The sequence below is a fragment of the Ruegeria sp. BC1 genome (assembly GCF_056539305.1).
Map to the genome: position 1 here is coordinate 337,493 of NZ_JBQFUT010000004.1, position 49,789 is coordinate 387,281.

General features: G+C 57.2%; 53 protein-coding genes and 1 pseudogene (1 of these 54 only partly in view). 22 read left to right on the forward strand and 32 right to left on the reverse strand.

Annotation, left to right across the window (positions count from 1 at the left end; all coding sequences use genetic code 11):
• A protein-coding gene (locus ACR0IY_RS11715) for a nucleotide exchange factor GrpE (RefSeq protein WP_480673413.1) crosses the window boundary here: on the reverse strand, positions 1–200 show its start. It extends 364 nt beyond the left edge of the window; the window shows 200 of its 564 coding nt (coding positions 1–200); the start codon lies at positions 198–200; its stop codon lies beyond the left edge, outside the window.
• A gap of 10 nt (positions 201–210) precedes the next feature.
• Entirely contained in the window at positions 211–1,275 is a 1,065-nt protein-coding gene (gene hrcA / locus ACR0IY_RS11720) for a heat-inducible transcriptional repressor HrcA (RefSeq protein ID WP_480673415.1), read from the reverse strand.
• Between the two features lie 112 nt (positions 1,276–1,387).
• Here hrcA and rph point away from each other — a divergent pair, with 112 nt between their 5' ends.
• From rph to ACR0IY_RS11740, 4 genes are read left to right on the forward strand one after another with little or no spacing between them, the layout of a single operon-like run.
• Positions 1,388–2,101 carry a ribonuclease PH gene (gene rph, locus ACR0IY_RS11725; RefSeq protein ID WP_480673417.1) on the forward strand — a complete coding sequence of 238 codons (714 nt, stop codon included), beginning with the start codon at positions 1,388–1,390 and terminating at the stop codon, positions 2,099–2,101.
• The gene (gene rdgB, locus ACR0IY_RS11730; protein ID WP_480673419.1) at positions 2,098–2,712 is read left to right on the forward strand and encodes an RdgB/HAM1 family non-canonical purine NTP pyrophosphatase; all 615 of its coding nucleotides are present in this window, start codon (positions 2,098–2,100) and stop codon (positions 2,710–2,712) included. The genes rph and rdgB overlap by 4 nt, the downstream gene beginning before the upstream one ends.
• Positions 2,702–3,856 carry a radical SAM family heme chaperone HemW gene (gene hemW, locus ACR0IY_RS11735; RefSeq protein WP_480673421.1) on the forward strand — a complete coding sequence of 385 codons (1,155 nt, stop codon included), beginning with the start codon at positions 2,702–2,704 and terminating at the stop codon, positions 3,854–3,856. The genes rdgB and hemW overlap by 11 nt, the downstream gene beginning before the upstream one ends.
• A 3-nt stretch (positions 3,857–3,859) precedes the next feature.
• Positions 3,860–4,213, forward strand: a complete 354-nt coding sequence (locus ACR0IY_RS11740; RefSeq protein WP_480673537.1) for a YbaN family protein — start codon at positions 3,860–3,862, stop codon at positions 4,211–4,213.
• On the opposite strand, the gene ACR0IY_RS11745 is transcribed toward ACR0IY_RS11740, so the two are convergent.
• The 7 genes from ACR0IY_RS11745 to ACR0IY_RS11775 form a co-directional block, all read right to left on the reverse strand.
• Complete coding sequence (locus ACR0IY_RS11745; protein WP_480673424.1) at positions 4,203–5,099, reverse strand: ParB/RepB/Spo0J family partition protein; 897 nt, start codon at positions 5,097–5,099, stop codon at positions 4,203–4,205. The genes ACR0IY_RS11740 and ACR0IY_RS11745 overlap by 11 nt on opposite strands.
• Before the next feature lie 20 nt (positions 5,100–5,119).
• The gene (locus tag ACR0IY_RS11750; RefSeq protein ID WP_480673426.1) at positions 5,120–5,923 is read right to left on the reverse strand and encodes a ParA family protein; all 804 of its coding nucleotides are present in this window, start codon (positions 5,921–5,923) and stop codon (positions 5,120–5,122) included.
• Positions 5,916–6,530: a 16S rRNA (guanine(527)-N(7))-methyltransferase RsmG gene (rsmG, locus tag ACR0IY_RS11755; protein WP_480673428.1), complete on the reverse strand. Its 615-nt coding sequence runs from the start codon at positions 6,528–6,530 to the stop codon at positions 5,916–5,918. The genes ACR0IY_RS11750 and rsmG overlap by 8 nt, the downstream gene beginning before the upstream one ends.
• Positions 6,527–8,395 (reverse strand): tRNA uridine-5-carboxymethylaminomethyl(34) synthesis enzyme MnmG, encoded by a 1,869-nt coding sequence (gene mnmG, locus ACR0IY_RS11760; protein WP_480673430.1) that lies wholly within the window; start codon positions 8,393–8,395, stop codon positions 6,527–6,529. The genes rsmG and mnmG overlap by 4 nt, the downstream gene beginning before the upstream one ends.
• A gap of 12 nt (positions 8,396–8,407) precedes the next feature.
• Positions 8,408–9,694: a tRNA uridine-5-carboxymethylaminomethyl(34) synthesis GTPase MnmE gene (gene mnmE, locus ACR0IY_RS11765; protein ID WP_480673432.1), complete on the reverse strand. Its 1,287-nt coding sequence runs from the start codon at positions 9,692–9,694 to the stop codon at positions 8,408–8,410.
• Between the two features lie 30 nt (positions 9,695–9,724).
• Positions 9,725–10,996 carry a transcription termination factor Rho gene (rho, locus tag ACR0IY_RS11770; protein ID WP_480673434.1) on the reverse strand — a complete coding sequence of 424 codons (1,272 nt, stop codon included), beginning with the start codon at positions 10,994–10,996 and terminating at the stop codon, positions 9,725–9,727.
• A gap of 125 nt (positions 10,997–11,121) precedes the next feature.
• Positions 11,122–11,571, reverse strand: a complete 450-nt coding sequence (locus ACR0IY_RS11775) for a CopD family protein (protein WP_480673436.1) — start codon at positions 11,569–11,571, stop codon at positions 11,122–11,124.
• 404 nt (positions 11,572–11,975) lie between these two features.
• Here ACR0IY_RS11775 and ACR0IY_RS11780 point away from each other — a divergent pair, with 404 nt between their 5' ends.
• Genes ACR0IY_RS11780 through dnaQ form a run of 4 tightly spaced genes read left to right on the forward strand, consistent with a single transcriptional unit; the run spans position 11,976 to position 14,710 of the window.
• Positions 11,976–12,575 (forward strand): Maf family protein, encoded by a 600-nt coding sequence (locus ACR0IY_RS11780; protein WP_480673438.1) that lies wholly within the window; start codon positions 11,976–11,978, stop codon positions 12,573–12,575.
• Positions 12,572–13,405 carry a shikimate dehydrogenase gene (locus ACR0IY_RS11785; protein ID WP_480673440.1) on the forward strand — a complete coding sequence of 278 codons (834 nt, stop codon included), beginning with the start codon at positions 12,572–12,574 and terminating at the stop codon, positions 13,403–13,405. The genes ACR0IY_RS11780 and ACR0IY_RS11785 overlap by 4 nt, the downstream gene beginning before the upstream one ends.
• A complete protein-coding gene (gene coaE, locus ACR0IY_RS11790) occupies positions 13,402–13,995 on the forward strand; it encodes a dephospho-CoA kinase (RefSeq protein WP_480673442.1) in 594 nt (197 codons plus the stop codon). The genes ACR0IY_RS11785 and coaE overlap by 4 nt, the downstream gene beginning before the upstream one ends.
• Positions 13,988–14,710, forward strand: a complete 723-nt coding sequence (gene dnaQ / locus ACR0IY_RS11795) for a DNA polymerase III subunit epsilon (RefSeq protein ID WP_480673444.1) — start codon at positions 13,988–13,990, stop codon at positions 14,708–14,710. Before coaE ends, dnaQ begins: the two co-directional genes overlap by 8 nt.
• Positions 14,711–14,737: 27 nt before the next feature.
• Here the strand turns inward: dnaQ and secB are convergent, their stop codons facing one another.
• Both secB and ACR0IY_RS11805 read right to left on the reverse strand, forming a co-directional pair.
• Positions 14,738–15,235: a protein-export chaperone SecB gene (secB, locus tag ACR0IY_RS11800; RefSeq protein ID WP_480673446.1), complete on the reverse strand. Its 498-nt coding sequence runs from the start codon at positions 15,233–15,235 to the stop codon at positions 14,738–14,740.
• A gap of 64 nt (positions 15,236–15,299) precedes the next feature.
• On the reverse strand, positions 15,300–15,791 hold the full coding sequence (locus ACR0IY_RS11805) for an FxsA family protein (RefSeq protein ID WP_480673448.1): 492 nt from the start codon (positions 15,789–15,791) through the stop codon (positions 15,300–15,302).
• A gap of 107 nt (positions 15,792–15,898) precedes the next feature.
• On the opposite strand from ACR0IY_RS11805, the gene ACR0IY_RS11810 reads away from it, so the two are divergent.
• Genes ACR0IY_RS11810 through ACR0IY_RS11820 form a run of 3 tightly spaced genes read left to right on the forward strand, consistent with a single transcriptional unit; the run spans position 15,899 to position 18,182 of the window.
• Positions 15,899–16,558 (forward strand): Tim44/TimA family putative adaptor protein, encoded by a 660-nt coding sequence (locus ACR0IY_RS11810; protein ID WP_480673450.1) that lies wholly within the window; start codon positions 15,899–15,901, stop codon positions 16,556–16,558.
• Positions 16,555–17,595 (forward strand): murein transglycosylase A, encoded by a 1,041-nt coding sequence (mltA, locus tag ACR0IY_RS11815; RefSeq protein WP_480673452.1) that lies wholly within the window; start codon positions 16,555–16,557, stop codon positions 17,593–17,595. Before ACR0IY_RS11810 ends, mltA begins: the two co-directional genes overlap by 4 nt.
• Complete coding sequence (locus ACR0IY_RS11820) at positions 17,595–18,182, forward strand: Smr/MutS family protein (protein WP_480673454.1); 588 nt, start codon at positions 17,595–17,597, stop codon at positions 18,180–18,182. Before mltA ends, ACR0IY_RS11820 begins: the two co-directional genes overlap by 1 nt.
• On the opposite strand, the gene ACR0IY_RS11825 is transcribed toward ACR0IY_RS11820, so the two are convergent.
• The 3 genes from ACR0IY_RS11825 to hslU form a co-directional block, all read right to left on the reverse strand.
• Positions 18,179–19,399 (reverse strand): MFS transporter, encoded by a 1,221-nt coding sequence (locus tag ACR0IY_RS11825; RefSeq protein ID WP_480673456.1) that lies wholly within the window; start codon positions 19,397–19,399, stop codon positions 18,179–18,181. The two genes, ACR0IY_RS11820 and ACR0IY_RS11825, sit on opposite strands and share 4 nt — an antisense overlap.
• Complete coding sequence (locus ACR0IY_RS11830; protein WP_480673458.1) at positions 19,396–20,493, reverse strand: alpha/beta hydrolase; 1,098 nt, start codon at positions 20,491–20,493, stop codon at positions 19,396–19,398. The genes ACR0IY_RS11825 and ACR0IY_RS11830 overlap by 4 nt, the downstream gene beginning before the upstream one ends.
• A gap of 99 nt (positions 20,494–20,592) precedes the next feature.
• Complete coding sequence (hslU, locus tag ACR0IY_RS11835; protein ID WP_480673460.1) at positions 20,593–21,900, reverse strand: ATP-dependent protease ATPase subunit HslU; 1,308 nt, start codon at positions 21,898–21,900, stop codon at positions 20,593–20,595.
• Between the two features lie 199 nt (positions 21,901–22,099).
• Between hslU and ACR0IY_RS11840 the strand changes: the two genes are divergently transcribed.
• On the forward strand, positions 22,100–22,501 hold the full coding sequence (locus tag ACR0IY_RS11840; RefSeq protein WP_480673462.1) for a DM13 domain-containing protein: 402 nt from the start codon (positions 22,100–22,102) through the stop codon (positions 22,499–22,501).
• Positions 22,502–22,618: 117 nt separating this feature from the next.
• Positions 22,619–23,860, forward strand: a complete 1,242-nt coding sequence (locus ACR0IY_RS11845; protein WP_480673464.1) for an MFS transporter — start codon at positions 22,619–22,621, stop codon at positions 23,858–23,860.
• 107 nt (positions 23,861–23,967) lie between these two features.
• Here ACR0IY_RS11845 and hslV read toward each other — a convergent pair whose 3' ends face one another.
• A complete protein-coding gene (gene hslV / locus ACR0IY_RS11850; protein ID WP_480673466.1) occupies positions 23,968–24,525 on the reverse strand; it encodes an ATP-dependent protease subunit HslV in 558 nt (185 codons plus the stop codon).
• 197 nt (positions 24,526–24,722) lie between these two features.
• Between hslV and ACR0IY_RS11855 the strand changes: the two genes are divergently transcribed.
• Positions 24,723–24,917: a DUF1127 domain-containing protein gene (locus ACR0IY_RS11855; RefSeq protein ID WP_480673468.1), complete on the forward strand. Its 195-nt coding sequence runs from the start codon at positions 24,723–24,725 to the stop codon at positions 24,915–24,917.
• Positions 24,918–24,972: 55 nt separating this feature from the next.
• On the opposite strand, the gene ACR0IY_RS11860 is transcribed toward ACR0IY_RS11855, so the two are convergent.
• Positions 24,973–25,329, reverse strand: coding sequence for a Lin0512 family protein (locus ACR0IY_RS11860; protein WP_480673470.1), 357 nt, complete (start codon positions 25,327–25,329; stop codon positions 24,973–24,975).
• Positions 25,326–25,676: a Lin0512 family protein gene (locus tag ACR0IY_RS11865; RefSeq protein ID WP_480673472.1), complete on the reverse strand. Its 351-nt coding sequence runs from the start codon at positions 25,674–25,676 to the stop codon at positions 25,326–25,328. The genes ACR0IY_RS11860 and ACR0IY_RS11865 overlap by 4 nt, the downstream gene beginning before the upstream one ends.
• 214 nt (positions 25,677–25,890) lie before the next feature.
• On the opposite strand from ACR0IY_RS11865, the gene ACR0IY_RS11870 reads away from it, so the two are divergent.
• On the forward strand, positions 25,891–26,652 hold the full coding sequence (locus ACR0IY_RS11870) for an FkbM family methyltransferase (RefSeq protein ID WP_480673474.1): 762 nt from the start codon (positions 25,891–25,893) through the stop codon (positions 26,650–26,652).
• 54 nt (positions 26,653–26,706) lie between these two features.
• On the opposite strand, the gene trxA is transcribed toward ACR0IY_RS11870, so the two are convergent.
• The 8 genes from trxA to regB form a co-directional block, all read right to left on the reverse strand.
• Positions 26,707–27,027, reverse strand: a complete 321-nt coding sequence (gene trxA, locus ACR0IY_RS11875) for a thioredoxin (protein WP_068339912.1) — start codon at positions 27,025–27,027, stop codon at positions 26,707–26,709.
• A gap of 60 nt (positions 27,028–27,087) precedes the next feature.
• Positions 27,088–30,447: a double-strand break repair helicase AddA gene (addA, locus tag ACR0IY_RS11880; protein WP_480673476.1), complete on the reverse strand. Its 3,360-nt coding sequence runs from the start codon at positions 30,445–30,447 to the stop codon at positions 27,088–27,090.
• Positions 30,444–33,371, reverse strand: coding sequence for a double-strand break repair protein AddB (gene addB / locus ACR0IY_RS11885; protein WP_480673478.1), 2,928 nt, complete (start codon positions 33,369–33,371; stop codon positions 30,444–30,446). Before addB ends, addA begins: the two co-directional genes overlap by 4 nt.
• Positions 33,364–34,050, reverse strand: coding sequence for a nucleotidyltransferase family protein (locus ACR0IY_RS11890; protein ID WP_480673480.1), 687 nt, complete (start codon positions 34,048–34,050; stop codon positions 33,364–33,366). Before ACR0IY_RS11890 ends, addB begins: the two co-directional genes overlap by 8 nt.
• Positions 34,047–35,051, reverse strand: coding sequence for an aminoglycoside phosphotransferase family protein (locus tag ACR0IY_RS11895; protein ID WP_480673482.1), 1,005 nt, complete (start codon positions 35,049–35,051; stop codon positions 34,047–34,049). Before ACR0IY_RS11895 ends, ACR0IY_RS11890 begins: the two co-directional genes overlap by 4 nt.
• Positions 35,048–35,521, reverse strand: coding sequence for a tRNA (adenosine(37)-N6)-threonylcarbamoyltransferase complex ATPase subunit type 1 TsaE (gene tsaE / locus ACR0IY_RS11900; protein ID WP_480673484.1), 474 nt, complete (start codon positions 35,519–35,521; stop codon positions 35,048–35,050). Before tsaE ends, ACR0IY_RS11895 begins: the two co-directional genes overlap by 4 nt.
• Before the next feature lie 41 nt (positions 35,522–35,562).
• On the reverse strand, positions 35,563–37,071 hold the full coding sequence (locus tag ACR0IY_RS11905; protein ID WP_480673486.1) for a PAS-domain containing protein: 1,509 nt from the start codon (positions 37,069–37,071) through the stop codon (positions 35,563–35,565).
• A 64-nt stretch (positions 37,072–37,135) separates the two neighbouring features.
• A complete protein-coding gene (gene regB, locus ACR0IY_RS11910) occupies positions 37,136–38,533 on the reverse strand; it encodes a sensor histidine kinase RegB (protein WP_480673488.1) in 1,398 nt (465 codons plus the stop codon).
• Between the two features lie 92 nt (positions 38,534–38,625).
• Between regB and ACR0IY_RS11915 the strand changes: the two genes are divergently transcribed.
• Both ACR0IY_RS11915 and ACR0IY_RS11920 read left to right on the forward strand, forming a co-directional pair.
• Positions 38,626–39,246: an SCO family protein gene (locus tag ACR0IY_RS11915; RefSeq protein WP_480673490.1), complete on the forward strand. Its 621-nt coding sequence runs from the start codon at positions 38,626–38,628 to the stop codon at positions 39,244–39,246.
• A gap of 76 nt (positions 39,247–39,322) precedes the next feature.
• Positions 39,323–39,877, forward strand: coding sequence for an ActR/PrrA/RegA family redox response regulator transcription factor (locus tag ACR0IY_RS11920; RefSeq protein ID WP_142637470.1), 555 nt, complete (start codon positions 39,323–39,325; stop codon positions 39,875–39,877).
• A gap of 514 nt (positions 39,878–40,391) precedes the next feature.
• Here the strand turns inward: ACR0IY_RS11920 and ACR0IY_RS11925 are convergent.
• Positions 40,392–40,985, reverse strand: coding sequence for an HD domain-containing protein (locus ACR0IY_RS11925; protein WP_480673492.1), 594 nt, complete (start codon positions 40,983–40,985; stop codon positions 40,392–40,394).
• 206 nt (positions 40,986–41,191) lie between these two features.
• On the opposite strand from ACR0IY_RS11925, the gene ACR0IY_RS11930 reads away from it, so the two are divergent.
• Together ACR0IY_RS11930 and ahcY are read left to right on the forward strand one after the other, a co-directional pair.
• Positions 41,192–41,506, forward strand: coding sequence for a hypothetical protein (locus ACR0IY_RS11930; RefSeq protein ID WP_480673494.1), 315 nt, complete (start codon positions 41,192–41,194; stop codon positions 41,504–41,506).
• Positions 41,507–41,608: 102 nt separating this feature from the next.
• On the forward strand, positions 41,609–42,997 hold the full coding sequence (ahcY, locus tag ACR0IY_RS11935) for an adenosylhomocysteinase (protein ID WP_480673496.1): 1,389 nt from the start codon (positions 41,609–41,611) through the stop codon (positions 42,995–42,997).
• 56 nt (positions 42,998–43,053) lie between these two features.
• Here ahcY and ACR0IY_RS11940 read toward each other — a convergent pair whose 3' ends face one another.
• A complete protein-coding gene (locus ACR0IY_RS11940) occupies positions 43,054–43,701 on the reverse strand; it encodes a DUF899 family protein (protein WP_480673498.1) in 648 nt (215 codons plus the stop codon).
• A gap of 210 nt (positions 43,702–43,911) precedes the next feature.
• On the opposite strand from ACR0IY_RS11940, the gene ACR0IY_RS11945 reads away from it, so the two are divergent.
• A complete protein-coding gene (locus ACR0IY_RS11945; protein WP_480673500.1) occupies positions 43,912–44,253 on the forward strand; it encodes a DUF2853 family protein in 342 nt (113 codons plus the stop codon).
• Positions 44,254–44,452: 199 nt separating this feature from the next.
• Here the strand turns inward: ACR0IY_RS11945 and ACR0IY_RS11950 are convergent, their stop codons facing one another.
• From ACR0IY_RS11950 to tsaD, 5 genes are all read right to left on the reverse strand, one after another.
• Complete coding sequence (locus ACR0IY_RS11950) at positions 44,453–45,787, reverse strand: hypothetical protein (protein WP_480673502.1); 1,335 nt, start codon at positions 45,785–45,787, stop codon at positions 44,453–44,455.
• 163 nt (positions 45,788–45,950) lie between these two features.
• The gene (locus ACR0IY_RS11955; protein WP_480673505.1) at positions 45,951–46,373 is read right to left on the reverse strand and encodes an EVE domain-containing protein; all 423 of its coding nucleotides are present in this window, start codon (positions 46,371–46,373) and stop codon (positions 45,951–45,953) included.
• Entirely contained in the window at positions 46,373–46,642 is a 270-nt protein-coding gene (locus tag ACR0IY_RS11960) for a YciI family protein (protein ID WP_480673507.1), read from the reverse strand. Before ACR0IY_RS11960 ends, ACR0IY_RS11955 begins: the two co-directional genes overlap by 1 nt.
• A gap of 1 nt (position 46,643) precedes the next feature.
• Entirely contained in the window at positions 46,644–47,606 is a 963-nt protein-coding gene (locus tag ACR0IY_RS11965; RefSeq protein ID WP_480673509.1) for an NAD(P)H-dependent glycerol-3-phosphate dehydrogenase, read from the reverse strand.
• Positions 47,603–48,700: a tRNA (adenosine(37)-N6)-threonylcarbamoyltransferase complex transferase subunit TsaD gene (gene tsaD / locus ACR0IY_RS11970; RefSeq protein ID WP_480673511.1), complete on the reverse strand. Its 1,098-nt coding sequence runs from the start codon at positions 48,698–48,700 to the stop codon at positions 47,603–47,605. Before tsaD ends, ACR0IY_RS11965 begins: the two co-directional genes overlap by 4 nt.
• 97 nt (positions 48,701–48,797) lie before the next feature.
• On the opposite strand from tsaD, the gene ACR0IY_RS11975 reads away from it, so the two are divergent.
• Both ACR0IY_RS11975 and ACR0IY_RS11980 read left to right on the forward strand, forming a co-directional pair.
• The gene (locus ACR0IY_RS11975; protein ID WP_480673513.1) at positions 48,798–49,511 is read left to right on the forward strand and encodes a uroporphyrinogen-III synthase; all 714 of its coding nucleotides are present in this window, start codon (positions 48,798–48,800) and stop codon (positions 49,509–49,511) included.
• 54 nt (positions 49,512–49,565) lie between these two features.
• Positions 49,566–49,789, forward strand: a pseudogene (locus ACR0IY_RS11980) (hypothetical protein); the annotation flags it as partial.

Below are 49,789 nucleotides of genomic sequence, written 5' to 3' on the forward strand. Positions count from 1 at the left end.
CGGGCCTTGTCGCCACGCTTGCGCGCGTTTTCAGCATCCGCCAGCGCACGCATGAACTTGTCCTTGTAGTCATCGCGCTCAGCACGCAGCTCGTCCAGCTCCAGTGCTTCTTCAGCAATCTCCGCAAATTCCTCGGCCAGTTCTTCCGCCTCGGCGGTTGCGATATCGTCCAGAAAATCTTCGTTCTTGGGCTCTGCCATCTCTTACCCTCTAGCTCCGGTCGGATATCAGCTTACCGACCAGTTGCGCCGTATAATCCACGATCGGCACGATCCGTCCATAATTCAGACGCGTGGGCCCGATGACCCCGACCGCACCGATTATCTTTCGATCAGCGTTCATATATGGAGACACCACCAAAGAGGAACCCGAAAGTGAGAAAAGTTTGTTCTCAGACCCGATAAAAATGCGCACACCGTCACCTTCTTCGGTCAATTCCAGAAATTCCGCGATATCCCGCTTACGTTCAAGATCGTCGAACAGGGTGCGGATTCGGTCAAGTTCTTCGGCCTGACCCGGTTCGCTCAACAGATTCGCCCGCCCGCGCACGATCAATCTGGCCGAGTCGCCCCCTTCACTGTCCCAGGCAGCCATGCCGCTTTCGACCATCTCACGCGCCAGAACATCAATCTCTTGCTTGCGCGCGTCGATCTGAATCTGCATCTGGCGGCGCACTTCGCTCAGCGTCCGGCCTTCGATCAAAGCATTCAGGAAGTTCGCCGCCTCGCGCATGGAACTGGGCGTTTGTCCGGGCGGTGGCGTGAACAGGCGATTTTCCACGTGCCCATCCGCAAAGACCAGAACCACCAATGCCCGATCATGGGCCAGCGAGACAAACTCGATGTGCTTGATCTCGGATTCATGCTTGGGGGTCAGAACCAGCGACGCACCATGTGTCACGTGTGACAAGGCCGACCCCACGCGGTCCAGCATTCCCCCGACATCGCCTGCGTTAGAGCCTAAAGTCTCGTCCAGTTTCTGCCGATCATCCGCACCCAGATCGCCAACCTCAAGCAACCCGTCCACGAACATCCGCAACCCCTGCTGCGTCGGAATCCGCCCTGCGCTGACATGGGGGCTGTCGAGCAGGCCCAGAAACTCCAGATCCTGCATCACATTGCGCACGGTTGCAGCACTGACTTTCTCGGACAAGGTACGCGTCAGGGTGCGGCTTCCGACCGGTTCGCCACTGTCCAGATAGCTTTCAACGATCAGCCGGAACACTTCGCGCGACCGGTCGTTCATCTCGTCCAGAATTTTTCTTGCTTCGCTCATCGGCCATCCCCTGCTCGACCGCCATTAAATCGCAGGTAAATGAAAGGTCAATCGGGGTTGCATCGTAACGCCGCGGGGCGTTATCCCCAACCCAGCAAACAAAGGATTTTCCATGCGACCCTCTGGACGAGATTTAAGCGAAATGCGCGCCGTTTCAATCGAAACGGGGTTCACCAAACATGCCGAAGGTTCCTGCCTGATCAAGATGGGCGACACCCATGTGTTGTGCACCGCCACGATAGAAGATCGCGTGCCGCCCTTCATCAAGGGGTCGGGGCTGGGCTGGGTCACGGCTGAATACGGCATGCTGCCCCGTGCCACCAACACTCGGATGCGGCGCGAGGCCGCAAGCGGAAAACAAGGTGGTCGTACCGTTGAAATCCAACGCTTGATCGGCCGCGCCCTGCGCGCCGGTGTGGATCGGGTTGCGCTTGGGGAACGTCAGATCACCGTCGACTGCGATGTGATCCAGGCCGACGGCGGCACTCGCTGTGCCGCGATCACCGGCGGTTGGGTTGCGCTACGTCTGGCGATCAACAAACTGATGAAGGCCGGCGACGTGATCTCTGACCCGCTGATCGATCCGGTTGCCGCCGTGTCCTGCGGTATCTACGCAGGCCAGCCGGTGCTGGATCTGGACTACCCCGAAGACAGCGAAGCCGGTGTTGACGGCAACTTCATCATGACCGGCTCGGGCAAGCTGATCGAAGTGCAGATGAGCGCCGAAGGCTCTGTCTTTAGCCGCGATCAGATGAACCAGCTGCTGGATCTGGCGGAAAAAGGCACAGGCGAGCTGGTGGCCGCGCAAAAGGCCGCCACCGCATGACCCGCAGGTTCGACGGCGACAGGCTGCTGGTGGCCACGCACAACAAAGGCAAACTCGAGGAGATGGCGCATCTCCTTGAGCCTTTTGGCGTGACAGTTGTCGGCGCAGGCGAAATGAACTTGCCGGAACCGGAAGAAACCGAGGATACGTTTGTCGGCAACGCCCGGATCAAAGCTCATGCCGCAGCAAAGGCCACTGGCCTGCCTGCCCTATCGGACGATTCCGGCATCACCATCGACGCGCTGGACGGCGCGCCCGGCGTCTACACCGCCGACTGGGCCGAAACCGGCGATGGCCGCGATTTCCTGATGGCCATGACCCGCGCGCATGATGCGCTCGAGGCAAAGAGCGCCGCCCATCCACGGACCGCGCAGTTTCGTTGCACGCTGGTTCTGGCCTGGCCCGACGGCCACGACGAAGTGTTCGAAGGCATCGCGCCTGGCCATCTGGTCTGGCCGATCCGTGGTAAGGACGGGTTCGGATATGATCCGATGTTTGTCCCCGACGGGCACGACATTACCTTTGCCGAGATGGATCGCTGGGAAAAGAACAAGATCAGCCATCGCGGCCGCGCGGTTGAAATGTTCGTGAAAGGCTGCTTTGGCGGATGATTGGCGCAACGGGGGCTTTGGCCTGTACGTGCATTGGCCTTTTTGCGAGGCCAAATGCCCCTATTGCGATTTCAACAGCCATGTTTCAAAAAACATCGATCAAAAACAATGGCTTAATGCCTATCTGAGCGAACTTTACCGCGTTGCTAACGAAACCCCGGATCGAGTGCTGAACACGATCTTTTTCGGCGGCGGCACCCCATCCTTGATGGCACCTGAAACAGTCGCCGCCGTCATAGACGAGGCCCGTGCCTTGTGGCGCCCTGCCAATGACATGGAAATCACGCTTGAAGCTAATCCAGGCTCAGTCGAGGCGGGCCGGTTTGCAGCGTATCGCGACGCGGGCGTGAACCGGATTTCGATGGGTGTTCAAGCCCTGAACGACGAAGATCTTCGCCGCTTGGGGCGAATCCATACCGTCGCCGAGGCGCGCGGCGCTTTTGATATTGCCCGAAATGTCTTTGATAGAGTCAGTTTTGACCTGATCTATGCCCGTCAGCATCAAACCCTTGATGCGTGGCGTAAGGAATTGACCGAAGCATTGTCCATGGCCGTCGACCACCTGTCTCTTTATCAATTGACGATTGAAGAAGGCACCGCCTTTGGCGACCGCTATGCTATAGGGAAGCTGCGCGGTCTGCCCGAAGACGACAGTGCCGCAGATATGTATCTAGCGACGCAAGAAATATGCGAAGCCCACGGCCTGCCCGCCTATGAGGTGTCCAACCACGCCCGGCCCGGATCGGAATCGCAGCATAATCTGATCTATTGGCGATATGGCGATTATGTCGGTATCGGACCCGGGGCTCACGGGCGCATAACCGTTGACGGACGGAAAATGGCGACCGAAACCTATCTATCGCCGAACGCTTGGCTCACCTCTGCCGACAGCGGCAATGGAGAGAAAGATCGCACCGAACTGTCCAACCAGGATCAGGCGAATGAATACCTCATGATGGGTCTCAGGATTACTGAAGGACTACATATAGACAGATACACCGCTTTGTCCGACAAACCTCTACCGCAAAACACGCTGAATGACCTAATCGAATTAGGTATGATAGATCAGACAGATGGCCAATTGAAGGCCACCCGGGATGGTCGTGCCGTCCTGAACGCTGTGATCCGAGAATTGTTGGGATAGATGATGCAATATGTCTGGAGCGCACTCGGGTTGATCTGCGTCGGGCTTGCGGCGGTTGGCGTTGCCCTGCCCCTGTTGCCGACGGTGCCATTCCTTCTGTTGGCTGCCTTTTTCTTTGCCAGATCATCTTCACGGTTACACAACTGGCTGATCACGCACCGGACCTTTGGCCCCCTGATATTGGATTGGCAAAGCTCGGGCGCAATTCGGCCGGGCGCAAAAAAAGCGGCAACATTGTCCATTGCCGCTGTCTTTGGGTTATCCGTCCTGATGTCGGTTCCGATGCATGTTTTGATCATTCAGGCCGTTGTATTGGGCGCCGTGTTGACCTTTATCTGGTCAAGGCCTAACGGCTGAGCTTGGCGCAGAGATCGTCCAGCTGGTCCAGGTTTTCATAGGTCAGCACCACCTGACCTGTTTCCGTGCCCGCTTTGTGATTAATTGCGACTTTCATCGCCAGAATCGCCGAAAGGTCCTTCTCCAGCGCCCGCGTATCCGCATCCTTACCCGCATTCAGGTTTCTGGAACGCGGAGCGGCAGGTTTCGCCGGATCAGCCTGTTGTTTCTTGACCAATGCTTCGGTCGCACGCACAGACAATCCATCCCGAACGACGATTTTCGCCAACTCTGATGGGTTTTCGGCTGTAATCAAAGCCCGCGCATGACCTGCTGACAGCTTCCCTTCGATCACCAGCGTCTGAACATCCAGGGGCAGAGACAGCAAACGCAGCAGGTTGGCAATGTGGCTACGGCTTTTCCCAAGCGCTTCGGCCAGCTTTTCCTGAGTATGTCCGAAACGATCCATGAGCTGTTTGTAACCGGCAGCTTCTTCCACAGCATTCAAATCCGCGCGCTGAATGTTCTCGATAATAGCGACTTCCAGAACCTCAGTGTCGTCGAACTGACGTACGATCACCGGAATATCGTGCAGCTGAGCCATCTGCGCCGCGCGCCAACGGCGTTCACCGGCGACGATTTCATAATCTCCACCGCCGATTTCACGGACAATAAGCGGTTGAATGATACCCTTTTCTTTGACCGAGGCCGCCAGTTCATCCAGTTGCTCGGGTGCAAACGTGCGACGCGGTTGGTTTGGATTCGCCCGCAATTTTTCGATCGGAACTTTCAGGTCCGGGCGTCGTGGCTCTGACGGTGCAAAACCTTCAGCTTCTTGCGTTACATCAGCCATCAGAGCTGACAGGCCCCGGCCCAAACCTCTGGGTTTTGATTTTTTGGCTACCACTGAGCCCTCCTCACTGCCGCTCAAGCGGCAATATTTTTATTCTTATGAATGACTTCACGCGCCAAATGACGATATGCCATCGCCCCCAACGACCCCGAGTCATATTGCAGAACCGGTAAAGCATATGATGGTGCTTCGCTGACCCGCACATTTCTGGGTATTTTAGTTTTAAAAACCATCCCACCCAGATTGTCACGCGCATCTTTTTCAACCTGACGGGACAAGTTGTTGCGGTTGTCATACATGGTCAACACAACACCTTCGATTCTCAGGTCCGGATTTGCGGTTTGGCGAACTTCTCTGATCGTCAACATTAGTTGCGACAATCCTTCCAAAGCAAAGAACTCACTTTGCAGTGGAACCAATACGGAATGAGCCGCCACCATAGCGTTTACGGTCAAAAGATTAAGCGACGGAGGGCAGTCAATCAGAACAAAATCCAGCTTGAACTTGTCAATTGCTGGCTGTCGTAAAGCATCGTGCAAAAGATAGCTGCGTTTTTCGTTGGATATCAGCTCAATATCAGCAGAACTCAGATCGACTGTCGCCGGGACCACAAGAAGACCGTCAATTTCTGTATCCTGCACCACCGCCTCAAGCGGCGCTTCGTCCAGGATCAGGTCGTACGTCGTCCAATCCCTGTCCTCGACACCCAGGCCTGTTGACGCATTTCCCTGGGGATCAAGATCAACGACCAGAACGCGACACCCGGCTTCAGCCATACCCGCAGCCAGATTTATGGCCGTTGTCGTTTTCCCTACCCCACCTTTTTGATTGGCAACCGCAATTATCCGGGGCCCAGAGGGACGAGAAAGATCAGCCACGCGATACTCCTTTGATCCTTAGGATAACAGCTTGGGGTTCAGTTAAACTTGTAATCGGCTCGCTGTCGAAATTCCATTCCTGCTGTGCCTCTTCCAGTTCTTTTTTCCAGCTTGCGCCTTTCGGCAACAGAGCGATACCCTCTTTGCCTAAATGCCTGTTACAAAAAGACATTAGCGTATTCAAATCTGCCAGAGCACGCGCTGACAGTATATCTGCCTCCAACGGGTCAACATTTTCGATCCGCTTGGATATTATCTTACAGTTTGCACCGCATTCCCGGGCGACATTTCTCAAGAAGGCTGACTTGCGCTGGTCGCTTTCCACCAATGTAAATAAGGCGTCAGGCGCGTCCTCGACCGCCATGATCGCACAAACCATACCTGGAAAGCCTCCACCGCTTCCCAAATCAATCCAGTGTTCAAAGGGTTTTGCGCATCGATAGACTTGGACAGAATCGAGAATATGCCTGACCCAAATGTCTTTCAGACTTTTTTTCGACACCAAGTTGATCCGAGGGTTCCAGCGCTGAACCAATTCTACATATGTTTCCAATCGCGAAAATGTTTCACGTGAAACATTCAGGCCATTGAAATCTTCAAGGTTCATGCTTTACGTACCTTTTGCTCTCGCCTCAGTTTGGCCAGCAACAACGTCAATGCGGCAGGCGTAACCCCTTCTACCCGGCCAGCCTGAGCAATATTTAACGGGCGCGCCTTTGAGAGTTTCTGCTTCATCTCTGACGACAGACCTTCTAGTGAAAAATAGTCAAAATCTATCGGAATTTCATAAGATTCGTCGCGTTTCATAGCCTCGACGTCTTTATTCTGGCGCGCAATATAGTTCGCATACAGCGCATCGCGCTCAACCTGACGCCGGATATCCTGCTCAACGCTATTCAGATCGGGAATGAGAGGCAGAAGATCATTGAACGCAACATCCGGAAACGCCAAAAGAGCCATTCCATCCCTGCGGTTTCCATCCTGATTTACATTTATCCCAACCGCGCGAACTTCCTTTGGCGTATAGGTGCGTTCAGTGAGGCTTTTCTTTGCGTTGGTCAGTTTGTTCATTTTTTCACTGAAATGGGTTTCGCGCATACTACCAACGCAGCCCAGTTGAATACCCAACGGAGTCAATCGCTGATCAGCATTGTCCGCTCGCAAAGACAAACGAAATTCTGCACGAGAGGTGAACATCCTATAAGGTTCAGCAACACCACGCGTCGTCAGATCATCAATCATTACACCAATATAACTATCCGCCCGTGTAAAATGGACAGGATCCCGTCCGAAAACAGCAAGAGCCGCATTCAGTCCAGCAACAAGGCCTTGCGCTGCAGCTTCCTCATATCCTGTTGTTCCATTGATCTGGCCCGCAAGATATAGGCCCGGAGCCTCTGGAAGAGCCAGTGATGATGTCAAAACACGGGGATCGATATAATCATATTCGATCGCATAGCCCGGTTGCAGAATCTCTGCCTTCTCAAGACCTTTGATTGACCGAACATAGTCGACCTGCACGTCCTGCGGTAAGGAGGTGGAAATTCCGTTAGGATATATCGTGTGGTCGTTTACCCCTTCGGGCTCTAGGAAAATCTGATGTGAATCTTTGTCGGCAAAGCGGACAATCTTGTCTTCGATTGAAGGACAGTATCGTGGGCCAATTCCATCAATATGTCCTCCGTACATGGCTGATCTTGAAAGATTCTTCTCTATGATCTCATGCGTGCGGGCATTTGTATGCGTTATTCCACAGGAAATTTGCGGCGCAACGGCGGATGTCGAAAGAAATGAAAACAGCGTGGGGTCTTCATCTCCGTGCTGCTGTTCTAGGTCCGACCAGTCTATGGTACGCCCATCCAATCTGGGTGGAGTGCCGGTTTTCAATCGACCCAATGGCAGTTGGAAACTCTCGAGTCGTTCCGCAAGTTTGACAGATGGCCGGTCTCCCATCCGCCCACCTGGGCGAGAAACGTCTCCAATATGAATAATTCCCCGCAGAAACGTTCCGGATGTTAGAATAACGGCGTCTGCGTGGATTTCAGAGTCATCGGCCAGCTTAATACCCTTTACCCGCTGGCCATCCATTAGAAAGTCGACCACCTCCCCAATGACAACCGATAGATTGGGTTGGGCCTGAGTCTCTTTCTGCATGGCGTCGCGGTACAATGCTCGATCAGCTTGGGTTCTGGGGCCTTGCACAGCCGGACCTTTGCGGCGGTTCAAAAGACGGAACTGAATCCCTGCCTGATCAGCAACCCGGCCCATAACACCGTCAAGCGCGTCGATCTCGCGCACCAGATGTCCTTTTCCCAACCCACCGATGGCTGGGTTGCAAGACATTACGCCGATGTCGGATTCCGACAAAGTTACCAACGCTGTATTGGCACCCATACGTGCTGCAGCATGGGCAGCTTCGGTGCCGGCATGGCCAGCTCCGATTACAACAACGTCAAATTCTGAATGTTTCACGTGAAACACTCCTTACTTACCCAAGCAGAAACTGGAGAATATTTCGTCCAACAGGTCCTCGACCCCAATTCTGCCAACCAGTGTCTCGAGAGCACGAACCGCCGTTCGCAATTCTTCCGATGCGATATCATACAAGTCCGGCCCTGATTCCAGAACCGTGATCGCCGAACTCAGGGCAGCTCCGGCATTCTTTAGAGCCACCCGGTGGCGTTCGCGCGTTGCTATACCATGACTGGTGGTTCGATCACTTAAGGTACGCGATATGTGGGATATTAAGCGATCAATCCCTTGCCCGGTTTTACCCGAAACGCCATCTTCACCTTCACCACGAAGATCAGATTTTGGTAAAACCTGTATGTCCCCCTCCAACATTGGAACCCCAAGTTCCGTTGGATCTTCGGTTAGAAAAACACGCAGATCTGCAGCTTCAGCACGTTTCCGAGCCAACTCGATCCCCAGATTTTCAACAAAATCCTCGGTTTCCCGCAACCCGGCAGTGTCCAATAATGTAACCGGCAACCCTTCGAGGTCCATGCGGACTTCGATCACATCGCGAGTCGTTCCGGCATACTCCGAGGTGATAGCCGCGTCCCGGCCAGCCAGTGCGTTCAGCAATGTTGATTTGCCAGCATTCGGAAGACCGACAATCGCCACTTCGAATCCGGACCTGATGCGTTCAGCAATTTTCACGCCCTCGGCTTCCCGTTGAAGGTCTTGCATGACGCCGGTGATCAAAATGCGTACTTCCGGCGTGACATCGGTAGGCACCTCTTCATCCGCGAAATCAATGACCGCTTCCAGCAAGGATGCAGCGCGGATCAGGTCGTGACGCCAGCGTTCAGCCAATACACCCAATTCTCCGGCCAAAATGGTCTGGGCCTGTTTACGCTGTGCCTCGGTTTCAGCATCGATCAGATCGGCCAGGCCTTCAACCTGCGTCAGGTCCATCTTTCCGTTTTCCAAAGCCCGGCGGGTAAACTCTCCGGGTTCCGCCAAGCGTAGATCGGACATTTCGGACAGACATTGCATGACTGCATTCACCGAAGCGGTGCTGCCGTGGATTTGCAATTCGGTGACATCTTCACCGGTGAAACTGGCCGGGCCTTGAAAGGTCAGAACCACCCCATCGTCCAACGGCGATCCATCAGGCGCATGCAGAGACTGCACCCGCATGCCGCGCGGGGGTAACGTGCTCCCGGTTAGATCAGCCGCTGCCGCGTGCGCACGGGGGCCGGACAAGCGAATGACCGCCACCCCGGCTTTGCCTTGCGCGCTGGCCAAGGCGAATATCGTATCCATTCGAAGGCCTCGCGTGGGTTAAGACCTGTATCAGGTGTTCATCGAGTCGAAGAACTCACCGTTTGTCTTGGTCTGCTTCAACTTGGACAGCAGGAACTCAATCGCGTCGGTGGTGCCCATCGGGTTGAGGATACGGCGCAGGACGAAGGTCTTGGCCAGATCGCCCTTATCGACCAGCAGGTCCTCTTTCCGGGTGCCAGATTTGAGGATGTCGATGGCCGGGAACACGCGTTTGTCAGCGATCTTGCGATCCAGAACGATTTCCGAGTTACCGGTGCCTTTGAATTCTTCAAAGATCACCTCGTCCATACGGCTGCCGGTATCGATCAACGCAGTTGCGATGATGGTCAGCGAACCACCCTCTTCAATGTTCCGCGCTGCACCAAAGAACCGCTTGGGCCGTTGTAGGGCATTGGCGTCCACACCACCGGTCAGAACTTTACCCGAGGATGGCACCACAGTGTTAAACGCTCTACCAAGCCTTGTGATTGAGTCCAGAAGAATAACAACATCTCGTTTATGCTCGACCAAACGCTTGGCTTTTTCGATCACCATTTCCGACACAGCCACGTGGCGCGTTGCCGGTTCGTCAAAGGTTGAGGATACAACCTCCCCCTTCACCGAACGCTGCATATCGGTCACCTCTTCCGGGCGTTCGTCGATCAGCAGGACGATCAGGTAGCATTCCGGATGGTTTTGTTCGATCGAATGCGCGATGTTTTGCAGGATCACCGTCTTACCGGTCCGCGGCGGCGCCACGATCAGCGATCGTTGGCCCTTACCAATGGGGGCTACCAGATCAATCACGCGGGCCGATTTGTCTTTGATGGTAGGATCTTCGATCTCCATCTTCAGACGCTCATCTGGGTAAAGCGGGGTCAGGTTGTCGAACAGGATCTTATGCTTGGCTTTCTCGGGCTCTTCAAAGTTGATCTTGGTGACCTTGACCAGCGCGAAGTACCGCTCATTTTCATCTGGCGCCTTGATCTCACCTTCAACCGTGTCCCCTGTCCGCAGCGAGTGCTGGCGGATCATGTCTGGTGAGACATAGATGTCATCCGGACCCGGCAGGTAGTTTGCCTCGGGCGAGCGCAGGAATCCGAAACCATCCTGCAGCACCTCAAGCACGCCATCGCCGCCAACGGTCCAGCCCTCATCCGCGCGTTCACGCAGAATCTGGAACATCATCTCGCCCTTACGCATGGTCGAGGCGTTTTCGATCTCCAGCTCTTCGGCCATTGCCAGAAGGTCTTTGGGGCTTTTGGCCTTCAGGTCGGCCAGATTCAGGGTTTCAGTAGACATGATGATACGAACCTTGGCCGCATGTGTCGCGGCACGGAGTGAAATTTCAGTACGGAAGATACGCCGCCCGGACGGGCGTGTTACGGGATAAGTATGCGCTTACTGATGAAGAGTCAAATAAGCTCTCAGAACTTCAGAATGACCGCCAGGACGATCACAACCATCAAAACGGTGGGAACCTCGTTCATCATGCGATACTGGCGTCCTGTGAGCGTATTTCGCCCCTCTGCGAAATCCTTGCGCCGGGCCATCAGCCAGTGATGGAACCAGGTCATGCCGATCACGGCGGCCCCTTTAACCCAGGGCCAGCTCCAATCCCATCCAACAATGCCCGGCGTGAACACCATGATCAATCCGCACCCCCAGGCCACGATCATTGCCGGGCGCATGATCACACGCAGCAGCTTATCTTCCATTTCAAAGAAAATGGTCTCAGCCCCATCAACGGCCTGCGCCTTCTCTACGTGATAGACAAACAGTCTGGGTAAATAGAACAATCCGGCCATCCACGAGATCACGGCCATGATGTGTAAAGACTTCACCCATGGGTAAATCGTGAAAAGAAGATCGGTCATTCCAGCTCCGGGTGTTGTTCGGAACTCTCCCTAATAAAAAAATAAGAAAAGAAAAAGGAAGATGGTTTTGTAGGGTGAACAAAATCCGTGGATTACTTTTTTACACAGGTGTTTTCCCCAGGTGGACAGAGTTTCTCTGTTTTCCCGCGATTCTGTTGATTTTGATAATTTCATTTTAAATTCAGTGCCTTACCTTTATATTAGATCAATTTATCTGGGGATAACTCTTTGGGTAATCCGGGAAATCGCGGTTATCCAAGTTTGCGGAGTTATCCTTGTCCCGGATGGACATTGTTAGGGCGACTCATGGGAGATTTTTGCCAAACTCCCGGGGTTGCGTGTCAACCGGAAAACCATACAAACCGTCCTAGAACGCTCAACGATTTGCACACGGGGTTTTCCACATGTCTGTCCCCATGATCCTTGCCTCAGGCTCGACCATTCGCGCGCAACTGCTGGAAAACGCAGGCGTGCCGTTTTCCGTCCAGGTCGCGCGCGTGGACGAGGATACCGTGAAACAGGCGCTGTTGGCCGAAAATGCCCCGCCCCGCGATATTGCCGATGCGCTGGCCGAGATGAAGGCACGAAAGGTTAGCGACAAATACCCAGGCGCGATGGTGCTGGGTTGCGATCAGGTACTTGATTTCGATGGTCAGTTGCTTTCGAAACCGGAAACGCCCGAGGACGCGCTGGCGCAACTCAAGGCGATGCGAGGCAAGCGGCATATGCTGTTGTCAGCTGCGGTGATCTATCAGGATGGTGAGCCGATCTGGCGACATGTTGGTCAAGTGCGCCTGCGGATGCGGATGAGCTCGGACGCTTATCTGCGCAATTATATCGACCGTAATTGGGACAGTATCCGGCACGCGGTGGGCGCGTATAAGTTGGAGGAGGAAGGCGTGCGCCTGTTCGCCGCCATTGACGGCGATTACTTTAATGTCTTGGGTATGCCCCTGTTGGAACTGCTCAACTATCTGGCCGTAAAAGGGGTGATCGATCAATGACGCATAACCGAATTCCGCTGGCCGGGGTGATCGGACACCCGATTGCGCACTCGAAATCGCCGCAGCTACACGGCCATTGGCTGAAAAAGTACGGGTTGCCGGGCCACTATATCCCAATGGATGTTGCCCCCGAAAATCTTGAAACGATTCTGCGCACGCTGCCCAAAGCGGGTTTTGTAGGGGCCAACGTGACCGTTCCCCATAAAGAGGCCGCGCTGCGCATTGCGGATCAGGTGTCAGACCGCGCTTCGGTGATCGGGGCTGCCAATACGCTGGTGTTTCAGGACGATGGTTCGATCCATGCGGATAACACCGACGGTTATGGGTTTATGGAGAACCTACGCAACGGTGCGCCGGAATGGGTTCCGTCGGAAGGTCCAGCGGTTGTGTTTGGCGCAGGTGGTGCTGCGCGGGCGGTACTGCAGGGCCTGTTGGACGCGGGCGTGCCGCATATCTTGTTGACCAACCGCACGCGCGCCCGCGCCGATCAGTTAGAACAGGAATTCGGAGACCGCATCACCGTGATTGATTGGGTTCAGGCCGGCAATGTTGTCGAAGACGCCGAACTGGTGGTCAACACAACCTCGCTGGGCATGCAGGGTCAGCCAGAATTGCGCGTACCTTTGGACGGTTTGCAGCCCGGGTCGGTCGTGACCGATCTGGTTTACGCTCCTCTGAAGACACATCTATTGCGTATTGCGGAAGAGGCTGGATGCACCACCGTCGACGGTCTGGGCATGTTGCTGCACCAGGCTGTACCCGGTTTTGAGCGTTGGTTCGGCACGCGCCCCGAGGTAACCGAAGACCTGCGCGCGGCGGTTTTGGGATGAGTTTTGCGCTTGGCCTGACAGGCTCGATCGGGATGGGCAAAAGCACCACGGCGCAGATGTTTGTCGACGAAGGCTGCGCGTTGTGGGATGCGGATGCAGCCGTGCATAGACTCTATTCAAGGGATGGTGCGGGTGTTGAGCCGATGCGTGCCCTGTTTCCCGACGCGATTGTGGACGATGCCGTTAGCCGCGACGCGCTGAAACATATCATCACGCAAACCCCTGCCGCCCTGAAACAGATCGAGGCTACCGTGCACCCTTTGGTGGCCGCGGATCGCGCTGTGTTTCGGGAACAGGCCACGGCGGATATTCTTGTGTTTGATATCCCCCTGCTGTTCGAAACCGGCGGTGAGGCGGCAATGGACGCCGTCGCCTGCGTCTCAATCCCGGCGGAGGAGCAAAAGCGCCGCGTGATGGCGCGCGGAACGATGACCGAGGCTCAGTTTGAACAAATCCGCGCCAAGCAGATGCCGAACGATGAAAAATGCGCGCGGTCAGATTATGTGATCGTGACGGATACGCTGGACCACGCCCGCGCACAGGTGCAGGATGTTGTCAGGCAGATACGGGCGGGGCTGGCAGATGCGTGAGATTGTACTCGATACCGAAACCACGGGGTTCGATCCCGAAGGAGGCGACCGGATTGTTGAAATCGGCGCGGTTGAGCTGTGGAACCACGTGGCCACGGGCGAGACTTATCACGTCTATATCAACCCCGAACGGTCCATGCCCGAGGAGGCGTTTGGCGTTCACGGCATCGGCCCCGACCTGTTGGACACCCCGCGCGCACCGAAAAAGGGTGAAGTCACGCTGAAGGACAAGCCGGTTTTCGCCAAGGTTGGTCAAGGGTTTCTTGATTTCATCCAGGATTCGAAACTGGTGATCCACAACGCCTCGTTCGATATGAAATTCCTGAATGCGGAACTAAAATGGATGGGGTTGCCGCAAATTCCGATGGATCAGGCACTGGATACGTTGGCGATTGCGCGCAAACGGTTTCCAGGCTCGCCTGCCTCGCTGGATGCACTGTGTCGGCGGTTCAACATCGACAACACGAACCGGGTGCTGCACGGGGCGCTTTTGGACTCGGAGATTCTGGCCGAGGTCTATCTGGAACTGATTGGTGGGCGGCAGCCGGATTTTGGCCTGTCCGCGACCGCGGCGTCCACCGGTGGCGGTGGCGATGACTGGCGCCCAATCGCGCGCGCGACGCCGTTAGCTTCAAAAATCACTGACGATGAACGTGCAGCGCATGAGACGTTTGTCGAGAAACTGGGTGAAAATGCCCTGTGGACCCGCGCCTGAGACCATGCCCGGCGCGGGTCTTTCCGATCAGGCTTCGGTTTTCTGCGCTTCGGCCTGGCGACGCATCAGTTCGTTGCGGTACAGCGCAACAAAGTCGATAGTATCCAGGTTGACCGGCGGGTAACCACCGTCGCGGGTGACGTCGCTGACAATGCGACGCAGGAACGGGAACAACATGCGCGGGCATTCGATCATCAGGAAAGGGTGCAGCTGGTCTTCCGGTACACCTTCGATGTGGAACAGGCCGCAATAGTCGATCTCGCACAGGAACAGGATATCTTCCAGACCTTTGGCCTTGGATTTCAGGTTCAGCTTGATTGAGACTTCGTACTGGTGGTCAGGCTGGCGTTTCTTGGCGTCCAGATTCACCTGAACGGCGATTTCAGGCTGCACGTCGCCCGAAACGCCTTTTTGCGCCATTACGTTTTCAAAAGACAGGTCACGGATGAATTGTCCCAATACACGCATCTGAACCTGAGGGGCAGCTTGGGCTGCAGTGTTTTCCGCAGCTTTTTCTTCGGCCATGGATCTACTCCAAAAATGAATTTCGCCACTGCTTAGCAATTTGGGCGCGGCACCTCAATGCAGGTCACGGCCCTTCCACCCATTTCGAGGGTTTTGATGGGCTCTGACGCGGGCGAACCTCGGTGAATTCGCCGTCGATCACGTCATCCTGATCAAATGGGGACGGGCCAGTGCGAAACTGCGCCCCGGAGCCCATCTGGAATTGCGTGATCTTCACGCGGGACTTCAGATAGCGGAACACCGATACGCGCACTGCAGGGATCAGCAGTGCGAACCCGACCGCGTCGGTAAAAAATCCGGGCGTCAGCAGCAGCACGCCGGACAGCAGGATCATTGCGCCATGTGCCAGAGGTTCGGTCGGATCATCCAGTTCAGCAAAGGATCGCTGCAGATTGGCCAGTGCCATGCGACCTTGTGTCCTGACCAAAGCGGTACCCAGAACGGCAGTCAAAACCACAATGGCCAGTGTTGGCCACAAGCCGATCAGGCCGCCAACCTGAATGAACAGAGCAATCTCGATGATCGGAACCAATAAAAATACCAAGAACAGGTACATTTGCGTTATCCTTTACCAGAGGTCGGGCAGTGGACTTGCCACGAACTGTCACCTACATAGTGGCATGAGGCCGCGTATACAAAGTCGCAGCCTGAAAAGAGGATGAAATGAACGAACCGATGATCCAGTTGCTGGTCCTGGCCGGAATAGCCGTTTTCCTGATCCTGCGCCTGAAAAGTGTGCTGGGCACGCGTGAAGGTTTTGAGAAACCTCCCGTTCAGCAGCAGCCTGATGCGCAGAACGCCCGCCGCGGGTTTGAAGTGATTGATGGCGGCCCGGATCATGACATCACGGACCATGTTGCCGAAGACAGCGAACAAGCGCAGACGCTGGCCGCGATGAAGCGGGTCGAGCCCAGCTTTTCCGTCAGCGAATTCGTGCAGGGCGCGCGCGGTGCCTATGAGCTGATCGTCATGGGGTTCGAAAAAGGAAACCTGGATGAAATCCAGCCCTTCCTGTCCGAAGAGGTGTTCGACGCCTTCGTTTCCGTCGTCGCAGACCGGGAAGACAAGGGGCTGACCATCGAAGCCGAATTTATCGGCGTGCGCGAAACTACGCTGGCTGATGCGAAATTCGACAAGGATACCAATCAGGCCGAGATCACCATGAAGTTTGTGGGTGAACTGACTTCGGTTGTGCGGGATCGCGGTGGTGACATCATCGAAGGCAACCCGAACACCGTCAAACGCCAAAAGGACAGCTGGACCTTTGCCCGCGTCATGGGCAGCGACGATCCGAACTGGCTGCTTGTTGCCACGGACGCATGATTGCCGCACTCCGGTCGCTTTTACTGGTGGGCGCGATGACCACCGCAAGCGCCGCCGGAGCCGAGGCGACGCGCTCAATCCTGTCGTTTGACGACCTCGAAGGTTGGGCCGCCGATGATCATGGGGCGGCCCTTTCGGTCTTTCTGAACACCTGTGGCGACCTGAATGATCCCGACTGGCGCGCGTTGTGCGCTGTGGCCCGGACCTATGAAGCCGATGCCGCGCGGGCCTTCTTTGAACTGTTTTTTCGTCCGGTTCTGGTCGAAGACGGTAAGGACGCACTGTTTACCGGGTATTTCGAACCCGAACTGGATGGCTCGCGTACCAGAACTGACCGTTTCAAATACCCGATCTACAAAATGCCCCCCGAGGCACGGGCCGACGGGCCGTGGCTCAGCCGTCGCGACATCCTGACCAGCGACGCCATGACCGACCGGGGGCTTGAGATCGCCTGGGTCGATGATCCGGTTGAGCTGTTCTTTTTGCAGATCCAGGGCTCGGGCCGGATCCGCCTGTCCGATGGCGGTGCTTTGCGGGTGGGGTATGGCGGTGCAAACGGGCACCCCTATCGTTCGATTGGGGCCGAGCTGATCCGCCGCGGCGCGCTGGGCGCGCATGAGGTCAGCGCTCAGATGATCCGCGCCTGGGTTCGTAAGAATCCCGAGGCCGGGGCCGAGCTTCTGTTTCACAACCCGTCATATGTGTTTTTTCGCGAAGTGACGCGGGTTGCGCCCGAGCTCGGGCCGTTGGGGGCAATGAACCGATCCGTCACCACCATGCGCAGCATTGCCGCTGATCCGGCCTATACTCCGCTGGGGGCTCCGGTTTGGGTCGAAAAGGGCGGCAAGGACCCTTTGCGGCGTCTGATGATCGCACAGGATACGGGCGCTGCGATCAAAGGGGCGCAACGTGCGGATATCTTCTTTGGCACCGGGGATGTCGCCGGTCAGGCGGCCGGGCGGCTCAAGGATCCGGGTCGGATGGTTCTGCTGCTGCCGATCCAGCGCGCCTTTGCCCTGATCCCGGATGAATTCTGATGACTCGGCGCAAACTGACCGAAGAAGAGATTGATCTTTGGCGCAAGGTCGCCAAACAGGCCGAGCGTCTGCATCCCGAATTGCCGCAATCGGTGCATCCGGTGAGCCTGCCCAAGCCCAAGCCAACGAAGACACCCAAAGCGCGGATTGAAGCCTTTGAGCTTGGACAGAACGTGACTTCGAAACCAGCGCGGCATGCACTGAAGCCCTTGGTCACAGACAGTCTGCGGGCCAGCCCGGTGCAGATGGACACCAAAGCCTTTGGCCGAATGAAGCGCGGCAAGCTGAAGCCCGAAGGAAAACTGGACCTGCACGGCATGCGAATTGATACCGCGCATCCTGCCTTGGTGCGGTTTGTTCTGACCGCGCAGGCGCAGGGCAAGCGGCTGGTTCTGGTGATCACCGGCAAAGGCAAGGATCGCGATGAGCCCGGCCCCATTCCTACCCCGCGTGGCGTGCTGCGCAATCAGGTGCCTCAATGGCTGTCTCTGCCGCCACTGGCGCAGGCAGTATTACAGGTGACCCCCGCCCATATCAGCCACGGCGGAGATGGGGCTTATTACGTTTATCTGCGTCGCGGTCGTTAAACTTTGGCCCGCGTGCGGTGAATTCCGGCCCATGCCAGCACGCAAACCAGCACAAAGAAACCGGCGGTCCAGAGGAATTGTGTGTCGAGTGACACGTTACGGTCGATCAGCACTCCGGTCAGGGCTGGGCCAATGGCTGATCCCAGCACCATGACCGCCGTTGCCATGGCCTTGATCGCACCGATGTGGCGGGTGCCGTAGAACTCGGCCCAGAACGCGCTGGGCAAAGTGGTGTTCGCGCCGACGGTCAGCGCCAGAAAGATCAGACCAATCATGGCCCCGCCAATGGTTGTTGCACCAGACAGAACAGCAAAACCAACGGCCATGGGCAGCTGATAAAACGGCATGATCCGCGCGGTACCCCATCGATCCAGCGCCCAGCCTGCTGCAAACATCGACAGGATCGAAACGCCGGTGAACACTGGGAACAAGGCCACCAGCTGAATGTGGGGCCAGTCCTTCACCTGCGCCAAATGAACCTGATGAAAGAAAAAGGCGGTGATGAAAGCCGAGGGCCCCAGGATTGCCGGTGCGATGTACCAAAACAGCGGATGGCAAAGGGCCTCGCGCCGGGTCCAGTGGCGATCTTGCAGTCCAGTGGCGGTGTGATCACCGGTCAAACTTTGCGGAGTGCGTTCCTGCCGTAACAGACGTACCAGAATCGGGATGCCCAATATCGCCATGCCTGCAGCCACCACCCAAAGCCAGCGCCAGTCGAGAAACGCCATCGCGGCTACGAAAACCACTGGCAGCAGCGCCTCTCCGATCGCATAGCCCAGCGACGCAATCGACAGCGCCTTTCCGCGCGTCGAGATGAACCAGCGCGCCATTGCTACCTGGGCCAAATGAATGCTCATCCCCTGCCCGAACAGCCGCAGTAGAAAGACCACCCCTACCAACAGGGTTACCCACGGGTTTAGCGCCATACTCAGCGCAGCCAACGCAAGCCCGATCAGAACCACCGGCCCCAGCACGCGCACGCGGAAAATGTCGGTCAAACCCCCGGCCCATATCATCACGATGGCGGAAACGGTCGTTCCCAAAGAGTAAATGCCACCCCAAGCCCCGTGGCTTAAGCCATATTCGGCGCGTATCTGTCCGGAAAAGATCGAGATGAAAAATGTCTGTCCGAAGCTGGACAGAAATGTCAGCAATACACCTGCGCTCAGCCAGCTTGCGTTTTGAACCAGATACCTACGCAGGCTGAACGCCCTCACGGATTTGACACCTCTGCCTGTCCCGTCTCGGTCAGGACAATTCCGGTTGCTCCATCGGGATTTCTCTCGCTGGGGGGCACCAGAACGTCGATACCGGGCCGATCGTTCGGCCCGAACGTATTGCTGACGCGTCGGACCGAATTGAGGATCGCCAGCAATGCCGGAGAGGTCGCCGCAACGAAATGCGACGACTGCGCATCGCTACTGAAGGCCGTCGTGTCGATCACGTTGATTGGGAACTCCTCGAGCGTGGCGATAGAACTGATATTGCCCAATCGCTCTCCCTCGGCAGTTCCGCGCAGGCGGGCCGAAATGTTCAGAATCTTATCTTTCTGCGACACCATCACAATGAACGGATCAGGAGGGTTCTTGATGCGTCCCATCTGCGACTTGAACAGATCGACGTCCAGATCAGGTGAAATCAGAACCACCCCTTCGATGTTTTTCTTTGCCCAGCCCGGCTCCTGTAGTTCGGCCTGTCGCATCATCTCCATTGAAAGGGCGCTGCCCATGGAATGCGCGACAAGGAGAACCCGTTTCACCCCCATGGCCTTCAATTCGCGAATGGTCTGTTCTAACCCGTCGCGGGCAAACAGCATGCTGTCCAGATCGTAAGCATACCCAAACCCTGTGGCGCGGCTGGGCCAGGAATAGACCAGGATCGATCCCGGAATGCCAATGTCATGAGACAGCTGAGCCGCGCGGAAAATGGTTTCTGTCTGCGTTGAATTGTAGCCGTGGACAAAGATCGTGACATCGTCCTGTCCGCGCAGGTGTTCTCTCAACCCGCGCGCTCCGTCCAGTTCTGTCACGTTTGACAAAACGAATTCTTTTTGAGGACTCGGATTGGCGTATGAGAATTTTAGCGTTCCCGGCGTGTGGGTCGGCGGAATGGACACTGTGGTTTCCAAAAACTGAAGCTTTTCACCGCGCCGGAACCCATAAGATCCGTCCGGCTCTCGGGCGCGGGTTGTGCTTGCAAAAACGGTTTCTGGTGTTCCAATCGCCACGGCCGAGGGCACAACTTCGGTGACCGTCCTGTCAACGCAAGCGCCCAGAGACAGAGATAAAAACACAATAATCAAATAGCGCATGCCAACAGGTCCTTGGGCCTTTTTGCGCTAAGCTAATGAATTCTCGCCTCAGGTCCAGCGACATGGGGCGAGGTAAAAGGCGAAATCCGGCTGGCGGTGTTACAAAACGTAACGGCTGAGGTCTGTGGACTTGGTCAGTTCGCCCAGATTGTCGTTTACAAACTGAGCGTTCACGGTGATCTCGGCCCCGGCCTGATCGGGGGCCGTAAACGACAGCTCTTCGAAGACGCGCTCCATCACGGTATAAAGCCGCCGCGCACCGATGTTTTCGACGCTCTGGTTCACGTCAGCTGCGATACGGGCCAGTGCGGCGATGCCGTCATCAGTAAAGCCGACAGTGACCTCTTCGGTGCCCATCAGAGCGGTGTATTGACGGGTCAGGGCATTGTCGGTCTCGGTCAGGATGCGCACAAAATCCTCTTCGGTGAGGGCTCGCAATTCGACGCGGATCGGCAGACGGCCCTGAAGTTCCGGCAGCAGGTCCGACGGTTTCGCGATGTGGAACGCACCAGAGGCGATGAACAGGATGTGGTCGGTTTTCACCGGGCCATGCTTGGTCGAAACGGTGGTACCTTCGATCAGGGGCAGCAGGTCGCGCTGCACGCCTTCGCGGCTGACATCGCCACCGCGAGCCTCAGCACGGGCGCAGACCTTGTCGATTTCGTCCAGAAATACGATGCCGTTTTGTTCAACCGATTCCAGCGCGATCCGGTTGACGGTTTCATCGTCCAGCAGCTTGTCGGCCTCTTCCCCGATCAGCGCTTCATAGCTTTCGGCAACAGTCATTTTGCGTTTAACCGTGCGCCCGCCGAAGGCCTTGCCGAAGATGTCGCCCAAATTCATCATCCCCATCTGGCTGCCAGGCTGGCCGGGGATGTCGAACATCGGCATCGGGTTTGAGGTGTCGGACAGCTCCAGCTCGATCACCGTGTCGTCCAGTTCACCGGCTTTCAGTTTCTTGCGGAACATCTCGCGGGTGGCTTCGCGGGCGTCGGTGCCGGCGATGGCTTCGATCACGCGGTCCTCGGCTGCCTGATGGGCGCGGGCCTTTACATCTTCGCGCATGTATTCGCGGGTCTGGATGATCGCGGCATCTGCCAGATCGCGCACGATCTGTTCCACGTCACGGCCCACGTAACCGACCTCGGTGAACTTGGTGGCCTCGACTTTGATAAAAGGCGCGCGGGCCAGTTTGGCCAGGCGGCGGCTGATTTCGGTTTTGCCAACGCCGGTGGGGCCAATCATCAGAATGTTTTTAGGATAGACCTCGTCCCGAATGTCGTCGGCCAGCTGCTTGCGCCGCCAGCGGTTGCGCAGCGCGACGGCCACGGCGCGTTTGGCATCCTTCTGCCCGATGATAAAGCGGTCCAGTTCCGATACGATTTCGCGCGGGGTCAGGTCGGTCATGTCTAATCTATCCGTCTGTTTCGCAGCGGAACCTAATCATACGGCGCGAAAACACAAGCCGATCACGAAAAGATCACGCCAACTCATGGAAAGCACACGGGTTTTCGTGGTGTTGTGAATCGCCAACTTGTCCGGGGCCGGGGCATAACCAACGGCGACGGGCAAACCTGCCTGCATCTACAATTGGAGATACTTAATCATGATGACTCGTCGTTCGCTTTTTGTGAAAGCTGCTGCAACCGGTGCAGCCCTGACTCTGGCTGGCACCAGCGCCGCTATGGCCGGTGGCGCAAAAAAGAAAGGCACGTTCGAAGGCCTGTCAAACCATGTAACGTCGGGCACCGCGAAGTTGGTCAAGGATGGCGAGCGTTACATTGTTGAGTTGGGTAAGGATTTCTCACTGGATGGTGGTCCCGATCCGCGTGTGGCGTTTGGCAAAGACGGCACTTATGACCCCAACAGCAAGCTGGGCGCGCTACTACACCTGACGGGCAAGCAATCCTATGCCGTACCGCCGACCATGGATGTTTCGAGCTACAACGAAGTGTATATCTGGTGTGAGGTTGCTGGCGTGCCGTTGGGTGTTGCAAAGCTGCAGTAACGCGCCGCGATTTCTGATCGCGAGGCCGGAGGAATTCCGGCCTCCGACTTGTCATTAGGTGCCTCAGCATCCGTCTGTTACACTTGCCCCAAGCTATTGGAACCGGGGGCGAATTTTATGACCAAGATTGCCAAGATCACGTTGCTGTTCGTGGTGTTTGTCGACCTGATCGGTCAAGGCCTGGTCTTTCCCATTATCAATTCGCTGATTATGGAGGCGAAATCGGGCTTCCTGCCAGAAAGCACCCCCGTTGGCCGTCGCCATTTCTTTTATGGGCTAGTGATCGGATGTTTTTTCCTGTCCTGGTTTCTGGGCGTCGTTTACGTCTCGAAAGTTTCGGATTCCATTGGGCGCAAGAATGCCTTGCTGGTCTGTCTAGTTGGTGCGCTGGTTGGCTATGCACTGACCATTGCGTCGCTGTATCTGAACAGCCTTCTGTTGCTGATCATTGGGCGGTCAATCACCGGCTTCACCGCCGGAAACCAGCCCATTGCCCAAGCAGCTATGATTGATGGCAGCAAGGATGCGGCGGATCGGGACCGCAACATGGGATATATCGTTACCGGGGTCAGCTTTGGCCTTGTCGGTGGGCCAATCATCGGCGCGATTTTATCAGACGCAAACCTGCTGGGCAGTTTCGCCACGCTGAACACCCCGTTCTATGGTGCCTTCGTTCTGGTGCTGATCGCCATTTTCCTGGTGCTGTTCTTCTTCAAGGACACTCGGATCGAGCGTGTAGCCTTTGTGTTCCGCCCCCGTGATATCACGGACAGTCTGATCGCAGTACGTGAACACCCGTTGGTGCTGAAAATCCTACCGGTCTACGCGCTGTTTATGGTCGCCAATGTGACCTTCTATGTCTTCGTCGACAACTTCCTGACCAGCGCTTGGGGGTACAGCGTGATTGGCGGCAGTATGGCGATGGTGGTGATCGGCGTCGCGCTGGCCTTTTCCAGCACCTTCCTTGTGAAACCGGCGCAGGAGCGGTTCAGCAAACACCAGATCATCCGCACATCTTTGGTGGTGATGGTGATCTGTGGCATTGGTTTTGCATTCAGCCCCAGTGGTGTGCTGAGTTACGTGCCAGTGTTCTTCTTCTATTTCTTCTTCGGCGTCTCGTACCCGACCCTGCTGGGCCTGTTTTCCTCATCGGTTGCTGAAACCGATCAGGGTTGGGTCATGGGGGTAACAACCGCGGTGTTCTGTCTGGCGGGCGGGATCATGTCGCTGATTGGCGGCGGGCTCATGAGCTTTGATATCCGCATGCCCTATTACATCGTCATTGCGACGGCCCTGATGGGCCTGATCGGGATGCACCTGCGCTGGAAGGGTAAAGAAATCAGGGCGTTGTTGGCTTAAAATAAACGGCGAAGATTATCCCTGCTCGTCCTAGGATTCTTCCTGTTGGACGTTGCGCAGATCCTCTGGCAATGGTGCCCGCTCAATCAGCGCCCCGAATACCTCGGTCATGAACCGATCGTCTCAACCGTCAAATTGCCGTTGGTGTAGACGCAGATGTCGGCGGCAATTGCCATCGCCCCACGGGCCACGTCTTCGGCGGGTTTGTCGCTGTCCATCATCGCGCGGGCGGCAGCCAAGGCGAAATTACCGCCCGATCCGATGGCAGCGACGTTGTGTTCGGGCTCCAGCACATCCCCTGCCCCGGTGATCACCAACAGATCCTTGCCATCGGTGACGATCAGCATCGCCTCAAGCTTTTGCAGGTATTTGTCAGTGCGCCAATCCTTGGCCAGCTCGACCGAGGCGCGGGCCAGTTGACCGGGTGTGGCCTCAAGCTTGGCTTCCAGCCGCTCCAACAGGGTAAAGGCGTCAGCGGTCGATCCGGCAAATCCTGCGACAACTTCGAACCCGCCAGGCGACAGGCGGCGCACTTTGCGCGCTGTGCCCTTGATCACGGTCTGGCCCAGGCTGACCTGTCCGTCGCCGGCTATCACCACCTGCCCGCCTTTCTTGACGCCAATGATGGTTGTGCCGTGCCAACCGGGAAAATCGCTGTCCGCCATAAAAGCCTCCGTATTCGTCTGCCGTCCTATATGGGCCGGTCCCGCCCGCAGCGCAACAGGTCACAAACTGCCTAAATGATATGCAATAAATGCAAATCGGGACTGTTGAACCAGCAATTGTGAGACTCAGCCGAAAATCCTAAATGGGGATCACAACCGACGAAGGGTCGGCTGTTTCAGATTTAAGGAATGCGCAAATGGCAACCACTGCAAATATCCATGCGCCACTCGGAGCAGCTACAATCCTGCAAGTAGTGGACGCGATCTACGACACATTCGCACAAGCAGCGGCTTGGAACGAATCTCGTAAGACCCGCAAAGCTCTGTCGGTCCTGAGCGACGCACAACTGGACGATATCGGCCTGTGCCGCGCGGATATCAAAAACATCTGATAGTCCCCAGTTTGACCGAAAAGATAAGCCGCTCGTTCGAGCGGCTTTTTCTTTGTCAGCATTGAACGTATTTGCCGGTCTGATCCGGCAGGAACGCCTCGATCGCGGCGGTGGCCACTACGTGACGCGTGTCGTCATCGACCACATCCAGCCCGCCCTTGACAGCACGCACCTCGGCCCGGCCACGCGGCAGATCGGCAGCGACCTGAGCGCAATCGACCTTTTCGGGCTGTTGCACGCCGATTGTCACCTGGACGCGCATCTCGGTGTGGTCGATCCCCAGCTTGGAAAACAACGTGATCGAGGAATGGTGTAGCGCATCCTGCACCGCACGGCGCGCGGCCTTGGTGTAATCCTGCCCATACAGGTCGTTGCCGGTACCCATCTCCAGAATGATGCGTTTTTCGGTCATTGTGCGGGCTCCATGTCGAAGGAAACAACGAGGGCTGCGTTGGCGATGACGGTGCGCCCCGCGCCACCCGGTTTTTCAATATCCAACCCGCCCTGAGTGACGGTGACTTCGGGGTGGCCGTAGGGAAATATGGCTTTCAGTTTTTCCACATCAACCTGATCCGGTTGCTGCACACCGATCTCCGCGTCAATGATCATCGCTTCTTTTGGAAACCCGAACAGCTCGGCCATGTTGATCGAGTTGTGCCACAGCGCGTCCTTGATCGCGCGCAGGGATGCCTCGGTGTAATCCTCGCGCCTCAGCGAGGTGCCCATCCCGAATTCCACCAGAACCCGTGTTTTTGCCATCTGTGCCTCATCTGAATTTGAGAGGTTGCCGTATGCGCCGAACCAACCCGATCTCGAGACCCAGTTCAAACAGTAATGCCTTCTGGAGTATGTCTTTATGACAACTGGAACGATCAAACGCGCGGGCGCATCGATCTATATCCAAAGCTGGTATTCCATATACCGGCATGACAAGACATTGTGACCTGCAGAATTCAACCTCAGCGGAGACTCCATGCCCGGATCAAACATGACAACTGCCGACCGCCGGGCATTTCTTGCCGATGTGATCAGACCATATGATCTTGGATATAAGCTCATCCGCGTCGGCGACTTTGGGGATGGCGGTTATTTGCTGCCCAATGATCTTGAGGACATCACAACCTGTTTTTCGCCGGGCGTGTCAGTGCAATCCAGCTTTGAACTGGATTTGGCAAAGCACGGGATTGCGTCCGTCATGGCGGACGGGTCGGTCGATCAGCCGCAGCTGGACATTCCAAACTCGGTTTTCATCAAGAAACATCTGGCCGCGAAAACGGGTGCGGATGTCATTTCCCTCAAGGACTGGATGGATCGGTATGCACCTGCTGACGGCGATCTGTTGCTGCAAATGGATATCGAAGGGGCTGAGTATAACGTCTTGTCGACCCTGCCGACCGCGTATCTGAACCGCTTTCGCATCATCGTTCTGGAGCTGCACCGCATTCCGTCGATTCTGATCAAGCCGATGTCGTTCAAGCGGGCCTTTCCAGCTCTGTCCGCGCTGAAAGACGGGTTCGTCTGTACCCATATCCACCCAAACAACGCATCCGGCACGGTGGAGGTGGAAGGCGAAACCTTTCCGCGTGTGATCGAGGCTACGTTTGTGCGGCGGGACCGAGTAAAGACGATGATTCCCGCCACGGGTTTCCCGCACCCTCTGGATCGCCGTCATCGGCCAAACGGACCGGTGATCGATCTGCCCGCGGAATGGATCGGTGCGCCGGCCAACGAATAGGTAAAGAAAAACGGGCACCGCCTGGCGATGCCCGTTCTTGCAAAAACAGTTGGATCAGATGGATTCGTCGATCCAGCTTTGCAGTGCCGCTTTTGGTGCGGCACCTGCGCGATTCGACACAACCTGACCGTCCTTGAAGATGAACAACGCCGGAATACCGCGCACGCCCATGGCTGCGGCGGAGTTCGGGTTGCTGTCTACGTCAACTTTGGCGATTTTGATCTTGTCACCGTATTCTGCGGCCAGCTCTTCCAGAGCGGGGCCGATCTGTTTACACGGGCCACACCATTCAGCCCAGAAATCGACAACCACGGGGATGTCGGAATTCTTGACTTCGGCGTCAAAGGTGTCGTCGGTTACGGCTACGGTCGACATATTCTGTCTCCTGAATGGGGTAAACTCGGGAACAGAACGTAGGGTCGGGACACCCCAAGGTCAAGATATCTGGGTGCGGGTCAACGCATCCGTCACAAGATCGTGTGGCAGCCACATCAGATCGGCGGTCCGGGTCCACAGGATTGCCGTGCGGATCTTGCGACCCGGATAGATCTGAGCCAGTGCCCGCGCATACGCCCCCATCTGCCGCAATAGGCCTTCAGGGCAGTCTGCCGGGTTGTCCGGAACCGTGGTATTTGATTTGAAATCAACCGCTTGGACCTCTGTATCGGAAACGATCAGACGGTCGATCACTCCGTGCATGCGCTGCCCATTCAGATCAGCTGTTACGGAAACTTCGGCCATGGCATCGCCCGCGAAGACCGGCTGCAGATGTTCGGCGGTCAGAACGTGCTGCGCTTCGTTCAACAGGTCCTGACGATCAGGTTGTTGCATATCGGGTAAAAGCCTTGCGCATACCAAAGGCCATTCATCCGGTTCGACGGATGGCAGATGCTCCAATAACAGATGCAGGCGTGTGCCGCGCAGCTTTGCTGTTTCTTCATCCTGACCGGTGTCGCCAGGCAATGCCTTGGCCCCACCCAGGTCTGACGGGCTGAGCGTTTCCGGTTCTGGTTCGGGCGCAGCCACCGGCGACAGAAACCGATCGTGCAGCTCTGCCGTCGGCGTTACGGTTTCAGCCTGCTCGACCAGCGGGGGCGCGTCCCAGTTTCCATGCGCCAGACGCAGGGTTTCGCTACCGGGCAATTGCGTGGCCCCAGCCCGGGCCATCGCTGCCTGAACCATCTGATACCAACTGGTGCCTTCCTTTCCGACATCCCCTGCCGCACCCACGATCAACCACTTTTCTGCCCGTGTTAGAGCCACATATAACAGTCGAAGTCGTTCATTCTCTTCCCGCGTCCGTGCGTCGGCACGCGCCTGTGCTATCAAGGCAGGAGACCCGTCCGCAGGCACTTTCCACAGCGGTGTCCCCTCGCCCACCATAATCTCGGCATCGCGTGGAGCCTGCCGTTTTCCGGTATCCGGCAAGATGACGATTGGCGCCTCGAGCCCCTTTGAGCCATGAACCGTCATTACCCGGATCATGTTGCCGACACCGCTCATCTGCCGTTTAATCTCAAGATCGTCGGTCTGCATCCAGACCAGAAATCCGGTCAGGCTGGGAATATCCGTGCGCTCATAGGCCAGCGCTTGCGACAACAGCGCATTGATGCCGTCCTCGGCCTCGGCCCCCAGACGGCCCAGCAACTTGCGCCGCCCGTCATGGCGCGTCAGGATACGCTCGATCAGGTCATAGGGGCGCAAAAAGTCGATCTGGCCACGCAGATCGGTGAGGATTTCCATCGTATCCGGGAATTCCTCGGCACGTTGGCGCAGTGCGGCCCAAAGAAATTGTTCCTGTCGTCGATGCGCCAGATCAAACAGTTGTTGCTCGCTCCAGCCGAACAGAGGTGATTTCAGAACGGTGGCCAAGGAAAGGCTGTCCTCGGGCGTGGCCAGAAAGCTGAGCAGCGCGGCGAGGTCTTTCACCGCCAGTTCCGCCCCCACTTTCAGTCGGTCGGCCCCGGCGATGGGCAGGCGCAGCGCTTTACAGGCCCGAATGATCTCGGCAAACAGGTCCGAGCGGCGCTGGACCAGGATCAGGAAGTCCCCCGGCTGAACCTTGCGCCGCACGAGGGTTCCCGGGGTTTCGCCATCCTCGGGGATGGTTTCGCCAGTGTCGATCATGGTCTTGATCGAGTGGGCCACCTGCTCGGCCAGAATGACGGTGTGATGCCGTGCGCCGGGGCGATCCACCGGGTCGGTCCAGTCGCCATCCTCGTCCTGATCGACTTTTTCGACCACAGGCCACAGATCGACCCGACCCGGTAGCTCGGCCTTGAAAGCGCGGTGCTGGCTTTCCTTGTGAAACCCAGCCTCGGCACGGTTTTCGAACAGGATATCGACCAAAGACAGGATCGCGCTGGACGACCGAAAGGAATATTCCAGCGTCGAATCCCACAGTTTAGAGCCTGATTCTGCCAACCGACGCCCAAATTCCTGCTGCATCCGGTCAAAGGCTTGCGGGTCGGCGCCCTGAAAGGAATAGATCGACTGTTTCTTGTCGCCGACCACGAAGATCGTGCGATCTACACCGGAACGGGCCCCTTCCCCACTGGTGAATTCCTGTGCCAGCTTTTCAATCACGTCCCATTGATCCGGACTGGTGTCCTGTGCCTCATCGACCAGAATGTGGTCGATGCCACCGTCCAGCCGGTACAGCACCCATTCCGCCACTGCCGGATCATTCAGCACCTGCCGGGCGCGCAGGATCAGATCGTCGAAATCCAGCCAGCCGCGCTGTTGTTTGCGCCGCTCGTATTCCGGCAGGAATGCTGAGGCAAACCGATGCAGGACATGGGTCTTGCGCGCGGCAATCAGCGCAAGGCGCTGTTCCCGCGCCGCCTCGACTCGCAACATGAACGATTCCAGGTGCGGCATTTGACCGGCCAATGCTCCCTCACGCAGGGCTTTGGTGGGAAAGCTGTTGATCTTGGCGGTAAAGGGCTCTTTGGCGGATTTTCCGGTCAGAAACACGCCTTCCAGCGCGGGTAAGCTGCTGAGTCTCGCTTCGGTGAAGGTACTGAGTTTCTGGGCCGCCTTGGCGTTATTGCCCCCACTTTCGGTGAGTGCGGGCAAGATCGATTGGATCAGATCAACCTCACCCCCCAGAAACACGCGACCCAGCAAGGTGTCTTCGTCAAACCCTTCAGGCAGGTCAAACCGCTGCAAAAGTTCAGGCCAGCCCGCGGGTTGGGCAAACAAGTTCCGTTTGTGAGTGATGGCCGCCGTCAGATTGTCGAACCCGGTGTCGGTGACAAACCGGGCGACATCTTCGATCAGAGCGGCCTGCGGGCCTTCGGCGAAATCCTCGACAATCTCCTCGCGCAGCAAGGCTGCGGCACGGTCTTCCATCTCGGAAAACTGCGGGCTGACCCCGGCCTCCAGCGGAAAACGCCGCAGCAGCGAGGCGCAGAAGGAATGGATCGTCTGAATCTTCAGGCCGCCGGGCGTTTCAATGGCACGAGCAAACAACGTCCGTGCCTGCGCCAACCGGTCTGGGTTGATTGCTCCCTGCACGCCCAGATCGGTCAGTTGCGCCAGCAAGGGCGCATCGCTCAACATCGCCCATTCACCCAACCGCTTGAACAGACGGTTCTGCATCTCGTTGGCGGCCGCTTTGGTATAGGTCAGGCAGAGAATATGCTGAGGCTGCACGCCGCCCAGCAACAGACGTGCCACCCGGTCAGTCAGTACCCGCGTTTTCCCTGAACCCGCATTGGCCGCCAGCCAGGTCGAGGCATCGGGCCGCGCTGCCTGCACTTGCCGCTCGGTGGCATCGTTGCGCGCGTTCATGTCAGGTTCTCGGGCGTTGTTTCATCGGTCCGGTCCCATTCACCAAAGCGGGCCAGATGGTCATAGTCGCCAATGTCGGTGTCCTTGTGCAGCATACGGCGCGACGTGAAGCCTTGATCAGGCTCTAAATAAGCAGAAATAAGCTCTTTCAACTCTGCCAGTACCTTGTCTGGTGGCTCTTTGTCCAAGGGAGCCGCAACTTCTTTGTAGGTGCCGCCCATACCGATAAACACAGCCTCGGCCACGGGGTTCGGGTCGATGCCTTCAATTGCGCCTTGCTCGGCCATTGCAGCCTCGATCAGCAGCTGCTTGTCAAACTTGGATTGCTGGCTTTCCGTCGGCGGCGTGCCGGTTTTGTAGTCCACAATCCGCAGCGCCCCGAGGCTGTTGTGATCGATCCGGTCGGCGCGGCCTGCAATTGTGAAATCCAGCGGCGACAGTACCAGTTTCATCGCCGCTTCAAAGGCAACTGGTCCGCCATCCCCGCGGCGGGCGGTTTCGGCGCTCAGGAAATCATCAGCGATGCGTTCCAGCCGCGCCAGCCACAATTTGCGGGCGGTGGGCCACGCGACATGTTGATCTAGCAGGGTTTCAGCCCGTTTCAGGAAATTCTCTCGGGTCAGCAAGGCGCTGTCCAACACGCTGTCCTTGACGAAATGTTCCAGAATTTCGTGGATGACGATGCCGCGCAGCAGCGCGTCGGGGGCCTGTACCAGCGGGTCCAGAGGCCGCAGCTTCAGCACGTGCTTGGCGTAGACCGCATACGGATCGCGGATCAGGCGTTTGATTTCGGTCACGCTCAGACGGCGCGGGCGGGCGGCGACCGGGGGGCGTGGCGACGGGCGCGGCGCTGGCGCAATCTGCGGCGCGACCTCAAGCTGTTCCGACCAGTTCAGCCATTGCCGACCACGGGCGCGCATGGCCGACAGGGCCTCGGGACCACCCTGCCCCGGCAAGCCCTGCAACAGGTTGGTCATCCGGTTCAGCCAGCGTGACGGCACGGTTTCGGCGTCATCGGACCGGGTTGCGCGGGTCAGCCAAACCTCAGGCGCACCGACAGCCTGCTGGAAATCGTGGGCGGACAGGCCAATCCGGCGTTCTGGCAGCAACAATCCGGCCTTGTCGCGCATCTGGCGGTTCAACCAGGGGTCTGGGGCTGCGGCCCCGGGCCAGCTACCTTCGTTCAGGTCACCCAGAATCAGCAGGTCGGCCCCCTGAACACGCGCCTCGAGCGTACCCCAGATCATGATGTGCGGGTGTGGCGCGTCACGGTCGCGAACCTCTTCACCCGCCAGAAGCGCACCCAGAAGATCGGCAAAATCATGGGCGGTCATCGGGCCGCCATGCTGAGCCTCTGTTTCAAGAGTTGTCAGGACCTTCAACGCTTTTTGACCGGCGTTCTTATCCCAAAGGGTTCCAGTTTCGCCATCGCCGCCGGCGGAAATTGCTTCGGCCAGCAAACGCAACCGGTTCACCCAGTCGGACAAGGCCAGTTCACCCGTCACCTGTTGGTCACAGAAATGTGCAGACAGCCAGCGCACCCACCCGTCAGGCATTTCCTTTCGTATGGCAAACGCGGTCAGGCTGACACTGTCCGGGAACGGTGGGCCATGACGCCGCAGATCCAGTTCCAGATCGCGGGTATGTAGCAGATGCGAGCCCCGGTCGATGCCATCGTGGCACAAGGGATGTTTCAGCAGGGTCAGCAGTGCCTCGCTGTCCAGCCGCCGGGCAAACAGACCCGCTACATGGCGCAGGAAACGACCCGGAGGCGACAATTGCAACGGCAGTCCAGCGCTGTCATCGGGCAGGATGTTCCACCGATCCAGCGCGGCGCTGACTTGACGGGTCAGCATGCGATCCGGCGTGATCAGGGCGGCGGTCTGGCCGGTTTCAGCCGCTTGCCGCAGGCGCAGAGCGATGGCTAACGCTTCGGCCCGGGGCGATTGCGCTTCGACCAGCGTCAGGTCCTTGGTGGCACCGTCCAGATCGCTGAGATGCGGACCTTCAGACATCCACGCGTCGGTGATCGGTGCTGGGCGTAACGCCAGTGAAATCAGCTTGTTACGGGATGGAGATGGAGCGGGGTCATCAATCCATTGCGCGATCTGCCGGGGCTGCATCTCAAGCCGGGTCATCAGCTTGCGAAAGCGGTATTGCGGATGATCTTCAGAGGTCAGTGCCTCATTAAGTTCGCGCCAGACATGATCTGGCTGATCAAAATCATAGCCGGGCAGGATCAATGCCCCTTGTGGCAGGCGGGCGACGGCCTCCATCAGCATAAGGGTTGTTCCGCGTGATCCAGTGGACCCGGCCAGGATCACCGGGTGCGGCGGGGGCGCGACCTGCCAGCGATCGATCAGGTTCTCGATCACACGCCGCTGTCGGGCCTGCGCGTCCAGTGCATCTGGGCCCGAGTCGATAAAGTGGTCGGCAATTCCAATGAACGCCTGCGCCCGCGCCCAATGGCCGGACATGTCGCTGACATCCAACTGCCGGATAGCATCGGGTGAAACGTTTTCACCCTGCATCTCATCAATCAGCGCGGCCAAACTGTCGGACAGGTCGAAAAGCGAAGATCGCGCGGCCAAATCTGGCTGTTGTTCCAGAAGTTTGGCGATCAGTTGTGTCAGTTCCAACCTGCGCCGCAGCGGCGGAATGGCGGGCGGGATCTGAGCCAGATCGACACTTTCGCCCAGATCGGTCACCAGTGACAGGCGTGGCAGCAGGCTGGCCGGACCCTGATCGAACAGCTCGCGGACCCTGCGGGCCATGCGGCGGGTGTTCACGACCAGCTGAACTCGGGCCAATGCCTCGGGCGGGTGATCGGCGCTGCGTTGCTGCAACCCATCTACCAGCGCTTTGGGAAAATCCACGCCGGGCGGTACGGCGAATACCCGAGGTGTAGCAGAGGGTTCAAACATCAGCGATCAACCCTTCGGCCAGCGCGATCCCTTCGGGGCGACCAACGTCACACCAACGGCCCGGGTAAATGGTTGCGAACAGGCGTCCCCGTTCATGCATCTGGTCCCACAGCAGGTTCAGCGAGAATGCCCGCTCGGAAATGGACATCAACCCTTTGGTCTTCATGATTTGCGCACCGCCGTAGACCAAACCGGGTCCGCGGGTAATTCGCCCGTCGTCATCCACCGTGAAATCGCCAGGACCGGCATGGCCGAGTGTTTGACCGGTTGGAATGCACATTAGCAGCGCATCCATCCTGTCGGGATCCCAGGCATCGCGCAACAGGGTCAGAGGGTTCGGTCCAGACCAGATCGCATCCGTGTTCAATGTAAAAACCGGGTTCGGCCCCAGCAGCGGCAGGGCCGCGCGCAACCCGCCCCCTGTTTCCAGAATCTCGGGCGTTTCAAGGGATAACAGAACCCCTTTGGGGGCCAGATGGGCCTCTAGCTGGTCAGGCAGATAGTGCAGGTTCGCCACCACACGATCCGGGTGCAAATCGTCCACCAAACCCAGCGCGTGGTCGATCAAGGGGCGTCCGGCAACCTCGATCAGCGGTTTGGGACGATCTTTGGTCATCTGGCCCATACGGGTGCCAAACCCAGCGGCGAACAGCATCACAGCTTCGGGATCATGGGTCATCTCTGTCTGAGCCTGTCCAGATTTTCAGGGGTCGGTGCGGGCAGAGCTTGGCGCAGTAGGTCCGCGACGGTGACAAGGGCAGGGTGATCGAGGTCGCGCATCAGATGCGCCCAGGTGGACGGGATCAAATCAATGTACTGGGGTTTGCCGCGCTCGGTCGCTAAACGGGCAAACACACCCAGAATGCGCAGGTTTCGTTGCGCCCCCAATACGGCGTATGCGGTACGGAAGTCATGATCGTTCACGCCGGTTGCAGTAATATATCGGTTCACCATCCGCATCTCGGTGCCAGGCGCCACATCTCGGCGAACATCTTGTAGCAAAGAGACCAGATCATAGGCTGGATGCCCCAGCATCGCGGTCTGAAAATCCAACAGACCAACGCGTTTTATCCCGTCACGACCGGGCATCCAGATCAGGTTTTCGGCGTGGTAGTCGCGCTGAACGACGACTTTTTTGCCCGAGGTCTCGGAATGCACAATGTCCGAAAACCGGTGTTCGAACCGGGAACGCGCATCCGCGTCATGCTGGCCAAGAACCGCTTGCGCGTATTGGGTGAATGACAGCGCGGCCAGTTCGGTCATCAAAGCCGGATCATAGGATGGCAGGGATAGAGTGGGTGCTTGGTACAGCTCGATCAGCACATCGGTCGCGGCCTCGTAGAGTTCCCGTTCCATCTTGGGGTTATGCGTGAGGACACGGGCGAAAAGGTCATCCCCCAGATCTTCCAACAGCAGAAAACCGTATTGGGTATCTTCTGCGTAAATCTCAGGTGCGCTGAGGCCGATTTTCCGTAGATACATGGCCATGCGCACGAAATCCTCTACCGGTTCGGCCTGGCCCGGCGGGGAATCCATCAGCACTGCCGTGCGACCGGTCTCAGGGTCGGTCAATCGCTCGTACCGGCGGTTAGAGGCATCCCCGGCCAAGGGCGCGCGTGTGGCGTTGGCCCAGGGCGTTTGTGCGATCAGCGCCTCGGCCAGCACTGCCCGGTTTGTCATGTGGAAATCTCCAGTTTCTGGGGCCATTTCGGATCGGACCACGTCAGGTTCAAAAAACGCGTATCCTCAGTATTAGGGTCTGTTGTTAAGTGCATTTTCAGCGCCGCAACGGGTATCAGAGGGCCCAGTTTTTCCGGCCATTCAATCAGGCAGATGGCCGATTCGAAAGCTTCGGTCAGGCCCAGTTCCTCGATCTCTTCCACAGCGCTCAACCGGTACAGATCGCAATGCCATATCTCGCCGGCCTGAGTTTCATAGGCCTGTACCAATGTAAATGTGGGCGAGGGAACATCCTCGGGGATGCCCATCAACGACTGGATCAGGCTGCGCGCGAAATGGGTCTTGCCGCTGCCGATCTCACCCTCAAGCAGCACAATGTCGCCCGGCCGCAGTTGCGCGCCGATCCGAGCGGCCAATTCGGCCGTTTCTTCGGGTGAATTCAGTGTGTAGGAAAGAGAGTGCTCCGTCATGGCGCCACAATGACCCCACGCCCGGTCGGCTGCAACCCGGTTCAGGCGCTGATTTGGCGGATCGGCTGCGGCGCAACCTCGTGTTCGTCGGTGGCGAAACGAATAATCGTTGCGCCATTTTGCATCGGGCTGACAATGCAATTCAGGTTGGTGCCGTTTCGCAACCGAAGACTGCTTGACCATTCTGCGCGATTGTCCCGCATTGCCACAAAGTCGCGAATTTCACCCAGGATCGGCGTGGCAGCGCAATGTTCCTGCCATGCGCGTGTCACATCCAGCACGGAATCCGGTTCAAACCCGGCCTCACCGGAATCGCCCCAAAGTCTCTGATAGGCGAGGTTGGTGAAGGCCAGCGTTCCATCATCACCAAACACGGCGACGGCATCGGCTAGCTTGTCCAGGACGGACTGCATCAGGTCCATCTCTGACCGAAACCGCCGGGTCAGCGTTATTTCGGCGGTGATATCCTCGAACAGAAAAGCGACGGCACCATCGGGGTGGGGGCGTCCGCTGACCGAATAGACCGATCCCGAGGGCAATGACCATGTCTCCTGATAATTTCCGTCTTCAGCGGCCTCCAGCAAGTCATTCATCTGACTGCGCCAGCTGCGGTAATTCTTGGGTTCCGGCATCATGTGCTGATCCCGCAACCGATCAAAAAAACTGGACATTCCAGGGCGGCAGCTGAGGAAATCCGGGGGCAAGGAGGTCAGGTCGATCAGGGCAGGGTTGAACAGCGCCAATTGCCTGTTGCGGTCGAAAATGGCCAGTCCGATGGACAATTGCGCGAAGGTTTTTGTCATGGTCTGGACGAATTTGCGCTGGGCGGTTTCCGCCGCCACAATGGCATTTATGTCGACGGCATAACTCAGGTGCCCCTCGGGATGGGCCACCATGGTCAAATCGAACCAGAGCTTACTGTCGCTGCCCTCGGACGAGATCGAAATGCGGGTTTTTGCGCCCAGCCTTGCATCCCCGTCGGCACCGGGAAACAGCGGCGCAGTCAGGTCTGTGTCCTGACCCCGGACCTTACGCACCAGCGATACGTACGCAGCATTGCACCATCGAACGTTGCTTTGGTGATCCAGCAGCCACACCGGGTAGGGGGCCTGCTCCATCGCCAAGCGGATGGGGTCATGCGAGTCGCGGAGGGCCGGAGTTGGGCGCTCGGTACTATCACGCAACTGTACGCGAACGATGCCGTCTATCCACTCGCACAGAACATCGCGTTCGACGGTGCAGTCTATGGCAGGTATGACCAGAGTCCCTTCGTGTCGGATCCGGTCTGGCGTTTCCGGGAATGTCGGGAAATCCCGCTGCAGCAATCGGCGCAGGTCCTGCCAGTCCCGAACCGCTTCGAACCCGTCCAGCGCGATGTCGGAATGGCTGATCAGGCGGTTGTCATCGAACAGAAACACCGCATCATACAGCGATGCGGGTGATGACAAGCCGAAATTGTCGCCCCGTTGCCTGTGGCGCGGCAACAACCACTGCACCGCCAGACTGGCGGACACCAGGCTGATACCAGCTAGTATGATCCAATCGACCATGCTCTCCTCGGAACTGACATCACGAAGAGGGACTATGCGATCAATTGGTTAACGGGGTCTTAACTCAGACCTGAATGTGTTGGTTGGCACCAGAGGGGACAGGGGTATCTCCTGTTTGTGCGTCCACCAGATTGCGCGGCCAAGAAACCCGGACGATAGCACCCCTGCGTTCAGGATTATTGGACAGGTTTTGATAGGGGTCCGAGCCATTTGCGAAATTCAGCGCCGCACCGCTGCGTTCCAGAAGTGTTTTGGCAATGAAAAGACCCAAACCCATCCCTTCGTATTCCGGGCGGGCACGTTTGTCGGTTTCCGCCCGGCGGCGACGCATGAAAGGGTCTCCGATCCGGCCTATCATCTGCGCGGGATAACCGTGCCCGTCATCCATTATGTTGATGGTGATTTGATCGGTGGTCCATTCGGCCTCGACCCAGACATTGGCGCGGGCGAAATCCACCGCATTCTGGATCAGGTTGCGCAGCCCGTGAATGATCTCGGGCTTGCGCAGGATCGAGGGCTGCTGGACATCACCGTCCTCGGCCGGGCCTTCCAGAAAATGTACGAACTTGCCCCGGTTGATATGCGGTTCGGCTGCCTCGTGAATGACCGTGGACAAGGGCGCCTGCCGCAAATGCAGGTCATCTTTGCCAGCGCGGCCCATATCCCGCAGGATGTCTCGGCAGCGGTTGGCCTGTTCACGGATCAGGGCTGCGTCGTCTTTCAGGTCGGGGCGGTCGTCCAGCTCTTCGATCAACTCGGAACTTGTCAGCTTGATTGTAGCCAAAGGTGTGCCCAGCTCATGTGCGGCTGCGGCAACGACGCCACCCAGATCGGTCAGTTTCTGTTCTCGCGCCAAAGCCATGTGGGTGGCGGCAAGCGCTTCGGACATGGACTGCACCTCGGAGCTGACGCGGTGGGAATAGGCCCCGATAAAGACGATGGCAATCACAACTGCCGCCCAGTTTCCGAACAGCAGGATATCGGGGATCTGAAGCACCACATTCGCATCGGTGCGCAATGGCAGATGAAATTCCGCCAGCAAGGTCGCCAGTACAATTGCAACACCCCCTACAATCAGGGTCGAGCGCGTGCTCATGACATTGGCCGAGATTGTTACCGGTCCCAGCAGCAGCAACGCGAACGGGTTGTTCAGGCCGCCGGTCAGGTATAGCAGGATAGACAGCTGCAACAGATCGAAGAGAACCATCAGGAAGTTTTCGAACTCGGTCAGCCGCTTGTTCTGTGGGAACAGTAGAATGGCGGTCATGTTGCCCATAACCGACACGCCGATGGCCAGATAACACAGCGCCAGTTCCAGCTGAACGTGATAGTACTGCTGCGCGACGGTGATCGCTGTGAACTGGCCAATGATGGCCACCCAGCGCAACAGGATCAGCGTGCGCAGCCGAATCCAGCTGCTGCGTTCCTGTCCCCGCCAGAATGTGATGTTGGAATTCGCCATCGGTCTATTATGTCCTGTTGCATCGGCTGATCAACTTGATAGGTGTCCCGGCCGAAACGATCAACAAGCCCTCTCATATCAGGACAAGTGTCATGATCCGCCTTTACGCCATCCTTGCAACCGTTGTTCTGGCCGTCGGCCTTGGGGCCATGTGGCTGCTGACGCGCGGGGCCGGGTCAGGCGACAAGTTCGCGCAGTGCCGGTCCAGCCAGATTGCAGGGGGCGCCGCGGCCATCGGCGGGCCGTTTGAGTTGATCAACGGCAAAGGTGAAACGGTCACAGACGCGGACGTGATTACCGAGCCGACGCTCGTGTATTTCGGCTATACTTTCTGCCCTGATGTCTGCCCCTTCGACATGTCCCGCAATGCCGAGGCTGTGGATATCCTGGCCGAGCGCGGCCAGTCTGTGACGCCTCTGTTCATCTCGATCGACCCACAACGCGATAAGCCCGAAGTGGTGGGTGACTATGCCTTCAACCTGGGTGGCAAGACCATCGCGCTGACCGGAACGCCCGAACAGGTCAAGGCTGCCAGTCAGGCCTACAAGACCTATTACAAGGCCCATGATCAAAGCGACGAGTATTATCTGGTCGATCATTCCACCTTTACCTATCTGATGACACCCGAGGACGGTTTCCTTGAGTTTTTCAACCGCGACGACACGGCTGAGCAAATGGCTGACAAGGTTGGGTGCTTTCTGGACAAGCTCTGATGCGTTTGACCTTTGGAATGGCGCTGCTATTACTCATGTTTAAGCCAAAGGCGTGAAATAGCGGAAAGAACAGAATATGGCGGACAGCTCTGACCTCGATATCGGCCCCGATAAATCCCTACTTCTGGTGGATGATGACGAGCCGTTTCTGAGACGTCTGGCTAAGGCCATGGAAAAACGCGGGTTCGAGGTTGAAACCGCAGGCTCCGTCGCCGCAGGCCGCGCCATCTCTACCGCCCGTCCGCCCGCTTATGCCGTTGTCGATTTACGGCTTGAGGACGGCAACGGGTTGGATGTGGTCGAAGTGCTACGTGAAAAGCGCCCTGACAGCCGGGTTGTGGTTCTGACCGGATATGGCGCGATTGCCACCGCCGTAGCCGCCGTCAAGATCGGCGCAACCGACTATCTGTCAAAACCCGCCGACGCCACCGACATCACCAACGCGCTGCTGGCCAAGGGCGACGAACTGCCCCCGCCACCGGAAAACCCCATGAGCGCGGACCGTGTCCGTTGGGAGCATATCCAGCGGGTCTATGAGCTGTGTGACCGGAACGTCTCTGAGACCGCCCGCCGCCTGAACATGCACCGCCGGACGTTGCAGCGGATATTGGCGAAGCGCAGTCCACGGTGACGTCAAAACCTGGCTTTATCTGGGTTGTTGTTCGTATCATAGCGTGCACCTGTGTGCTCGCGGCCTGCACACCGTCAAACATGAACAGGTTTTCAGGACCTAGGATTGATAGATCAACTCAAGTGGAAATCGAAGATGAGCAATATGATTTGAGCTTCTCAAATCATTCTATTGCTATTGGATGACTAACCACTGATGACAGAACTGTCATCGAAAACGCTCCACATGTCGTAATAGACGACCACCTCGTTTCAGAGATTGTCGTTACGGGGCATGGGAACATCGATCTAACGGTTAAAGACAGAGATTTTGCAGCAAGTCTAGCAGAGAATTATTGCTCAAAATTGCTGCGAAATGCTGAAAGGCCGGCTTACGACGTGGGCGTGTTTTCCCCTGCAACTTCAGAAAACGCCAGCTTATGGCGATTTCCCGATTTCTGTTAAGTTTTAATTTTACCCTCGTTAGATACAAGTTCGAAATTCTGCGGAACCAGACGTTGTCGCAACATGAAAAATTATAATATTGTCAATAATTGCCCGTGTCGTGCCATATAAGCCTCCCGCACCTCGACCGGCGGGCGCAACGTGATCGTCAGCCCCTCCATCACAGCCTTATCTGGCCGACCAAAGAACTTGGACGCCTCCGCCTCGGAAAACCCGGCAATCTGGGTGGCCTCCATCCAGGCGCTGATTTTGTCGGCCTTTTTGATCTGCCGTTTCACCGTTTTCGGCACCTCGGCAGGCAATCCGAACCGGATGTGGATCGCCGCCGCCAGCCTGTCATCCAGCGCGCCGTAATCAGGGCCAACGGCGGATTTGACCGGCGAGATCATATCTCCGATCACATATTCTGGCGCGTCATGTAACAAAGCCGCGAGCCTCCATTTTGCCGGGGCTTTGGGGGCAATCCGGCCGAAAAGCTCTTCGACCAGTAGGGAGTGCTCGGCCACGGAATAGGCGAAATCACCGTCCGTTTGCCCGTTCCAGCGCGCCACAAAGGCCAGTCCGTGGGCGATATCCTCGATCTCAATATCCACTGGGGTCGGGTCCAGCAGGTCCAGCCTGCGACCCGATAACATCCGCTGCCATGCCCTGGGTTGTGTTGCCATTATACCATGCCTCATCCAATGGGCCGCGATTAAGCCGCATTTTTATGCTATGATGTACCTGTCTGGATCACTTGCTGCCAACAATTTCTTGAGCATTCGTGCTTTGAACCGGCACGTTTCGATCCCGACATAATGGACTGAGGGGGGTGCATACTCCTCCCAGTGTGCCCCTCTCGAACCGAAACACGTATCGAAAGGAGCATGCTATGTTCAAACGTCTCTTTGCAATTGCCATGACATTCGGAATGGCCGCCACCGCACCGCCCGCCCTTGCCAGCACTTGTGCGCAGCGCGATCACGTCATCGCCAAGCTGCAGGACAGCTATTCGGAAGAGCTGACCTTTGGCGGTTTGCAGAAAACCCGCGGCGCGCAAGCAGTTATGGAGGTGTGGACCTCGAAGGAAACCGGAAGCTACACGGTTCTGGTGACCCGCGCGAATGGCATTAGTTGTATTGTCGCCGTTGGCACAGATTTTTTTGAAGCGATCCCAAAGATTAAACTGAAGGGTCAACCCAGCTGATTTTAGCGGTGGAACACCCCGTTTCCGGCTATCCGCGTTGCCACCTGCCCTTAGGAGTGCTACGGGCAGGCCAGACTGTGATTTACCGGAATGGAGCACCTGATGGCCGGGGACTATATCGTCAAAGACATTTCGCTGGCCGGGTTTGGCCGCAAGGAACTGGATATCGCCGAAACCGAGATGCCGGGCCTGATGGCCCTGCGTGCGGAATACGGCGAAGCAAAGCCACTGAAAGGCGCGCGTATTGTCGGCTCGCTGCATATGACCATCCAGACTGCCGTTCTGATTGAAACGCTGGTGGCACTGGGCGCGGATGTGCGCTGGGCATCGTGCAACATCTTTTCGACCCAGGACCATGCGGCGGCTGCCATCGCCGAAGCCGGCATTCCGGTGTTCGCCATCAAAGGCCAGACACTGGAAGAGCATTGGGACTATCTGGACAAATCCTTCCTGTTCGAAGACGGCCCCAACATGATCCTGGACGATGGCGGCGACGCGACGCTGTACATCCTGTTGGGGGCTCGTGCCGAAGCCGGTGAGGACATCATCCCCGTGCCGTCTTCCGAAGAGGAAGAGGTGATCAAAAAGCAGATCGCCAAGCGTATGGCTGCAAGCCCCGGTTGGTTCACCAAAATGCGTGACCAGATCCAGGGTGTGTCCGAGGAAACCACCACAGGTGTGAACCGCCTGTATCAGTTGGTGAAGGACGGACACCTGCCGTTCCCGGCAATCAACGTAAACGACTCGGTCACCAAGTCGAAATTTGACAACAAGTATGGCTGCAAGGAATCGCTGGTTGACGGTATCCGCCGCGCCACCGACACCATGATGGCCGGTAAGGTTGCCGTCGTTTGCGGCTATGGCGATGTAGGCAAAGGTTCCGCCGCCTCGCTGCGTGGCGCGGGTGCCCGTGTGAAAGTCACCGAGGTCGACCCAATTTGCGCCCTGCAGGCGGCTATGGACGGGTTCGAAGTCACCCTGCTGGAAGACGAAGTTGCCCGCGCCGATATCTTCATCACCACCACCGGCAACAAGGACGTGATCCGCATCGAGCATATGCGCGAGATGAAGGATATGGCCATCGTCGGCAACATTGGTCACTTCGACAACGAAATTCAGGTCGCAAGCCTGAAGAACCACAAGTGGACCAACATCAAGGAACAGGTGGATATGATCGAGATGCCCTCGGGCAACCGCATCATCCTCCTGTCTGAAGGTCGCCTGCTGAACCTCGGCAATGCCACCGGGCATCCCTCATTTGTTATGTCGGCCTCGTTCACCAACCAGGTTCTGGCCCAGATCGAACTGTTCACCAAAGGCGATCAGTACAACAACGAGGTTTACATTCTGCCCAAACATCTGGATGAAAAAGTAGCCCGCCTGCATCTGGACCGCATTGGTGTGAAGCTGACGCAAATGGACAGTGAACAGGCGGCCTATATCGGTGTGAAACCGGAAGGCCCCTACAAGCCGGAACACTATCGCTACTGATACCGGCTCAAGATTGAACGGCGGTCCCTTGGGGGCCGCCATTTTTTGTTTTGGGGTCATCGCAACGGTGGGATGAAATCGCCGCGCCCTTCGGGTGTGAGGTCCAGGATATTCCACAATGGCCAGGCGGAATCCACGTGACGTGGATGCCAATTGCTGGGCTCGAAAAACATTTCTGATCCCCAGAAATGATGAATTCCACGCGCATCACGGTGAAACACGTTTAGGATCGGTAACTGGTTTCCCTCACCATTTTCGGCCAGGTAGTCGCGTTGATACGTCGTACCAAGGGCGGAATAGAGCGGAAGATTGTGCCAGCCCATCGCTGTCCTGAGATCACCGAGTTTTTGCGGCGTGTTTTGTGCCACGACAGCGATCGAGACGCTTTGTGAGAGATGGGCAATCTGCCCGTTCAGCCCATCCAGAAATGCCGAACACATCGGGCAGGGCGTGGTCGCATCTGGCCCATACATCAATGAGTAGATGACCAAAGTGTCTCGGGCACCGAAAATCGATGATAAGGGGGCTGGCTCGTTGGAAAGAGTGTGAAAGACATAGTCCTCAGGTATATCGCCACCTTTTGGTAAGGCGCGGCGCAGGGCGGCCACGTCTTCAATTCTTCCGCGTAGTTCAACCTCGGCCGCCAGAAGGGTTGCTCGGGCTGCTCTGTAATCTGCTGTTTCATTTGGGAAAGTCACGGGCATGGGATTCTCCTGCTTAATATTTAACAATAATGTTAAATTAAAAAGAAGCAAAAATCAAACCAATCGGGACAGGCTGATAAGGGTAATTTCGTTTAGGGGGAAAGTGATAAATTTTTCCCTTTGTGGGGGAAAATCTCGTGATTAACCTGCTTGCACCTGTTTCAGGACGTGACCAATCGCGGCTTTTGCTGCCTTTCAGGAGATTACTTCATGGGAAAACGCGACGAATTGATCGCCAAATATGCAGAAGATCTGAAGTCCAAATGCGGAATGGACGCAGATATGGATCTGTTGACCAAAGTCACCATAGGCTGTGGCCCGGCCATCTATGATGCTGATGCCTCCACTGTGGCCGCCAGTCAGGAAGGTGAGATCGAAACGGTCAAGAACAACTTCCTGATCAAAAAGCTGGGTCTATCGGATGGGCCGGAGTTGACGGAAGCGATCAACAAGGTGCTGGAAACTTATGGCATGTCCGAGCGCAACAAGTACCGTGCGGTGGTCTATTACATGCTGACCAAGCATTTTGGCAAAGAATCCGTCTACGGCTGAGCGTAATTGATTTTTGCAGCACCCGTCAGATCTCTGGCGGGTGAATCCAATTTTATGCACTTGGCCTTTGTGTGGACCGCCCGATCTCGCATAGTATCAGACTGTGACTAGGACGGTCAGAGCCAAAGATTTCCATACGCGTGTGGTGAGTAGGGAGCACGCGGGGGTAGGGAAGGTTCTGCATCCGTCGGAACCTTCCCTAATTTTGTCTGAGTTCATCCAGAAGACGGGCTATGAATTCGTCGAAACTTCTTGGTCTTGAGCCTGAGTTTCTTTGCTGGCCGCCTCCGCTGCCAGCCAAGTAAACCTCAACATGACCAGGCCGGGTCTTGCTGTTTGAGTTTGTGAAATCCCTTGAAACACCCCCAAGTGCAGCGGCGGCAAGTTCCGCGATTTCCGCATCAGTCGGGTGGTAAAAACGAACCTGAGTTTCCCTGACCGAGTAAGGAACCCTTGCAGTCGCAACAATATTTGCCCGCCCCGTCGCAAGCGCCTGCAGTGCTTTATCGCTGGCGTCCCCCGAAACCCTGGCCGGCACAAACAGCGAAACATCCAATGTCGCATTGCGCGGTGAAATTGGCAGCGGCTTGACTTCGAAATTGGAGGGAGATGTTGAAACCAGCAAATTCTGTAAAACCTGGTCGTTTATTTCTGAGGCATCGGGGAATGACGTGAACAGAGCTGGCGTGCCAGTGATCTTGGCAAACGTGTTCTCGGGTGCCGGAGAACTTACCGGTGATGCGGTGCCGGAATGGAGCTGCGGAACCTTTGCCCACTCTGAGGGAACATATAATAGCGGAGGATCGAATGGACCTTCCGGCAAAGTCTGTGCTGCCTGTTCGGTCGATTCTGATTGGGCAGTGTTTTGCGAAAGCGGCTTGGTCTGGACTGCATCATTCAAAGATGTGTCCCCTGACCCTTCTGACAGTGGCGAGCTGACATACATATTTGGGAGCTCCCCGTCCAAAACCTCTTCGGTATTCCAGTCTGATACTTCTGAAGAAACGCCAGGTTCTGAAGCAAAAGACAGAACCCCTTCCTTCTCGTCGCCCTGAAATTCCTGAGAAGTTCGATCAGAGCTCAAAATAACCGGATCGGTAGCGGATGTCGGCCCCTCATTCGTCGGCGGCGCTTGGGACGAAGGGTTTTCTGCAATGCCCCACTGTTGAGCTATAGCCTGCCAGTCGATTTCGATCCTGTTTGCGGTCCAATGCAGGAAAGCCCCAAAGAACATGGCTGCCATGACGATGGCAACTCCTCGCAGGTGTCTTTTTTGCCGCTTTGGCTCTTTTGGCTGGGTAAGTATGTGAGGGCGATCCACGGCCGTACTCTCGGGCCGCTTTTTTTGGGACGGAAACAGATCCGTGATTTCGGCACCTTCTGGTGCGGATTTTGCTCGCGCAGACCCATTGGCCTCGGCAAGAGCACTTGCCCGTTGTTTCCGCGCCTCTTCCAGACGGGCTTCCCAGGTTTTCGTTTCGCGTACAGCACCGGCGTCTTCGAATGTCCCACTGCTGTCTTCAGCGTCAGACATGGGTTCAAACTTTCACAAAAGATCGAACTGTATTTGGCCCACACCGCCGGGCTTGCGATTGTCGAAAAACCGCAGCTTATCAGCCCCCAATTCGGCGTAGACCGGAAATAATAACATTTTTCCGGGTCTTTGAGAAGGTTTTGGCCTGTACCGGCCGATGGTGTCAGCCTGCGTCGGTCCCTCCGAGGGCGCAGATCACGGCCCATTCCTCGGCGCTGACCGGCTGAACCGACAGGCGCGAGTTTTTCACCAGCACCATTTCGGTCAGTCGTTCATCGGCCTTGATCTGGTCCAGCGTGACCGGCGAGGAGAAGGGTCGAACCGCCGTGATATCCACACATTCCCAGCGGTCATCGTCGGTGGTGCTGTCCGGGTGGGCTTCGGCGCAAACCTCGACGATTCCAACGATCGCCTTGTCCTTTTGCGAGTGGTAAAAAAATCCACGATCGCCTATAGCCATTTGGCGCATGAAGTTGCGCGCCTGATAGTTGCGCACGCCGTCCCATTCTTCGCCTACATCCCCTTTGGCAACCTGTTGATCCCAGCTCCAGGTCGAGGGTTCGGATTTGAACAGCCAATATGCCATCAGCCTATAACCTTCTTCCAGGTTATCAGATCGACGGACTGAAACAGCCCGGCCTTGGCATAGGGGTCATTGTCGGCCCAGCCTTGCGCGGCGGCCATATCCTCGACCTCGAGGATAATGAGCGAACCGATCATCGCATCGCCGTCAAGCAAAGGTCCGGCCTGTGCAACAACGCCGGTTTCCTCGATATAGGTCAGATGGGCAGCGCGGTTATCCAGCCGGGTTTGCAGGGCGCCATCCTTGTCTTTGGCGATGAGGGCGATTAGCATGTTATTCCTCCTTGAGGGGTCGATTGAGCAGGGTTTGAATGGCCTCGGTCACACTGTATGTACCGTGGCTCAGGTCTGCCACTGTGGCACTTATAGGCATGTCCAGCCCCTCAGTCTTGGCGATCTGAGACATGGCGCGCGCGGTGGCGACGCCTTCGACGGTGGTGTGGCTGTCAAAATCTCGGTTTAGACCCAAAGACAGGCCAAAACGGTAATTTCTGGACAGTTCGGACGAACAGGTCAGCACCAGATCCCCCAGCCCGGACAAGCCCATCAGAGTATCGGACTGTGCTCCGCGCATCAGGGCGAACCGCTGCATCTCGGCAAAGCCGCGCGTCATCAGGGCAGCGCGGGCGCTGTCACCCAGACCAGCACCGATGGCGGCCCCGCATCCGATAGCCATGACGTTTTTCAATGCTCCGCCTAGCTCGGCCCCCACCACGTCGGTGGTACGGTAAAGTCGCAGATTGGTGGTGGTCAGCTGGTGCTGCAGGCTGTGGTTCAGATCGGTGTCAGCGCAGGCCAGCGTCAGGGCCGTGGGAAGGCCACGCGCGATGTCATCGGCAAAGCTGGGTCCGGTCAAAAGGGCAGGGTGCGCATCGGGGATTGTCTGCCTGATCACAGAAATAGGACCAAGCCCTGTTGTCAGTTCGATCCCTTTACAGCAGGCGACCAGAGTTTTTTCCGCCAAAGCTGCGGCATGTTCCGTCAGTGCCGCGCGTAGCTTCTGCATCGGAACGGCCAGTAACAAAACATCGGCCGCGACCGCGTCTTGAATGTCAGGCGTAATCGATACGTTGTTCGGCAAGGTCACATTTGGCAGGCGTTCAATATTCTCGCGGCGGTGCTGCATGATCTGGGCGTGCTTGGGGTTGCGTGCCCACAAAGTGACCGGTCCGTTTCCGGCCAGCGAGATTGCCAGCGCCGTACCAAACGCACCCGATCCCAGTACGGAAACGCTCATGCCTTGGCTCCTTTCTTGCCGCCGCCCAACATGGCGGGGCTGGTCTGGTCCAATGGCCAGCGCGGCCGGGCCGTCAGGTCCAGTCCATCCCGTGCACCGGTGCGAAACCGCTCTAACCCGGCATAGGCAATCATCGCCGCATTGTCGGTGCACAAAGCAAGGGGTGGCGCGGTGAAGCGCGCGCCTTTTTCGGCGCAAACAGTCTCTAACGCAGCTCGAATGGGGGAATTGGCTGCCACCCCCCCGGCCACGGCGATCACCGGCTCGGATGGGTTTTCGTCCAGATACAGGTCCATCGCGCGGCGGGTTTTTTCGGCAAGCGTGTCTACGATAGCCTGCTGAAACCCGGCACATAGATCAGCGCGGTCTTGGCGTGTCAGGCCGCCTTTTTCGGCAACGATTTGGTCTCGCATCCGCATCAACGCGGTTTTGAGCCCAGAGAAAGACAGATCACATCCAGGCCGGTCCAGCAGAGGCCGGGGAAACCGGAATCGCTTGGGATCGCCCGACCTCGCTTCGGTTTCGACTGAGGGACCACCGGGTTGCGGCAGACCCAGCAAACGGGCGGTCTTGTCGAAAGCTTCGCCCGGTGCGTCGTCGATGGTGCCGCCTAGACGGGTGAAGCGTTCTGGCCCGTGTACGATCAGGTACTGGCAATGTCCGCCCGATACCAACAGCATTAGGTAAGGAAAGGTGATCCCATCGGTCAGGCGTGGGGTCAGGGCGTGACCGGCCAAATGATTCACTCCAACCAGCGGCAGGCCGGTGGCCGCGCTTAAACCCTTGGCACACATGACACCGGAAATCACACCACCGATCAGGCCCGGCCCGGCGGTTACCGCAATGGCATCCATGTCACCCAAAGTCAGCCCTGCAGCGTCCAGCGCCTGAACAACGCAAATATCCAGTTTTTCCGCATGCGCCCGTGCGGCAATCTCGGGGACCACGCCACCAAAAGCGCTGTGCAATTCGGTCTGGCCATGCACCACCGAGGACAACACCTCGGCCACCTCGGCACCAGATTGGCGCACGACTGCGGCTGCTGTGTCGTCACAGCTGCTTTCCAACCCGAGAACGGTAAGTGTTTGCACCATTGGCCCGATCCGTTACATCTTGATTGCCAAGCGGGGTATCACCCTGCGCCGACGCAAACAATCCCAAGGCCGGGGGCGCCGACCGTTGTATTTGTTGATGACCCGCCCGCGCGCCGCCTCTGAAAGGTTTGTCGCGCAGCTGCCTGCCCGAACTATTTCCCGGGTCCAGGTCATCTATTCTCCGATTCTCGATATCAGATCGTTGAGGGTCGAGGTCGATATGCGTGGCATGAAGGGGCTAATTTTTACGTCGGCAAATGCCGTGAATGCCGCGGTATCCTTGGGTCTGGAGCGTGAAGTGCCCGCCTATTGCGTAGGCTCGGCGACCACCCAAACAGCTATTGGGGCGGGGTGGGCGGCGCAGATGGTCGGCACAACTGCGGAAGAGTTGGTAGCCCATTTGTTACAATATCGGCCCGACAGTCCTTTGCTGCATCTGCGCGGCGAACACAGCCGGGGCGACATCGCCACCCGCCTGACCGAGTCGGGGCTGACCGTCCGTGAGCAGCCGGTGTACCAACAAAGCCTGTTACCGCTGACATCCCAGGCCATAGCTGCGGCCTGCGGTGCAACGCCGGTGATTGCCCCCATTTTTTCGCCGCGCACGGCGCGACATTTTGCCGACATTTGGACCGGGTCTGCGCCCCTGTGGCTGGCCGCCATCAGCGACGCCACGGCCGAATCCCTTTATTCATTGGACTATGCGCGGCTGAAAATTGCCAAAGAACCAACCCCCAAGAAAATGCGGAAAGCTGTGAAAAAGCTTGTAAAACATGCGATGCGGGTTGAGGGCGGCGAGGCCACCGATTAACTTAGGCTGGTCTGTTATTCATGTGAAATTGGATTCGATAAGGGGAATGTTGCGGTGGCTGGGAAAAAGAAATCCGATGAAAAGCCGGTGGAAGATCCCAAATCGGATGATGTGATTGAGTCCGGCCCAACACCGGAAGACGCAACCCTTGACGCGGAAGATGCGCTAGAAGAGGCCCTTTCCGAAGCCGAAGCCGAAGCCGAAGCCGAAGCCGAAGCCGAAGCCGAAGCCGAAGCCGAAGCCGAAGCCGAAGCCGAAGCCGAAGCCGAAGCCGAAGC

Excerpts from the sequence above, each read along its gene's own strand:
- ACR0IY_RS11830 (WP_480673458.1), bottom strand. The coding sequence starts at position 20,493 with ATGCGCTATTTGATTATTGTGTTTTTATCTCTGTCTCTGGGCGCTTGC.
- addA (WP_480673476.1), bottom strand. The coding sequence starts at position 30,447 with ATGAACGCGCGCAACGATGCCACCGAGCGGCAAGTGCAGGCAGCGCGG.
- dnaQ (WP_480673444.1), top strand. The coding sequence starts at position 13,988 with ATGCGTGAGATTGTACTCGATACCGAAACCACGGGGTTCGATCCCGAA.
- ACR0IY_RS11855 (WP_480673468.1), top strand. The coding sequence starts at position 24,723 with ATGGCAACCACTGCAAATATCCATGCGCCACTCGGAGCAGCTACAATC.
- secB (WP_480673446.1), bottom strand. The coding sequence starts at position 15,235 with ATGGCCGAAGAAAAAGCTGCGGAAAACACTGCAGCCCAAGCTGCCCCT.
- mltA (WP_480673452.1), top strand. The coding sequence starts at position 16,555 with ATGATTGCCGCACTCCGGTCGCTTTTACTGGTGGGCGCGATGACCACC.
- ACR0IY_RS11890 (WP_480673480.1), bottom strand. The coding sequence starts at position 34,050 with ATGACCCATGATCCCGAAGCTGTGATGCTGTTCGCCGCTGGGTTTGGC.
- ACR0IY_RS11915 (WP_480673490.1), top strand. The coding sequence starts at position 38,626 with ATGATCCGCCTTTACGCCATCCTTGCAACCGTTGTTCTGGCCGTCGGC.
- ACR0IY_RS11840 (WP_480673462.1), top strand. The coding sequence starts at position 22,100 with ATGATGACTCGTCGTTCGCTTTTTGTGAAAGCTGCTGCAACCGGTGCA.
- ACR0IY_RS11780 (WP_480673438.1), top strand. The coding sequence starts at position 11,976 with ATGTCTGTCCCCATGATCCTTGCCTCAGGCTCGACCATTCGCGCGCAA.
- ACR0IY_RS11950 (WP_480673502.1), bottom strand. The coding sequence starts at position 45,787 with ATGTCTGACGCTGAAGACAGCAGTGGGACATTCGAAGACGCCGGTGCT.
- ACR0IY_RS11740 (WP_480673537.1), top strand. The coding sequence starts at position 3,860 with ATGCAATATGTCTGGAGCGCACTCGGGTTGATCTGCGTCGGGCTTGCG.
- rho (WP_480673434.1), bottom strand. The coding sequence starts at position 10,996 with ATGTCTACTGAAACCCTGAATCTGGCCGACCTGAAGGCCAAAAGCCCC.
- ACR0IY_RS11960 (WP_480673507.1), bottom strand. The coding sequence starts at position 46,642 with ATGCTAATCGCCCTCATCGCCAAAGACAAGGATGGCGCCCTGCAAACC.
- ACR0IY_RS11975 (WP_480673513.1), top strand. The coding sequence starts at position 48,798 with ATGACCCGCCCGCGCGCCGCCTCTGAAAGGTTTGTCGCGCAGCTGCCT.
- trxA (WP_068339912.1), bottom strand. The coding sequence starts at position 27,027 with ATGTCGACCGTAGCCGTAACCGACGACACCTTTGACGCCGAAGTCAAG.
- mnmE (WP_480673432.1), bottom strand. The coding sequence starts at position 9,694 with ATGGATACGATATTCGCCTTGGCCAGCGCGCAAGGCAAAGCCGGGGTG.
- ACR0IY_RS11870 (WP_480673474.1), top strand. The coding sequence starts at position 25,891 with ATGCCCGGATCAAACATGACAACTGCCGACCGCCGGGCATTTCTTGCC.
- ACR0IY_RS11930 (WP_480673494.1), top strand. The coding sequence starts at position 41,192 with ATGTTCAAACGTCTCTTTGCAATTGCCATGACATTCGGAATGGCCGCC.
- ACR0IY_RS11820 (WP_480673454.1), top strand. The coding sequence starts at position 17,595 with ATGACTCGGCGCAAACTGACCGAAGAAGAGATTGATCTTTGGCGCAAG.
- ACR0IY_RS11925 (WP_480673492.1), bottom strand. The coding sequence starts at position 40,985 with ATGGCAACACAACCCAGGGCATGGCAGCGGATGTTATCGGGTCGCAGG.
- rdgB (WP_480673419.1), top strand. The coding sequence starts at position 2,098 with ATGACCCGCAGGTTCGACGGCGACAGGCTGCTGGTGGCCACGCACAAC.
- ahcY (WP_480673496.1), top strand. The coding sequence starts at position 41,609 with ATGGCCGGGGACTATATCGTCAAAGACATTTCGCTGGCCGGGTTTGGC.
- regB (WP_480673488.1), bottom strand. The coding sequence starts at position 38,533 with ATGGCGAATTCCAACATCACATTCTGGCGGGGACAGGAACGCAGCAGC.
- ACR0IY_RS11895 (WP_480673482.1), bottom strand. The coding sequence starts at position 35,051 with ATGACAAACCGGGCAGTGCTGGCCGAGGCGCTGATCGCACAAACGCCC.
- ACR0IY_RS11905 (WP_480673486.1), bottom strand. The coding sequence starts at position 37,071 with ATGGTCGATTGGATCATACTAGCTGGTATCAGCCTGGTGTCCGCCAGT.
- tsaE (WP_480673484.1), bottom strand. The coding sequence starts at position 35,521 with ATGACGGAGCACTCTCTTTCCTACACACTGAATTCACCCGAAGAAACG.
- ACR0IY_RS11845 (WP_480673464.1), top strand. The coding sequence starts at position 22,619 with ATGACCAAGATTGCCAAGATCACGTTGCTGTTCGTGGTGTTTGTCGAC.
- ACR0IY_RS11810 (WP_480673450.1), top strand. The coding sequence starts at position 15,899 with ATGAACGAACCGATGATCCAGTTGCTGGTCCTGGCCGGAATAGCCGTT.
- ACR0IY_RS11955 (WP_480673505.1), bottom strand. The coding sequence starts at position 46,373 with ATGGCATATTGGCTGTTCAAATCCGAACCCTCGACCTGGAGCTGGGAT.
- ACR0IY_RS11965 (WP_480673509.1), bottom strand. The coding sequence starts at position 47,606 with ATGAGCGTTTCCGTACTGGGATCGGGTGCGTTTGGTACGGCGCTGGCA.
- rsmG (WP_480673428.1), bottom strand. The coding sequence starts at position 6,530 with ATGAACCTTGAAGATTTCAATGGCCTGAATGTTTCACGTGAAACATTT.
- addB (WP_480673478.1), bottom strand. The coding sequence starts at position 33,371 with ATGTTTGAACCCTCTGCTACACCTCGGGTATTCGCCGTACCGCCCGGC.
- hslV (WP_480673466.1), bottom strand. The coding sequence starts at position 24,525 with ATGGCGGACAGCGATTTTCCCGGTTGGCACGGCACAACCATCATTGGC.
- ACR0IY_RS11785 (WP_480673440.1), top strand. The coding sequence starts at position 12,572 with ATGACGCATAACCGAATTCCGCTGGCCGGGGTGATCGGACACCCGATT.
- hrcA (WP_480673415.1), bottom strand. The coding sequence starts at position 1,275 with ATGAGCGAAGCAAGAAAAATTCTGGACGAGATGAACGACCGGTCGCGC.
- ACR0IY_RS11775 (WP_480673436.1), bottom strand. The coding sequence starts at position 11,571 with ATGACCGATCTTCTTTTCACGATTTACCCATGGGTGAAGTCTTTACAC.
- hslU (WP_480673460.1), bottom strand. The coding sequence starts at position 21,900 with ATGACCGACCTGACCCCGCGCGAAATCGTATCGGAACTGGACCGCTTT.
- ACR0IY_RS11860 (WP_480673470.1), bottom strand. The coding sequence starts at position 25,329 with ATGACCGAAAAACGCATCATTCTGGAGATGGGTACCGGCAACGACCTG.
- tsaD (WP_480673511.1), bottom strand. The coding sequence starts at position 48,700 with ATGGTGCAAACACTTACCGTTCTCGGGTTGGAAAGCAGCTGTGACGAC.
- ACR0IY_RS11805 (WP_480673448.1), bottom strand. The coding sequence starts at position 15,791 with ATGTACCTGTTCTTGGTATTTTTATTGGTTCCGATCATCGAGATTGCT.
- coaE (WP_480673442.1), top strand. The coding sequence starts at position 13,402 with ATGAGTTTTGCGCTTGGCCTGACAGGCTCGATCGGGATGGGCAAAAGC.
- ACR0IY_RS11945 (WP_480673500.1), top strand. The coding sequence starts at position 43,912 with ATGGGAAAACGCGACGAATTGATCGCCAAATATGCAGAAGATCTGAAG.
- ACR0IY_RS11865 (WP_480673472.1), bottom strand. The coding sequence starts at position 25,676 with ATGGCAAAAACACGGGTTCTGGTGGAATTCGGGATGGGCACCTCGCTG.
- ACR0IY_RS11940 (WP_480673498.1), bottom strand. The coding sequence starts at position 43,701 with ATGCCCGTGACTTTCCCAAATGAAACAGCAGATTACAGAGCAGCCCGA.
- ACR0IY_RS11920 (WP_142637470.1), top strand. The coding sequence starts at position 39,323 with ATGGCGGACAGCTCTGACCTCGATATCGGCCCCGATAAATCCCTACTT.
- rph (WP_480673417.1), top strand. The coding sequence starts at position 1,388 with ATGCGACCCTCTGGACGAGATTTAAGCGAAATGCGCGCCGTTTCAATC.